32 protein-coding genes, 1 pseudogene and 1 riboswitch are annotated in these 45,067 nt (G+C 45.3%); of the genes and pseudogenes, 7 read left to right on the top strand and 26 right to left on the bottom strand.

Annotated features, from left to right (window positions below; translation table 11 throughout):
- Positions 1-131 precede the first annotated feature (131 nt).
- From G636_RS0112605 to G636_RS0112555, 10 genes are all read right to left on the bottom strand, one after another.
- Positions 132-1,202 (bottom strand): tetratricopeptide repeat protein, encoded by a 1,071-nt coding sequence (locus G636_RS0112605; protein WP_026508348.1) that lies wholly within the window; start codon positions 1,200-1,202, stop codon positions 132-134.
- 1 nt (position 1,203) lies between these two features.
- The gene (locus tag G636_RS0112600) at positions 1,204-1,581 is read right to left on the bottom strand and encodes a RidA family protein (protein WP_026508347.1); all 378 of its coding nucleotides are present in this window, start codon (positions 1,579-1,581) and stop codon (positions 1,204-1,206) included.
- Positions 1,582-1,636: 55 nt separating this feature from the next.
- Positions 1,637-1,879 carry a hypothetical protein gene (locus G636_RS0112595; protein ID WP_035779663.1) on the bottom strand — a complete coding sequence of 81 codons (243 nt, stop codon included), beginning with the start codon at positions 1,877-1,879 and terminating at the stop codon, positions 1,637-1,639.
- A 36-nt stretch (positions 1,880-1,915) separates the two neighbouring features.
- Positions 1,916-3,331 carry a tetratricopeptide repeat protein gene (locus tag G636_RS0112590; protein WP_026508345.1) on the bottom strand — a complete coding sequence of 472 codons (1,416 nt, stop codon included), beginning with the start codon at positions 3,329-3,331 and terminating at the stop codon, positions 1,916-1,918.
- Positions 3,331-3,492, bottom strand: coding sequence for a hypothetical protein (locus tag G636_RS20575; RefSeq protein WP_035779662.1), 162 nt, complete (start codon positions 3,490-3,492; stop codon positions 3,331-3,333). Before G636_RS20575 ends, G636_RS0112590 begins: the two co-directional genes overlap by 1 nt.
- Entirely contained in the window at positions 3,479-4,942 is a 1,464-nt protein-coding gene (locus G636_RS0112580; RefSeq protein WP_196803109.1) for a bifunctional folylpolyglutamate synthase/dihydrofolate synthase, read from the bottom strand. Before G636_RS0112580 ends, G636_RS20575 begins: the two co-directional genes overlap by 14 nt.
- Before the next feature lie 78 nt (positions 4,943-5,020).
- Positions 5,021-7,693 (bottom strand): valine--tRNA ligase, encoded by a 2,673-nt coding sequence (locus G636_RS0112575; protein WP_026508343.1) that lies wholly within the window; start codon positions 7,691-7,693, stop codon positions 5,021-5,023.
- Between the two features lie 820 nt (positions 7,694-8,513).
- Entirely contained in the window at positions 8,514-10,949 is a 2,436-nt protein-coding gene (locus G636_RS18525) for an ATP-dependent DNA helicase (RefSeq protein WP_035779661.1), read from the bottom strand.
- A complete protein-coding gene (locus G636_RS0112560) occupies positions 10,937-11,125 on the bottom strand; it encodes a hypothetical protein (protein ID WP_026508341.1) in 189 nt (62 codons plus the stop codon). Before G636_RS0112560 ends, G636_RS18525 begins: the two co-directional genes overlap by 13 nt.
- Positions 11,097-11,330, bottom strand: coding sequence for an HPr family phosphocarrier protein (locus tag G636_RS0112555; protein ID WP_026508340.1), 234 nt, complete (start codon positions 11,328-11,330; stop codon positions 11,097-11,099). Before G636_RS0112555 ends, G636_RS0112560 begins: the two co-directional genes overlap by 29 nt.
- A 490-nt stretch (positions 11,331-11,820) precedes the next feature.
- Here G636_RS0112555 and asnA point away from each other — a divergent pair, with 490 nt between their 5' ends.
- Together asnA and hflX are read left to right on the top strand one after the other, a co-directional pair.
- Positions 11,821-12,831 (top strand): aspartate--ammonia ligase, encoded by a 1,011-nt coding sequence (gene asnA / locus G636_RS0112550; protein ID WP_026508339.1) that lies wholly within the window; start codon positions 11,821-11,823, stop codon positions 12,829-12,831.
- A gap of 30 nt (positions 12,832-12,861) precedes the next feature.
- The gene (gene hflX / locus G636_RS0112545; protein WP_051227005.1) at positions 12,862-14,172 is read left to right on the top strand and encodes a GTPase HflX; all 1,311 of its coding nucleotides are present in this window, start codon (positions 12,862-12,864) and stop codon (positions 14,170-14,172) included.
- A 79-nt stretch (positions 14,173-14,251) separates the two neighbouring features.
- Here hflX and G636_RS0112540 read toward each other — a convergent pair whose 3' ends face one another.
- Positions 14,252-14,923 (bottom strand): HAD-IA family hydrolase, encoded by a 672-nt coding sequence (locus tag G636_RS0112540; protein WP_026508337.1) that lies wholly within the window; start codon positions 14,921-14,923, stop codon positions 14,252-14,254.
- A gap of 565 nt (positions 14,924-15,488) precedes the next feature.
- Here G636_RS0112540 and thiT point away from each other — a divergent pair.
- Complete coding sequence (gene thiT / locus G636_RS18520; RefSeq protein WP_051227003.1) at positions 15,489-16,202, top strand: energy-coupled thiamine transporter ThiT; 714 nt, start codon at positions 15,489-15,491, stop codon at positions 16,200-16,202.
- Between the two features lie 122 nt (positions 16,203-16,324).
- Here the strand turns inward: thiT and G636_RS0112530 are convergent, their stop codons facing one another.
- The 9 genes from G636_RS0112530 to G636_RS0112490 all read right to left on the bottom strand — a co-directional run bounded on the left by G636_RS0112530 (position 16,325) and on the right by G636_RS0112490 (position 30,864).
- Positions 16,325-20,290 carry a UvrD-helicase domain-containing protein gene (locus tag G636_RS0112530; RefSeq protein ID WP_035779660.1) on the bottom strand — a complete coding sequence of 1,322 codons (3,966 nt, stop codon included), beginning with the start codon at positions 20,288-20,290 and terminating at the stop codon, positions 16,325-16,327.
- A gap of 35 nt (positions 20,291-20,325) precedes the next feature.
- Positions 20,326-23,865 carry a PD-(D/E)XK nuclease family protein gene (locus tag G636_RS0112525; RefSeq protein WP_035779659.1) on the bottom strand — a complete coding sequence of 1,180 codons (3,540 nt, stop codon included), beginning with the start codon at positions 23,863-23,865 and terminating at the stop codon, positions 20,326-20,328.
- A 511-nt stretch (positions 23,866-24,376) separates the two neighbouring features.
- Entirely contained in the window at positions 24,377-25,555 is a 1,179-nt protein-coding gene (locus tag G636_RS0112520; RefSeq protein ID WP_026508334.1) for a phosphoribosylaminoimidazolecarboxamide formyltransferase, read from the bottom strand.
- A 32-nt stretch (positions 25,556-25,587) separates the two neighbouring features.
- A complete protein-coding gene (locus G636_RS0112515) occupies positions 25,588-26,295 on the bottom strand; it encodes an IMP cyclohydrolase (protein ID WP_242826969.1) in 708 nt (235 codons plus the stop codon).
- A gap of 135 nt (positions 26,296-26,430) precedes the next feature.
- A riboswitch (ZMP/ZTP riboswitch) is annotated at positions 26,431-26,518 on the bottom strand.
- Between the two features lie 112 nt (positions 26,519-26,630).
- A complete protein-coding gene (locus G636_RS0112510; protein ID WP_026508332.1) occupies positions 26,631-27,314 on the bottom strand; it encodes a vWA domain-containing protein in 684 nt (227 codons plus the stop codon).
- A 125-nt stretch (positions 27,315-27,439) separates the two neighbouring features.
- A complete protein-coding gene (locus tag G636_RS0112505) occupies positions 27,440-28,492 on the bottom strand; it encodes a macro domain-containing protein (RefSeq protein ID WP_026508331.1) in 1,053 nt (350 codons plus the stop codon).
- Between the two features lie 91 nt (positions 28,493-28,583).
- Positions 28,584-29,813, bottom strand: coding sequence for a YwqG family protein (locus G636_RS0112500; RefSeq protein WP_026508330.1), 1,230 nt, complete (start codon positions 29,811-29,813; stop codon positions 28,584-28,586).
- 93 nt (positions 29,814-29,906) lie between these two features.
- Complete coding sequence (locus G636_RS0112495) at positions 29,907-30,140, bottom strand: hypothetical protein (RefSeq protein ID WP_026508329.1); 234 nt, start codon at positions 30,138-30,140, stop codon at positions 29,907-29,909.
- A 34-nt stretch (positions 30,141-30,174) separates the two neighbouring features.
- Positions 30,175-30,864 (bottom strand): AlkZ-related protein, encoded by a 690-nt coding sequence (locus tag G636_RS0112490; RefSeq protein ID WP_026508328.1) that lies wholly within the window; start codon positions 30,862-30,864, stop codon positions 30,175-30,177.
- A gap of 390 nt (positions 30,865-31,254) precedes the next feature.
- Between G636_RS0112490 and G636_RS0112485 the strand changes: the two genes are divergently transcribed.
- Entirely contained in the window at positions 31,255-32,199 is a 945-nt protein-coding gene (locus G636_RS0112485) for a DMT family transporter (RefSeq protein ID WP_026508327.1), read from the top strand.
- A gap of 17 nt (positions 32,200-32,216) precedes the next feature.
- On the top strand, positions 32,217-33,110 hold the full coding sequence (locus G636_RS0112480; RefSeq protein ID WP_026508326.1) for a hypothetical protein: 894 nt from the start codon (positions 32,217-32,219) through the stop codon (positions 33,108-33,110).
- A 3-nt stretch (positions 33,111-33,113) separates the two neighbouring features.
- Here G636_RS0112480 and G636_RS0112475 read toward each other — a convergent pair whose 3' ends face one another.
- Positions 33,114-33,791, bottom strand: a complete 678-nt coding sequence (locus G636_RS0112475; RefSeq protein ID WP_026508325.1) for a CatA-like O-acetyltransferase — start codon at positions 33,789-33,791, stop codon at positions 33,114-33,116.
- A 314-nt stretch (positions 33,792-34,105) separates the two neighbouring features.
- Between G636_RS0112475 and G636_RS0112470 the strand changes: the two genes are divergently transcribed.
- A complete protein-coding gene (locus G636_RS0112470; protein ID WP_026508324.1) occupies positions 34,106-34,717 on the top strand; it encodes a hypothetical protein in 612 nt (203 codons plus the stop codon).
- Between the two features lie 201 nt (positions 34,718-34,918).
- Here G636_RS0112470 and G636_RS0112465 read toward each other — a convergent pair whose 3' ends face one another.
- Both G636_RS0112465 and G636_RS0112460 read right to left on the bottom strand, forming a co-directional pair.
- Positions 34,919-37,543, bottom strand: a complete 2,625-nt coding sequence (locus G636_RS0112465) for a hypothetical protein (protein WP_196803108.1) — start codon at positions 37,541-37,543, stop codon at positions 34,919-34,921.
- 45 nt (positions 37,544-37,588) lie between these two features.
- Positions 37,589-39,679, bottom strand: a complete 2,091-nt coding sequence (locus G636_RS0112460) for an efflux RND transporter permease subunit (RefSeq protein ID WP_026508322.1) — start codon at positions 39,677-39,679, stop codon at positions 37,589-37,591.
- A gap of 760 nt (positions 39,680-40,439) precedes the next feature.
- Between G636_RS0112460 and G636_RS0112455 the strand changes: the two genes are divergently transcribed.
- Positions 40,440-41,048: a TetR/AcrR family transcriptional regulator gene (locus G636_RS0112455; protein WP_026508321.1), complete on the top strand. Its 609-nt coding sequence runs from the start codon at positions 40,440-40,442 to the stop codon at positions 41,046-41,048.
- Positions 41,049-41,137: 89 nt separating this feature from the next.
- Here G636_RS0112455 and G636_RS0112450 read toward each other — a convergent pair whose 3' ends face one another.
- From G636_RS0112450 to G636_RS20730, 3 genes and pseudogenes are all read right to left on the bottom strand, one after another.
- Positions 41,138-43,450, bottom strand: coding sequence for a glycogen/starch/alpha-glucan phosphorylase (locus tag G636_RS0112450; RefSeq protein ID WP_196803107.1), 2,313 nt, complete (start codon positions 43,448-43,450; stop codon positions 41,138-41,140).
- A gap of 219 nt (positions 43,451-43,669) precedes the next feature.
- Complete coding sequence (locus G636_RS0112445) at positions 43,670-44,659, bottom strand: LacI family DNA-binding transcriptional regulator (RefSeq protein ID WP_026508319.1); 990 nt, start codon at positions 44,657-44,659, stop codon at positions 43,670-43,672.
- Between the two features lie 142 nt (positions 44,660-44,801).
- Positions 44,802-45,067 (bottom strand): annotated as a pseudogene (locus G636_RS20730) (IS66 family transposase); the annotation flags it as partial.

Raw genomic sequence — 45,067 nt, 5'->3', positions numbered from 1 at the left:
TATTTCACCTCTGATTTCAGTAATATATTTAATTGTAACTATAGGATTGGGACGGGAAATCCTTATCTAAATGGCATTGACCCCGTCCCCAAGAGCCCACTTTTTTAAAGCCAAAGCAAAGAACTTACCGCCTACCTGGTAGAGAGAAACTGAGCTTCCCTGGCTGCATCCCTGTCATCAGGGTATTGCTCCAGGTAAGCAGCAATCAGATTCTTGGCTGTAGCAAAATCGCCCATATATTCATATGCAGTGATCTGATTGCGCAGCAGAGACATAGCCTCATCCGGGTCACCCAAAGCGATTCCGGCTTCAAAGTCTGCTATGGCAGCTTCGTAATAAGAGCTGTCCCCCATACTTTCTGCCATTTTGACTTCGCAGATGCCCAGCCTGTTATAGATAGCGGCATTGTCCGGATGTTCTTCCAGAAATGATCTGTAGACGCTGACCGCATAGTTAAAGTCACCCTGCTTTTCTCCTGTCTTACCTAGGAGCATGACTACAGGAGTCTTGTCTGAAGTGGTCTTCTCACTTCTAGCCAGTTCCAAATAGTTCTGAGCCTGGGCATTATTGCCCAGATAATAAGAGATCTGTCCCATCTCGTAATTGGTCATATGATCAGGATCCCATACTCCCTGGAGTATGCCCAGTCCTTCTTCTTCATAGCCTTTATCTGCCAGTTGCTGATATACGGCTATTATCCTGTCATAGTCATCATTATCCATGGATATGGTCTTTGTAAAATCTGACAGGGCGCTGTCATGATCTCCCAGCTCCAGACGACATACACCCCTTAGATAGACCGCATCCCTTTCAGATGGTCTAAGGTCCAGGATAGCATCATAAACAGACACAGCCTCCTCATATCTGTCCTGTTTTTGAAGAGTCTTGGCCAGATAGTAGGCTATGTCAAAATCCATGGAATCCGGGATGCCGCTGCCTGCGCCCAGGGCCCTTTTGAAACAGTCTTCAGCTTCAGGATACATGGACTGCTCCAGGTAGCTGATCCCCAGCCCTCTAAGGCAGGATCTTTTAGAGGAACCGTTTTCCATAGCTGTATTAAAGCCTGTCACGGCTTCTGCATATTTATGGTCTTTAATATCCGTCATGCCGGCCTTAATAGCATCATCACTTTCCCCGCAGCCGCTAAGGCCTGCCAGGCTCAGTGAAATGATGCACAAGGCGGACAGAAATCTTTTACCCATATTAGTCCTTTAAGTATGCAACGATCTCAACTTCGCACAATACATTCTTAGGAAGAGTCTTGACTGCCACGCAGCTTCTTGCAGGCTTGCCTGTAAAATACTTCTCATATACTGAGTTAAAATCAGCAAAATCGCCCATATCATCAAGGAAGCATACAGTCTTTACAACATGCTCGTAGTCAGTGCCTGCTGCCTTTAAGATCTCGCCGATATTGCGGCATACCTGATCTGCCTGAGCCTTGATATCACCTGTCTCCAGATCGCCTGTCTCGGGAATGATCGGGATCTGACCTGAAGCATAGAGAAAATCTCCTGCGATTATGCCCTGTGAATAGGGGCCGATTGCTGCGGGTGCCTTATCTGTAGATACTTTTTTCATGTTACTGTCCTCCAATTTATTATTTCTATTCTGCACATTTGGTCTGTTTGCGAGATCAGAAGAGCTTCTTTTCTTCCTCTTCCTCAAATACAGCAGTCACATAGAAGCCTCTTGAATTCTCTTCCACTTTGGTGACCACACCCTCCCTTGCCAGCATGCGCTGATTGAAGGGATAGTTGCCGCTCATGGCCAGTGCAGGATTGATAGTATAGTAATAGTTACTGGGAAGCAGGCCTTCTGTCACAGTGATCTTGTCTCCCTCTTTCAACAGGCCCGGCCTTTCCATCTTAAAAAGCATTTCTCGTTTCAATTCTACTATCCGTTCCTCTCATGACTAATCGCCAAGATTATTGATCTCTGCTATGCGGGTCTCCGCATTATTGGCATATCTGGTATCAGGAAACTCATTCATGACCTGATCATAGATTTTCCTTGCTTCATCCAGCTCTCCGCTCTCATAATAGCTGCTGCCCAGGAAATAGAGAGCTGCTGTATTAGTGCTGTCGTATTTAACAGACCTTGCCAGATCAGCGATTGCCTTGTCATATTCCTGATTCTCCAGAGCTTCATAGCCGGACCTGTAATAATAATCACCCAGACCCACGCCGCAGACCTCAAGGAGCGCCCGGTAAAAGGCAGTCTGTTCATCAGGGCTGTCTGACTCTTCCTCAGATACATTTACCTTGTCAAGGTGGGCGCCTATATTCTCAAAGTCTGCGGGATCCGTAATATAAGCCCTTCCGGCAGCCAACAGCTGACTCATGGATTCTACTGTCTCATCTGTACCCTCATAAGAGTCTATCTCTGCCTGAAGCTTTTCGATGTCAGCATTCAGTCCCTCTATCTCATGATCCTTATCCAAGAGCTGAGCCGACCTGGAACCTGCTTCCTCAGAAAACTCTGCTATTTTCTTATTGGCCTCCAGATTGATCTTCTCTATCCTCTGGGGCAGGATGAGAAAGAGAGCTGTGAATAACCCCAGAAGTATACCTATGGATATACCAAGAATGGACACTCCTGTCCCCCTTTGTCTGGAAGCAACAGGCTCTATAATAGTCTCATTGCCGCTGACATACTCTCTTACATCTTCCTGTCTGTCCGGAGCAGGTGCCAGAGAATCATCCACCGATCCGGGACTGAGCATCTTGGATGTCTCAGCCAGATATCGGCGGGTTAGTGTATTGCCGTTATCAATAGCCAGCGCTTTATTCAGTTCCTTTTCCGCTTTGGAATAGCTGCCGCTGTTCATATATAGAAGTGCCAGCAGCTGATGGGCAGCAAGAAATCTGGGATTGGAAGAAAGGACCTTTTTGAGCTGTATCACAGCTACGTCCAGACTGCCATCCCTGCAATATTTCAGAGCGACGTTATACTTCTTCATGTTCTGGCTCAGCGCGTCCAGCCTTGTAGGTGACATTCTGAGCTCATTCATGAATTCGTCAGCAGGATTGTTTTCTGTTTCCAGGTTCTTGGAAATGACCCATTGGGTAAGGGCTGCTACAACCTCTCCCATTTCATAATAGACCAGCCCTAAAAGATTGCGGGCGGCTATATTATTCTTGTAGAGCATGATGCTCTGCTGAAGGGATATTACAGCGCCGGAGAGATTACGCACACTTGCCTTTTCCAGTCCGTCGTTATAATACACATTAGATAAGCTGACAACCTTCTTATAGAGACCTACATACTCTCCGCAGACCTGACAGTGGTCACCTTCCCCAAGAACGCTCTGACACTTATAACATATCATCAGGTTCTTCCTCTCTGGTTACCGCCGTTTTCTGCTTCCTTCATAAGTCTTATCAGGATATCTGACATATCATCCAGATTCTGGTTCTTTATTAGATCCTCTGCCTCTTCTATCTCAAGACTGGGCTTGAAATTAGACAGTTCTTCTTCAAAATTGATCATCGACTATCATCTCCCTGATCTGTCCCGCAAGATACAAGGATCCTGCGGCATAAATCTGATCTTCTTTGCCGGCCATATGCCTTACATAGTCAACTGCACTTTTAACATCATCAAAAAAGCTGACACTGCAGCCGGTATCCTTTCCAATCTCAAATGCTTTCCTTAACTCTTCTTCAGAGACCGTTCTGCTTGTTCCCAGGACAGCTGCGGATATAGTATCAAACACTCCGCTGCCCAGGATCATGGAGACCATATTCATATATTGCTTGTCTGCAACGACGCCAAAAATAAGGTGTTTACGACCGATGCAGTCTATCTCCCCGGCAGATGACAAAAAAGCTGTCATACCGTCCTCGTTATGAGCCCCATCCACAAAGAAACCGGGATAAAGCTCCTCCATTCTGCAGGTCCAGAAACTGTTAGCCAATCCTTTTACAATGTCTTCTTCGCTTATATCAGCTCCCATCCTGCCCAGTTCCTCAGCCGCAGTAACGGCAAGAGCAGCATTTTCCATCTGATATGAAGCATATGTATTCAGAGTCAAGCTAACATATTTATAATACTCAGATTCATAGCAAAAATCAATCCGCCCCAAAGTGCCTTTTGCCTTAGAATCCCTATTTTCCAGGCTTCCCGGGCATATTCTTTTTATCATGGAAGCTGACACTCTCCTGAAGGGAGCATGAAGCTCCTCTGCCCTATGCAGGATCGCATCTGTGGATTCAGGCCTCTTGTCAAAGAATACCAAAGGAGTAGCTCTACGGATGATGCCCGCCTTCTCCCCTGCGATCTGGGCATAGCTCTCGCCCAGATACTGCATATGATCAAGGCCTATCTCAGTGATGACAGACAAAAGAGTAGTCTCCACACTGTTAGTGGCATCAAGGCGGCCGCCCAGGCCCACCTCCAGGATCAGATAATCCACAGGCTCATCCCTGTATATCACCATGGCCATAAAAAAGAGATATTCAAAGTAAGTAGGAAAATAGTCAGCTCTCTTGATATCCGACGCTCTGTAAGCCATGACTCTGCATAATATCTCTTTAAAAGCGTCCAAAAAGCCGCTCTCACTGACCATATTCCCATCTATGGCAAAGCGCTCTCTGATATCTACAATATGGGGAGATGTGAAGGTCCCCACATGATAGCCTGAAGCCCTGAGAATGGAAGTCAGATAGCTGCATACAGAGCCCTTGCCGTTGGTCCCTGCCACATGTATGATCTTCATCTCTCTGTCGGGATCCCCAATATAATGAAGGAAGTCCACAGTCGCCTCATAGCTATGCTTGACTGTAAACCTCCCAAGTGAATTAAGAAAATCTTCGGCGGGGCCCATACCCGACTTTCCTTCCAAAGACATTCCCCTTATCTTATCAACTGAGCTTAGCAGCTCATCTTCGTTATCCGGAGACATTTCTTCCTCCATATCCTGTCTGATCTGCGGCGGCATATCCATCATATATGCCGCCTTTAAATTCAGGCTAGGAAGGACTATATCCTGCCTAGCCTGGATTAGTTTACAAAATAGTTATTTTCCCAGCTGCTCCAGTCTCTCACATATCTGGTCGAAGGTCTGCTGATATTTCTGCTGCTTTTCCTTCTCTTCCGCGATCTTCTCTGCAGGAGCCTTGGAGAGGAATCTCTCATTGCTGAGCATGCTCTGGGATCTCTTTAGCTCGCCTTCCAGCTTCTTCTTCTCCTTGGTGAGACGCTCGATCTCAGCTGAGATGTCTACCAGATCTGAGAAAGGCATATATAAAGCTGCATCTGCCAATACAACAGATACCGCATCCTCAGGGATGCCTGCCTTATCCTTCCGGCATTCTACTTCTGAAGCATATGCAAGGGACTGGAAGAAGAGCTTGCTGCTCTCAAAGGTATCCAGACTCTCAGCATTATCACTTACAACAAATACCTTGGCCTTACGGGAAGGCGCTACGTTCATCTGTGTCCTTACGTTACGGATGCCGCGAACAGCTTCCTTGATGATCTCAACCTTCTTTTCATCATCTGCAAAATTCCATTCATCCTTGTATACAGGCCAGTCAGAGATCATAATAGACTCTTCCTCGTCCTGAATGGTACAGAAGATCTCTTCTGTAATAAAAGGCATATAAGGATGCAGGAGCTTAAGTGAATCTATAAGTACTCTCTGGAGAGTCCAAAGCGCTGCTTCATGGGATACCTTGTCATCTGAATTGTAGAGACGAGGCTTGACCATCTCGATATACCAGTCACAGAACTCATCCCATATAAAGTCGTATACCTTCTGAACAGCGATACCAAGCTCAAACTTGTCCATGTTCTCGGTAACTTCCTTTACAGTATTATTGAGCTTGGACAGGATCCAGTGATCAGCCATTTCAAGGCCCTCCGGCATAGGCTGGTGGATAGCTGAGGGTGCACCCTCTTCCATATTCATCATGATGAACCTGGAAGCGTTCCATACCTTATTGGCAAAGTTTCTGCTGTTCTCTACTCTCTCGTTATAGAAACGCATATCGTTTCCGGGTGCGTTACCTGTAACAATAGTCAGACGCAGGGCATCGGCGCCGTATTTCTCGATCACTTCAAGAGGATCGATACCGTTGCCCAGTGACTTACTCATCTTCCTGCCCTGAGAATCCCTGATCAATCCGTGGAAAAGAACTGTCTTGAAGGGATAGGTTCCCATGTGCTCATAGCTGGAGAAGATCATCCTGATAACCCAGAAGAAAATGATGTCATAGCCTGTTACAAGCACATCTGTAGGGAAGAAGTACTTCAGTTCCCTGGTATCATGAGGCCATCCCAGTGTCTCGAAGGGCCAAAGGGCTGATGAAAACCATGTATCCAGAGTATCGGGATCCTGTGTAAAGTGGCTCTCGCCGCATTTAGGACATACAGTGGGCATCTCCTTAGATACAACAACCTCACCGCACTTATCGCAGTAATATGCAGGGATCCTGTGTCCCCACCAGAGCTGTCTGGATATACACCAGTCTCTGATATTATCTGTCCAGTTGTAATAGATCTTATCCATTCTCGGAGGGATCAGCTTGATCTCGCCCTCTTTGATAGCCTTGACAGCGGGCTTTATCAGCTCATCCATCTTTACAAACCACTGTGCCTTGATCATAGGCTCTACAGTAGTCTTGCAGCGGTCATGGGTTCCTACGTTATGAGAGTAGTCTTCGATCTCTACGAGAAGGCCCATCTCTTCCAGTTCCTTGACAATGGCCTTTCTGCATTCATAACGATCCATTCCCTCAAACTTGCCGCCATTTGCATTGATAGTGGCATCATCGTTGAGGATATTGATCTCAGGCAGGCCATGACGCTTGCCTACTTCAAAGTCGTTAGGGTCGTGAGCAGGAGTGATCTTAACTACACCTGTTCCAAACTCCATATCTACATACTCGTCTTCAACAATGGGAAGCTCTCTGTTTACTATAGGAAGCAGGACCTTCTTGCCCTTGAAGCTCTTGTATCTCTCATCTTCGGGATTAACAGCAACAGCTGTATCGCCCAGCATGGTCTCAGGACGTGTAGTAGCAAACTCAATAAAATCTGTATTAGAGATGCTGCCGTCCTCATTAATAACAGGATACTTGATATGCCAAAGATGTCCTGCCTGCTCTTCGTATTCTACCTCTGCATCAGAAATGGATGTCTTACATACAGGACACCAGTTAACGATCCTGGATCCCTTGTAGATATAGCCTTTCTCATGCATCTTTATAAATACTTCGGTTACGGCCTCGTTGCAACCTTCATCCATGGTGAAACGCTCTCTGTCCCAGTCGCAGGATGAACCAAGCTTCTTGAGCTGAGATACGATGGTGCCGCCGTACTCCTTCTTCCACTCCCAGGCCTTCTCCAGGAACTTCTCTCTGCCCAGTTCCCTCTTATCAATACCCTGCTTCTTCAGCTCGTTGGTAATACGTACCTCAGTTGCGATAGAGGCATGATCAGTACCGGGCTGCCAGAGAGCATTGTAGCCTTCCATTCTCTTCCATCTGATCAGGATATCCTGCAGAGTCTGGTCAAAAGCATGACCCATGTGGAGCTTACCCGTGATATTCGGGGGCGGGATCACAATGGTAAAAGGCTTCTTAGTCTCATCTACTTCCGCATGGAAGTACTTCTTCTCTTCCCATTTTGAATAGAGGCGACCCTCTATCTCACTGGGATTGTAGGTTTTTTCCAGTTCTTTTTTCATTTTCCTTAGTTTACCTCCTGTGATTGCCGGCCGGAGGGCCATCCTGGATATGTTCCTTGTACGGATTTGTGTACAAAAAAGCCCTCAGCCGATTTTCAGTTCGGCCAAGGGCGTAATCTACGCGGTACCACCTTGCTTCCACCGGGAGAAAAAAATATATATCCCGATGCTCATTAACCCTTTAACGGAGGAGTCCGGATCTGCCTTGCCTATGTGGATAAAAAAAAGACTTTCTGAGCAGATCGGCTATCAGGATACCATCCTGACAAAAGCTACCTTCAAGACTCTGCGAACACGTTCTTGCAGCCTATCGAACGCTCTCTGGAGATCACAGGATGTCTCTACTCTTCTTTTATTCGCCTTTATACTGCCTGCAACAATCCGCAGGCATTTAATTACCATATATCTTATTCACAATAGCTATGCTTGTCAAGCTGCTGTTAAGCTGCAATAAGGTTACTGTTCATATCAATATACAAATCATATTTATGACATACGTGTCAGTGGCGAAATGGTTTACATAATTTCATTGACCAACCCGGTACCGGATCATTTAACGCTTCAACTTGTGTACGATTTAATGAGATAGATTGCTATGCTTATTTATGCGGTTTTTCGACATCGTTTTTCGAGTAATCCCCAAATTCCACAGAGTTATCCACAACGACACATATGTCAGTTTTTATCGCTTTTCTGTTATTTTGAACTAAATAATGTATATTTGTATATTCAACAAAAACAATTTGATACAATCTACAGGTTTACATAAGTTGAATAACTATTACATTATGTAAACCTTTATTGTGCTTTTTATGATTTTTTACTCCGGACTAGATGAGCCATCTTCTGAAAGCCGCGTATTTACTGACCAAAAGTTCTCCAAATATTCATTGACCGAATCGGTCGATACCCTTTTGATCTTCTTCCACTCTCTGGGAAAGAGATTTCTGTAGGATGGCTGGAGGAATCTCATATCAAGAAGTGCCACCACTCCCCTGTCATGCTCGGTCCTGATAACACGGCCTGCCGCTTGCAGGACCTTGTTCATACCCGGAAATCTGTAGGCATAATCATATCCGTCAAATCCCGCTTCATCAAAATAGTTTCTAAGGACCTCCCTCTCATTGCATACAAGAGGGATACCGCAGCCCACTATGAGCGCTCCTATGAGGCTGTCTCCCCTAAGGTCCACACCTTCGGAGAATATCCCTCCCATGACGCAAAAGCCTATGACAGGCTCATCTTCCACATATTCCACATCCATGTCTATGATATCTGACAGGTCCACGTTGTTGCCTTCACTAAAGTAGCCAAGGAAGGCTTCCCTCTCCTCTTCATTCATACCATAGCCCTGAGCCAGAATCTTAAAGCCGTCATCAGCATATCTGTCCATATATGACTCATAAACCTCTTCCAGGTAAGCATGAGAAGGGAAGAACACCATGTAATTGCCCTTTTTGGCTGTGGATATCTTATGTATATAATCAGCTACCAGGCCATACTGCTCAGGCCCCCTCTGTGCATAACGGCTTGTGGCATCCGAAGCTATCATCAGCCCTCTGGCAGAAGGATCAAATACGGAATTGGCATACATCTCATAATCATCCGGACTTCCGCCTGATATCTGCTTGTAATACTGTATAGGCAGGAAGGTAGCCGAGAAGAGTATGGAAGACACTCCCCTGTCCATACAGGCTGCCAGATTGGTGGAAGGATCCACACAATAGAGCCTGATGCGGTAGCCCAGGGCGTCATCCTCTTCCTCATAGATCCTGTATTTCTCATCCATCAGATCATAGATCGTGAGAAATCTCCTGACTTCAAAGTAGAGATCAAGTATCCTGTCCCTCATGGGACCTGCTTCTTTGTCTTCATCAAGATATGCGGATATGGCGCCTGCCAGGCGGTCCAGCTTCTGTATGATATCTTCAATGGAGTCAATAAAGCCGGGCTTTGTATAGGCATCATAGAGGCTGTTTAAGGTATTTACTATAGTGGTGAGCTGGCTCTTAAAGCTGACCTTTAGATCACTAAGCTCTGATGAGATAAGCAGGTAGTGGTCTCTGATAAGATCAGCGCTGTAGATATCCCTTCCTCTGTCAGAGAGATTGTGGGCCTCATCTACAAGGAATATATAGCTGCCCTTTACATTCTCAGCAAAATAGCGCTTGAGATATACAAAAGGGTCAAAGACATAGTTGTAATCGCAGATGATAAAATCTGCAAAAAGACTCATATCCAGGGAAAATTCAAAGGGACAGACCTTGTGCTTTTCAGAATAATATAGAAGGGCTTCCCTGCTGTAATTGTCTTCATGGGTCATCATGTCATACATGGCATCATTGACCCTGTCAAAGTGGCCTTTGGCATAGGGGCATTCATCCGGATTGCAAGCTGCGCCCTTCTTCAGGCATATCTTGTCCTTGGCTGTGAGCATCACAGTTTTCATACGAAGCCCCTGCTCTGCACGAAGGAGCCTTGCAGTATCAGCTGCAGCAGCCCCTGTAACGGATTTAGCTGTGAGATAGAATATCTTCTCAGCTTTGCCCTGGCCTACTGCCTGAATGGCAGGATACATAACAGTAAGGGTCTTGCCTGTACCTGTAGGAGCTTCCAAAAAGAGCTTTTTGCCCCGGGCAATGGTCCTGTAGACACCTGCTGCCAGCTCTTTTTGCCCTGCTCTGTATGGATAAGGGAATTTGCAATTCCTTATAGACTCGTTGCGTAGCTCCGCCCAGCGGGCACTATGATCAGCAAAGAGCCTGTATTTCCCGATCAGATCCTTAAACCAGGCAGTAAGGTCCACTGCTTTGTATTCATATTCAAAGTACCTGATATCTTCTGTGTCCATGTTGCAATAGGTCATCCTCACACGGATCTCAGGAAGCTTATTGGTCAACAGGTAGATGGCAGCATAAACCTTGGCCTGAGCCAGATGTACTCCTTCAGGCTCTTTCATGGTTTCAAGCTTCTTAAAGGTACCCTTGATCTCATCTATCATAGGGACCTTGCCCTCTTCTTCCAGGATGCCGTCTGCTCTGCCTTCTATGAGGATCTGATATTTGGATGCGGAATAAGTATAAGAAAGAGAGACCTCGCTGCGATAAGAAGGTCCCTGCATCTTTTGGATCTTGCGATGGATACGGCCTCCGCGCTGCATGGCATCCTCCGTACTCCCGTGATATCTGTTGTCGATATCCCCGCTGCGCATGATAAAGCCCACCAGGGTCCTGACTGAAATCTCTACAAAGTCCATAGTCTGTCCTGCTCCAGGGCTGCCCTCTTATAAATCAGCGACGGCAGCATATATGGCATAACTCTGATCTCCTCTTTATTACATAAGTAAAAAGACCCGTCAAAGCGGGTCTTTTTAAAGTCGTGATCGTCGTATTTATAATAATCTTCAAGCTTCCAGCCTGTCAAGATATTCATCAAACTCTCTACTCTCACCGTAGTAAGATACTGTAAGATTCTTCCTCATATCAAGACCGAGGATGCCCAAAATGGACTTACCGTCTACGATGATGCTGCCATAGCTGACATCAATGTCAAACTGACACTTCTCTGCCTCTCTGACGAAGTTTCTGACCTCAGAGGGTTCAAGCCTGATAATACGCTCTGTTTTCTGTGCGATCATTTTTAACCTCATACTGCGAGTGAAACCGGTAAAAATGGTCCGGGCATCTGCGGTGCTCGCGTCACATAGCCCTTGGATACGGGATATCCCGTTTCAAAACCACTTCCTTAGTAATGATAATAACTGCACGCATCCCTGCGGCTCACATAAGTCCATTATATACAACCGACTCCATAATCATAGTGGGCATATTCACAAAATTTCTCGGATTTTTTGTTCAAATTGATGCATACTTTATAAATTATGATTATTTTCAAGATGAAAATCGCTGAGATTAAGTAATATAGCCAAATTCGCCAGCTTTTATTCGTTTAATATTGCCTGTAATATTAGAAAAACAAAACGTTTTTATCACCCTGTTTTTAATTCCACTTTAATCTGATACAGAGATAGTTCAGTAAAAATTAACAAATAATATATATGACTTCTTGCACAATGGTCGAAAAAGAGTTTTAATAAGTATTATGATTTTTTAGAAAGGTGTATAAATATGGAAAACATAACGCTTCCCAAGGGGTATCACTCCGAACTGAACCTTTATGACACACAGGTTGCCATTAAAACCGTCAAAGACTTTTTTCAGGGACTATTGGCAGAGCGCCTCAATCTTCTTAGAGTATCCGCTCCTTTATTTGTAGATCCTACTTCCGGTCTTAATGATAATCTAAATGGATATGAGAGACCTGTAGATTTTGATATCAAGAATGATGATATCCATCACGCTGAGATCGTACAATCACTGGCCAAATGGAAGCGATATGCCCTTAAGAAATACGACTTTTATACAGGCAAGGGACTCTACACTGATATGAACGCTATCAGAAGAGACGAAGATCCTGACAATATCCACTCTATCTTTGTAGATCAGTGGGATTGGGAGAAGGTCATCGACAAGTCCGACAGAAATATTGAATTCCTCCAGGAAACAGTCCGTGGTGTATATAGCGTCCTTCGCAAGACTGAGAAATATCTCTCTATCAAGTATGACTATATCGAAGAGATCCTGCCTCAGGACATCTTCTTTATCACTGCTCAGGAACTGGAGGATATGTTCCCCGAATATACTCCCAAGGAAAGGGAATACTACATCACCAAAGCAAAGGGTGCTGTATGCATCATGAAGATCGGCGACAAGCTCGCTTCAGGCATTCCTCATGACGGACGTGCTCCCGACTATGATGACTGGGAACTCAACGGAGACATCCTGGTATACTATCCTGTCCTGGACATTGCTCTTGAGCTGTCATCCATGGGTATCCGTGTAGATGAAAACAGCTTAAAGACACAGCTGGAGAAAGCAGGCTGCACCGAAAGAGCAGAACTTCCCTTCCAGAAGGCTATCCTGAACAAGGAACTGCCCTACACCATCGGCGGCGGTATCGGCCAGTCCAGAATATGTATGTTCTTCCTGAGAAAGGCCCACATCGGTGAGGTACAGTGCTCACTTTGGCCTTCAGAAACAGAGAGAATATGCAAAGAGAACGGAGTACAGCTCCTGTGATACCTGCTATTCTCACGCATAAGGAGCAAGATGGCAAATCAAAAAGAAGCACAATTATATAACACATCAGACGACAAGGAGATAATAGCCCTCCTGGCAGGACTAAACACCGGTGATGACGCAGACTTGTTTGAAAGCTCCATGAATGAGCTAAAAGGCCTTGCGAAGGCTGCAGGCATGAAGGTATGCGCCATGATCACCCAGAACTCTCCCTCTGTCAACCAGGCCACTCTGGTAGGAAGCGGCAAAGTGGAAGAGATCAAGGCCAGGATAGGCTATGACGATGCAGATATAGTTATCTTCAATTCCACTCTGACTCCCATGCAGATCAGAAACCTGGAGAGAGCCTTAGACCGCGAGGTCATAGACAAGACAGCTCTGATACTACAGATATTCTCTGAAAGAGCCAGGACCAGAGAAGCCCTGCTCCAGGTAGAATATGCAAGACTGGAGTATATGCTCCCCCGCCTCTCCCATATGAGGAGCGGCCTGACCAGGCAAGGCGGAGCCAGCGGTTCCAAATCTTCAAAGGGTGCCGGTGAAAAAAAGCTGGAACTGGACAGAAGGCATATAGAACACAGACTGGCAGAGCTTAGGCGTGAGCTTAAAGAGATGGACAAAGAACGCGCAACCCAAAGAGAAAAGCGTCTCTCTTCTCCCTTCCCCAAGATCGCTCTGGCAGGCTATACCAATGCAGGCAAGTCCACCCTAATGAACCATCTGCTGGGCATTACCGGAAGCAGCGATGAAGACAAGCTGGTCATGGAAAAGGATATGCTCTTTGCTACCCTTGATACTTCTGTGAGGAAGATAAGTCCTCAGGGACACAGGACTTTCCTCCTTTCTGACACAGTAGGCTTTATAGACGACCTTCCCACCTCCCTGGTAAAAGCCTTCAGATCCACGCTGGAAGAGATCAAATATGCCGATCTGATACTGGAAGTCATAGACTACTCGGACCCCGATCACAGGAGGCATATAGAGGTTACAGACAGCACCCTTAATGAGATAGGTGCTGGCACTGTGCCCAAAATATATGTTTATAACAAAGGCGACATAGCAGACAGGATAGAGCTTCCCTTTGTCAGGGACAATAATATATATATGTCAGCCAAAAACGACACAGGGATGGAGGAACTCCTCTCCCTTATAGACAAGGTCCTGGCAGAAGATGAGACTCAGGTAAGTCTCATGATCCCTTACAAAAGAGGCGACATCTTCTCCCGGATAAATGACAGCTGTAAGGTCACAAGCAGCAAATACCTTGAAGATGGTATAGAAGTCACTGCTTTTCTTAGAAAAGCAGATCAAAACAGGTATAAAGAATATTTATTATCATAAGATATTAAAAAGGCAAATGAAGCGGTATGTTATCATACATTCATTTGCCTTTTTGCATTAGCTCTAATCATTCATGACATTAACACACTTCCCTGAGTGCGCCGCAGGCTGATAAGAGGATATTACCAAGGTCTTCCACTGAATCAGCTACCTTGTCAGCACCTGCTGCCCTAAGCTCAACATAAGAGCCGTAGCCGTAACTTACGCCTACTGCCATCAGGTCATAGGCTTTGGCACCTGCCATGTCGAATTTACGATCGCCCACCATAGCAGTCTCATCAGCATTGGCCATGAGCTGCCTTAAGGCTTCTTCTACTACTTCCCTCTTGTCGCTTCGTCTGCCGTCCGGCTCGCTTCCTACTACAACTTCAAAATAAGAATCTATATCGAAATGCTTGAGTACCCGCATAACCTGACTCTGTACCTTAGAGGATGCGATAGCCAAATGAAGGCCAGCCTCCTTCAGATCCCTGAGCATCTCCGGAACACCCTCATAGAGCTCATTTTCAAATATACCTGTAGGGATATAGTATTCCCTGTATTTGGCGACAGCCTGCTTTGCCTGGGCTTCGTCCATACCATATTTCTCTGTGAATGTAACATTAAGGGGTGGTCCTACAAAAAAAGAGAGCCTGGATGCATCAGGTTCATGGATGCCCTGATCTTCAAGAGCATATTGAGCAGCCTTGGTTATACCAAGACCGGAATCCGTAAGCGTTCCGTCCAGATCAAACAATACATATTTCAGCATATTCTTCCTTCCCGTCTGCGGATCAGATCATGCAGATCAACTATGATCAAACTAATTGCAACATATTTTATGATTTGAGCTTAGGAGGCCATTTTGCTCTATAAAAAAGGGCCATTTGCCGCTCAAAAATAGCCTCTCAAAGAGGGGCCTTCATTAATGTACGCTATTTCGTCATAGTCTGACAATATGCATTCTGTATAGATTGCTCAAATAGTTTGGATTTATTTGTGCAATACTCACATTTGATATCTCATGACAATATGCTAGATTATATGAGAAGTTGCTAGGGGAGCCATGCTGAGAAGGTTCCGGAGCTTGTTAAGATTTAGTCACCAGTGTTCATGAGCATCCAGCTGATGAATAAGGTCTGTTTAGGCAGACCGCGGCATAAATCTGCAGTTTTGGACCGACCCTCATTACTTGAACCGGGTAATACCGGCGTAAGGAAGCACAGACTAGCAGTATCGTTCTGATACTGTATTTCCCTCTGCATCTATATTATTTGGATCGCTGATCCAAGATACATTCAATAATATGATTGGCCTATGGCCAGGGGAGGATTCTTATGCTCAATTTTTTCACAAGCCAGGTAGATGAATACGGTGATACTACCTACGCTTTCACCAACAGCGGCTATACTCTTTTTGTAGTCATCATGCTGCTCGCCGTATTTCTCACATGCTTTTTTACCAGCAAAGACAATAAGTTTCGCCTGTCAGCACGTCAGCTTGCTGTATCTTCTGTCTGCATTGCACTGGCATTTGTGACCAGCAATATCAAGCTCATCCATCTGCCTCAGGGCGGCTCCGTAACACTCTTTTCCATGTTCTTCATCTGCTTTGTAGGTCATATCTACGGCCTTAGAAGCGGTATCATGGCAGGTGTATCCTACGGACTCCTGCAGATGCTCATAGATCCCTATATCATCAGCGTTCCTCAGATGCTGCTTGACTATGTATTCGCCTTTGGCGCTCTTGGCCTCTCAGGACTCTTCTCCAAAAAGAAGAACGGCATCCTCCTTGGCTACCTTACAGGTATCATAGGACGTATGTTCTTTGCTGTATTATCAGGAATAGTCTTCTTTGGAATGTATGCTCCCGAAGGACAGAGCGTACTGATCTATTCACTCTCCTATAACGGTCTCTACATCATGGCTGAAGCCGCTATCACACTTGCTATCCTTGCAGTTCCCGCTGTCAGGAAGGCACTTGTGAGAGTCAAGATCATTGCCAGTGAAAATGATTCCAGATATCTTGAGGCAGTAAAACAGGAAGGCTAAGCCCTTTTATAATTATCATTCATATGTATTATTAAAGACCACAGAGCATTACCCGCGGAATGCTCTGTGGTCTTTTAATTAGTGATCCATATTTGCTATTTATCCTGATTCTCCTGTATACATCAGACCTTCACTTCATGTCCTAGGCAGAAGGAATATAGGTATCTGCTCTTAACCTTCTTGTGAAGGAGTCTCTCAAGAGCTGTCTGATAGTAGTCCAACTGGACCTTATATCGTCCGGACAGCTCCTCATCTGAACTTACCTTATCAGTCTTGTAGTCAAGGAGTACTATCTCGCCTTCTTCCATAAAGTAGGCATCAATCACGCCCTGGATCAGGACCAGCTCGCTTTCAGGGAACTGCTCTCCCAGGCTCCTTGCAGGAAGTCCCAGCATAAAGGGATGCTCTCTATATAGTCCCCCTTCCCTGTATGAAGCAGCCATACGTTTTCCCAGATCAGACCTAAGAAAAGAGATGATATCATAAGGCCTTGTATTATCACAGCTGCCCTCTGATAAGAGCCCCTGGTCTTCTTTTTGGCGCATCCAGTTCATAACACTGTCGTATGCACTCCTTAGATTGTCAGAGGACATGATGATTGGATCATCAAATATCTCATGATCCAAAAGCTCCATCACTCTATGATAGATGCTGCCCCTTGCGGCAGCTCCAAGTGCTCTCTCCCCCCTGATAAAGAGGGGCTCAGCCTGATCGGGTGCAGAAGGATAGAGCATCTGGGCTTCCTCTTCTTCTCCTGCATGAGCAGCCTTTTTCAGCTCTGTGACCGTTGTCTTGGTAAATAGTCCCTGATAATCGGTATGAGAGTATTTCCAAGAGAAATTCTCATCAAGCTTCTTCAAAAGAACCTTGTCATAAGAGCTGCCTTTTCCTGCTTTATCAAGTCTAAGCTTTCTTATGGCAGCTTCTGCTTCTTCCTGATTCTCTATTTTTCTAAGGTCTTTCGATGAATATACACTGATCTTAAGGGGAGCTACTACGCCAAGGAGCTCTTCCATGGGTAATATATTACCCATGGAGTCACGTCCATAGTTTGGAGCATTGTTTGCAGCACTATATGCAGATTTGTCAAAATCAAGGCCCATATCCTCTGCCAGCTTACCTATTGCCGGATGATAGGATAGCGCCGGGATCAAAAGATCCATGTAGGACCTGGCCTGCGACCTTACGCCGTAAGGTACTGTCTCATCTTCCTGCGCATTCGCATGCTTTCTTTCACACATAGATACAGCATCTGCAAGCTTTGATTCCAGCTTGCTTATACTCCCCAGCAAAATGAGCTTTTCCTTGGCCCTGGTCATAGCAACGTACAGCACTCTTAGCTCTTCTCCCAAGGCCTCCAGCCTCATCTCTCCGGATACCAGATTTCTGTATGGAGTACTGTAGACCAGTTTTCTCCTGCTATCAGTGCATTTGCCTGCTATACCCAGCTTTTCATCCATCAGGACAAAGTCCCTGGAATCACTGGTATTAAAGGTCTTGGACATTCCCGCCACAAATACTATGGGGAATTCCAAACCTTTACTCTTATGGATGCTCATGATACGCACAAGATCGGCGTTTTCATCAAGGACATTGGCTTCGCCATAGTCCACCTCATATTTCCTGAGCTCCTCAATATATCTGACAAAATGAAAGAGTCCCTTAAAGCTGGTCTTCTCAAAGCTGGAAGCTCTCTCCATGAGCATATCCACATTGGCTCTACGCCTGGAGCCTGAAGGCATGGCGCTGATAAGCTCCAGATAAGAGGTCTTATCAAGCGCGTAACCAAGGAGCTCGTGAACAGGCATATATACAGCATGCTCCCGAAGGTCATCTATGTCTCTCATAAAGCTTTTAAGCTTTTCTAAAAGAGCATCAAGTTCATCGTTTTTTATAAAGCCCGCATCCTTATAAGCTCCTTCATCATAGCCCCTCTCCACAAGCTTTAGCTCTTCATAAAGAGGCATCTTTTTTTCCGGACCATATACATGATTATAAAGAGCTCTCAGAGAGGCCAGCTCCGAATCTGTAAAGGAAAAGAGCATGGAATGCATGACACCTGCAAGAGATATATCCAGCAAAGGGTTATCCAGAATCTTTAGCAGGTCCATAAGCGCAGCCACTTCCACTGCATCAAAATACCCTGTTCTGGACTCCACATATGCAGGGATGCCTCTGGCCTCCAGGACTTTTCTAAAGCTGTCAGCCCAGACAGCGCCAGTCCTAAGGAGGATCACTATGTCCGAATACCTTACCTTCCTAAAGCCGCCGTTATTGTCACTGACAAGACCGTCTTCCATAAGCTGCTTTATCCTGCCGGATATGAGATAGGCTTCCTGCTGCTTGGAATTAAGATTTGAAAAGCTAAGAGGCGCCTCTTCATATTCTCTGGGATAATCCGTCCTCGCGTCTTCGCCATCTTCCTCATCAGATGACTCTGCTCCTGTATCATTATCAGAGTCATCTTCTGCGCCGCTTTTGATCAGCAAAAGTTCCGTTGCAAAGGGATCATCTTCAGCTTGGGAACCGGGCTTTTTGGCATCAGGCAAGGGATAATCTGCCCCTGCCTGAAGCATGGCATCCTCGTCATAGTCCACGCTCCCCAGATCCACGGCCATGATCCTTCTAAAGATATAATTAACAAAATCCAGTACCTGACAGCGGGAACGAAAGTTTTTGTGGAGATCTATCCTTCTAAAATCAGCAGCTTCTTCCCTGCTGTATTCTCTAAGGCCTTTCATAAATATCTCGGGCTTGGCCAGCCTGAATTTGTATATACTCTGCTTTACATCGCCCACCATAAAGCGGTTATATACCCCGTCCTCTTCGCCGGATACTGAGGACAGTATGAGCTCCTGGACCATATTGGAATCCTGATACTCATCTATGAGTATCTCCCTGTAATACCCCCTGTACTTGTGGGCAACATCACTTGCTCTGATGTCACCGCTTTCCGGATCCTTATCCAGCAGTATATTAAGGGCCATGTGTTCCATGTCATTAAAGTCGATCACGCCCCTTTGGTTCTTTGCTTTTTCAAGAGCCGTTGTATATCCTGCTGTCAGCCTGCAAAGGCTCCCCAGAGCTTCATCGCAGAGCCTCATGCTGGCTATCATATCCTCTTTGGACATAGTAAAAAAATCTTTCTCCAGCTTTCTTACCCTTTTTTTATATTCATCTCTGATTGCCTTGGCTCTATCCCTGAAATATACGGAAACAGAAGGGTCCTGTTTAGTAGAAAGCTTCCCAAAATCAAAGCCCACAACAGCCCTTCTCATATCATCATAACTAGCGGCCTCTACAGCCTGCCATAGCTCATCTTTCTCTTTTTCCAACAGGTCCATATACATGTAGGGACCTGCGCTCTTTTGGGATATCTCATAAGCTGTCTCCGCAAGCTGAGCACAATAGCTCAGGATTTTTTGGCAGTTTTCCCTGATCAGAGCTATCCAGTAAGTATTGTCGATATTATCTTCATCGATCCTCTTTAACGTAGCCTGCTCTTTAAGGTAGTCTCCGGGAAATGGCATACCCTGAGAAAACTTATATAGCTTATTGATATTCTCCTCAAGCTCTGTATCTGATGAGCCCTTAGAAAAAAAGTCCGCAGCAAGAAGAAGGTCTTTATCTTCCTCAGCATACTTTTCTTCTAAAAAATCTGCCATGGCGTTTTTGGCAAGAAGCCTTATCTCGCCTTCATCTGCCACTCTGTAGGAAGGATCGATACCGATCTCGCCAAAATTCTCCCTGATCACAAGCTGACAAAAGGCATCAATAGTCATGATCCTGGCGTTGTGAATAAGAGTCTCCTGACGCTGCAGATGCATATTGCCGGGCTCCTCCTCCAGCTTACGCTCTATGGCCTTATGGATCCTCTCCTTCATCTGAGAAGCAGCGGCCCTGGTAAAGGTCACTACTAAAAGCCTGTCTATATCCACAGGCTCTCCTCCATCAGGTCCTTTTTGGGATATGAGCTGTATGATCCTTTCCACCAGTACTGCAGTCTTGCCTGACCCTGCAGCAGCAGACACAAGGAGGTTGGATCTTCTGGCATTTATTACACTTTTTTGTTCACTGGTAAAATCCATATAATTCTCCACATCTTAATAGGGCTAATGCTGGTTTAGGAATTTTTGATCTTTTCAAGGGCTTCATCCTTATCAAGCTTTACAAGGCTCCTGCTTTCATAGCCCTTGACCGAAGGATCGTAGGCGCAAACTGAACGAAAGCTGCAATAGGCACAGGCATTTTTGGTCTTCATCTCATAAGGACTTACCTCAATATCACCGTCCATTATCCGCTTGCCAAACTCTCTGATCTTTTTACCCACATAATCTGATACACTGTTAAAATCATCTCTCGCTATGGAATAGGCGTTAGAACTAAGATTGCCATCCTTTTTGGTTTTCAGTGGAACCACGTCCGATTCGCTGCTCTTATTTTGGAGCTTTGTATCTATAAGGCCCAAAACAGTGCTGTCATCTATGACAAGGCCCTTCATCCTCATTTCTTTTCTGATCTTACGCTCTATTTCCTCAGGGGTCATGTCTATTGTGTCAGTCTTCAGCACAGGATCAGATATGCGATAGTACAGTACCGATGCCGGCAGTACTTCAGTCCCGGGATTTTTGGCCCTCTCCATGGCTGATGCAACATTCATATAGAGTACCAGCTGCAATTGCAGGCCATAGTATACTGCGGCAAGGTCTATGTTCTTGCCTCCTGATTTATAATCTATGACCTTAACGTAAACCCTTCCAAGCTCATCCTTCGCAAGATCTATGCGATCGATCTTACCTGTCAGGCGCATCCTTTTCTCTATCTTCTTTTTCTCTTTGTCAGTCAGAGCGATATTGATCTCATCTATATTGCCTGCTTCGTGAAAATCCACCTCAAATCCCGAAGGTATAAAGCTGCCCTGAGTCAGCTGGTAACGCAGACTCTTGACCGTGGTAAGGAGTATCCTGCGTATCCTCTCAAGACCGGCCCTTCCTCTTGCTGAACTTGTGAGGATATTATCGCCATAACCGACAGCCACTTCCTCCATGACTTTATCCAGGATCTCTTCGCCTTTTTCATCTGTAAAATCCATGAGACTCAGGCCTTCTTTTTCCACCTTGCCTGCAAATTTCTCCAGACTCTCATGGAATACGCTTCCAAGGTCCGAGATATCAAACTCATATTCATTTCTCTCATCAAGCTTTAAGCCATATCTGACAAAATGGGCATAGCAGCAGGAGGCAAAAAGCTCCAGACGGCTCACACTGTTGGTGATGACAGAGCCGTAGAGGGCTGCCGCAAGGCTGTCTGCAAGTGGACTATGCTTGTAACTGATAAAGGCAGATTCTTTTAACTTGTGGGCAAGGTCTCTGTTCTCTCTGCAGAGGAGCCTGTACAAGGTCAGGAACTGATCCTGCCTCTCTCCCTTCATGAGTCCCTCTGCATATTCCCTTATCATAGGGCCGGCTTTACTCATGGCATCATCCACTGTCAGGATCCTGTCTATCTCATCTCCCGATATCTGCCTGGGCACAAGGTATGGAAAAAGAGCCTCTACCCTGGCTATAAGATATGCAGGTCCCAGACTGGAACCATCAGCGGAAATAGCACTGTAAGACATATAGAGCTGATCCAGGGGCCTTGTCAGGTTCATATAGAGGTATAGTCTTTGAATATATATCTGCTGTCTTGATGTAGGAGCCATCTCAAAACCCAGGCTCTGTTCTGCCAGATATTCTCTGTCAGGTCCTGAGATAAAACCTCCTGAGTCTGCCTTCTTGGGGATATTGCTGTCATTGACACCCAGGAATATGAGATAACGGATATCGGAGAGTCTGCTCCTCTCCATATCTCCCACCCTCACAGTATCCACACTTCCGGGGATGGTACCCACTTCTATCTCTCCAAAACCTGCATCCAGTATGTCTTCAAAATCCCTGAGCTCTATGACCTCATCTCCCAAAAGGGATGCCAGCTGATCCAACAGATCCATTACTTTTTTATAGATCTGTCTGTAAGCTGCTGCTCTTGCACCGTGGCCGTTTTGCTCAAACTGCGCTGCCAGGGCCTCAAGTTTGCCTGCACATCCGGCGTTTACTATAAATTCATACAAGCCCTTACATTTATCCAGGACATTACCCTCGCAGTGGTCAAATAGGGGCTTAAAAGAGGCTGCGATACGGGCCCTGATATCATTCATTTCCTGTAGATACGCCTCTCTCTCATCATCGGTGAGATTATGGTCGTATCTGCCAGACAGATGCCTTGTAAAAATATTCTCATAAGCCTTGCGGCCTCTGATACCCAAGGCTCTCACATAGTTTTCAAATCTGTCCGCCTGATCTCTGGAAATATCCGCCATGCCGCAGCGCAGATAATGAAAGAGGCTGTCAAAACTATAATCAGTCCTGACAATCTCCAGGGAACTCCTGATAAATTCTATAAAAGGACTAAGCCTGATCTGCCTGGTCTCATCTATATATACAGGTATCTCAAAATCCCCTGCCCTTTTTCTGATGCGATCAAAATAGCTCTGGGGATCTCCGCATACTATGGCAAAATCCTTGTACATAAGACTGCTGTCTTTTCTGACAAGGTCTGATATATGGATAAGGGCGGACCTGACTTCTTCATCAATGGACATACAGGATGCTATGACTATGCTCTCCTGCCCTTTATCATTTTTCAGGTCACCTGTATAGGTATGCTTCTCGTATGAATAGAGATTCTTCTCAAGAAAATCAAGAGACGGATTATTTTCATATCTCACAGGAATCCCCATTTTATCCATGAATATCTCATTTACCGTGCTTCTCCTGTGCTGTCTCCAAATAGGAAAATCAGGAGTATATGAAGGATCTCTTTCCCTGTCACTCTTCCATAGTGTCCGCTCAAGACTTAGTACAGTTTTCTTACTAAGAGCAAAGAGATCCTGATCCCCTATCTCCTCTTCATAGGGATCATCATCTCTTCCCATATCCAGAGTCACAGTGACTTCTGCTGCCCTCTCCATCAGCCTTCCAATGACCCTGTACTGAATAGGTGTAAAGCCTGTAAAGCCGTCGAAAGCTATTACACTGTCCTTTATCAGCTCAGAATGTTTAAGCCTCTCGCAGAGAATGGACATGGTCTCTTCCGAAGTGGTGTATTTATCTTTTATATATTTTAAAAATTCACGGTATAGGATCTTCAGATCCTTTAAGCGGGCCACCAGGGCGCCTCTGCCCTGAGATACCTCTATGAGCCTGTCAATATCGTCAGGGGATATATCATATTGCATAAATTCCGAGATAGTAGACTTTACCTCATCAATATAGCCGGGCTTGTGCATATGAGGCCCTATGAGCGGCAGTTCATCTACGTGAAGTCCCGCCACATGGCGCAGGATCAGGCTCTTGCCAAGGTCGTCCAGGGTCTGTTCCCTCTTCTCTCCGGTCTCTTCAAAGATACGATGGCTAAGCCTGCCAAAAGACAATACATCGATATTCATCATGCCCTTGTCCGGATGGAGCCTTACAATATCCATCTGGGTCTGCATGGTGAACTGATCGGGAACTATGATAAAGAATCTGCGTGAAGCTTCCTCCACGCTCCTTTTTATCATGTCAGAATATAAAAAACGGCTCTTACCTGAGCCGGATGGTCCAAAAATAAAACGCAGCATGGTATTCCCCCAATCCAGAATCATTCGACTCTTATATCATACCACACCCGCTATAAAGACTTAATGGGCGCTGCTGCAGAAGTTATTTTCCTCGTTCGCGACACTACAAATGGTGTTTTGCTAAGTTCTTCTTCACAGCCTTCTTTCAATGCGCCACACTCGAAAGAACTCCGGGCTTTCAGCCCGTTCAAACAGCTTTCTCGTGGGCGCTTTAAAGGCTGTGAATGAAGAATAAGCAAAACTACCATTTGAAGTGAATGCTCACTGCGGAAAATAATCTTCTGCAGCAGCGCTATTAAGATCGTTGCAAGCGAGCGGATAATAAATAAGCGCCAGAGCTGAATTCACAATCCCAGTATGCCATCGTGATAAGGCCACTTAGGATAATGAACTTCTGCTCCAGCGCATAAATATTTAGAAGTATATATATATGCACTTCTATGTCGTAATTACAAGGATGTATATCGACATGTTTAGAAGTGCATGGATGCACTTCTATGTCGTAATGTAATTAGTGATGGAAAAGCCTGAGGCCTGTGAATGCCATGACCATATTGTGGTCGTTGGCAGCGGCGATGACATTGTCATCACGTACAGAGCCGCCGGGCTGAGCCACATAAGATACGCCGCTCCTGGCTGCTCTCTCAATGTTGTCACCGAAGGGGAAGAAGGCATCTGAGCCCAGAGCTACGCCTGTATTCTTATCAAGCCATGCTCTCTTCTCCTCAGCTGTGAATACTTCAGGCTTTGTCTTGAAGATATTCTGCCACTTGCCCTCAGCCAGTACGTCCATATAGTCCTCGCCAATATAGAGGTCGATGGCATTGTCCCTGTCTGCTCTTCCGATTCCATCCAGGAAGGGAAGCTCTAACACCTTGGGGCACTGACGCAGGAACCAGTTGTCAGCCTTGGAGCCTGCCAGTCTTGTGCAGTGGATCCTGGACTGCTGGCCGGCTCCGATACCGATTGCCTGACCGTCTTTTACATAGCATACAGAGTTGGACTGAGTATATTTCAGAGTGATCAGAGAGATGATCAGATCGATCTTGGCCTGCTGGGGCAGATCCTTGTTCTCTGTCACAATATTAGTGAACATATCATCACCGATCTCGATGAAGTTGTGGCCCTGTTCAAAGGTAACGCCAAATACCTGTTTCTTTTCAAGAGCAGCGGGTACATATGAAGGATCTACCTTGATCACTGCATAGTTGCCCTTTTTCTTGGCCTTAAGGAGCTCAAGTGCATCCTCATCATAATCAGGAGCGATAACACCATCGGATACCTCTCTCTTGATGAGCTTTGCTGTAGCCAAATCACACTTGTCAGACAGAGAGATAAAATCTCCAAAGGAAGACATACGATCTGCGCCTCTTGCTCTCGCATATGCACATGCCAGAGGGCTGAGCTCGCCCATATCCTCTACCCAGTAGATCTTCTTAAGGGTATCGCTAAGAGGAAGACCCACTGCAGCACCCGCAGGAGATACATGCTTAAAAGATGTAGCTGCGGGAAGGCCTGTAGCCTTCTTGAGCTCTGATACCAGCTGCCAGCCGTTGAAGGCATCCAGCAGGTTAATGAAACCGGGCTTGCCGTTTAATACTTCGATGGGAAGATCGCTTCCATCTTCCATATATACTCTTGAAGGTTTCTGGTTGGGGTTGCAACCGTATTTAAGCTGAAGTTCTTTCATTGTGATTCTCCTTTTCAATCATGAACGGTCAATTACTTATTTCTGTTTACAATCCTGCTCTCGTACTCGCCTGTAGCGATGTTGATGTATCTGGTAAAGAGGGATACCTTATTGTCAGGATCAAGAGCTTCCCAAACATTATTGGTAAAAGTATCGATGTCGCCTGATACTGATACATGAGTGGGCTCACCTGTGAAGCTGGGAAGGGGATTGCCATCACCCATGTATGTATGGATGAAGTATGCCTCACCTGCCTTATTATTATCATAGCTGTAGGTGAATCTGTATGTGGATGAAGGATCACCGTTTTTGCTCTTAAGGATAGACAGCGAGAAATCATACTGGCCTGTGATCACGTGCATCAGACCCGAGATCCTGGGTGTGTAGTTGGGAGCATCAGGCTCAAAAGTACGGCATCTGAGAGACTCTTCAAAAGTCTTGCCGTTCATCATTCCATCATAGATAGTATCTGTCTGATCGCCATTGGTCACAATAGTATTAAAACCAAGCTTTCTGACAGGTGCATAGATGATAAGGCTGGGGTCTTCCATCTTGGAAGGATCAAAAGCCTTGGTACGGATGCCTTCACCGTCCTCTACAAATACACGGTTGCGGCTGTTAACGCTGCGTCCCATGATGAAATATGCAACAACTGCATACTTGCCATCATCAGATGTACCTATCACGATACCTCTGCCGGGATAAGTGTTGCCGGACAGTTCCTTCAAAAGATCTACCATTTCTACCTCCATATTGAAAAAAGAGTTACAGTTACCGGTGACCCCCGGGTCCTCTCCTGACAAATGCCTGCTCATGCAAGCATGGCAGACGCTCGCCAATTCATTGCAACAAAAAGACCGCCCGGGCACCCTTATTTAAGGCGCCCAGGCGGTCGGCATTTCAATCATATACTGTACTCCCCGCAGCTTCTGCTGCTTATTTCCGCCAGTCATACAGCACATATACTATAGCTTATTTGATCTTTCTTTGCAAGTGGAATTAATCCTTTTAGAGACCCTCGCTATAGCCCTCCCGATCATTCCAAGTACACATCCAAATACAATGATGAGCGCCCTTATCTCCTAACTTTCTTGCATCTTCTCTGGTAATCGGCATTGATGTCACCGGCCCAATCGCTGTCACACAGATTCTTTTCAGCCTCTGCAGCGCTAGGAGCCATCATCACAGAGCATACAGCCTTGGATACACCTGCATAGACGATGCCTGTTCCTACTCCGTCACTGACATAATTCACAGCCCGGTCTCTCCTGATACCGTATTTCTGAGCTTCTTCATATGCATCAATATTAGCGCCTATGAATATAAACTCCCAGCCGTATTTCTTTTGCTGCTTCTTCACCATCTTCTCGATCTTTTCCCTGGAATACTTTCTGCTGGCATTCTCCATGCCATCTGTTGTGATCACCACGATGGTCTTTTCAGGCCTATCCTCTTCTCTGGCATATTTGTGAATGTTTCCGATGTGCTTTATGGCCCCGCCCACTGCATCCAGAAGAGCTGTGCAGCCTCTGACATAATACTGCTTATCTGTCATCTTCTCAATCTTTTCAATGGGCACTCTATCGTGGATCACTTCGCACTCATCATCGAATAGAACCGTTGAGACCAGTGCTTTTTCCCCGGTCTTTTTCTGCTTATCCATCATGGAGTTGAAGCCGCCTATTGTATCTGCCTCCAGGCCGCTCATGGAACCCGATCTGTCCAGTATGTACACTATCTCTGTATATCCTCTGCTCATCCTGATTACCTTACCTTTCTCATAAATGCTCCCGCGGTAGAGCTGTCCTTGTTTGTAAGCTAATCATAATCTGTGATGCGTCAAAAAAGGTCGCACCTGAGGCGACCTTAAAAAAGTTATATTGACTATTTGGAAAGAGGATCAAGACCGTAATCAAAGAGCACCATGTCTATCTTGATCACGTTATAGTTTTCATGCTCAATAAAATATCTGACAACAGCATCTGTCTGTGAGATTGGGGATATGGCATAGCCAGCAAGGCCCAAGAAATCCACTGTCTCATCCATATTCAGATGAAGGCCCACTGCAAGAGCCAGGACCTTTTCTTTTGAGGGCTTCACCTTGCCCTTTAGGAGCTTGGAGAAATACTGCTTGTTAATATTGGCAGCGGCATAGACCTCTGAATTCTTCAACCCCTTCTTATTGATCAGCTGCTGAAGATGCTTCTCAAAAGAATCTGTGTAAATGCCTCCGAGAATATCATCCAGAGACGCAGCTTTAAAAGCTTTCATCTGCCCGGAAGCTGCTGCGCCATGCAGGATAGTGCCAGCCATTGGCGCTGCGCCGATCATCTCATCTGCCTGTTCTTCTGCCCTTTTGTGAGAAGAACGTGGCACAGTTTCCCCAGCTATAAAAGCATTCGCTATAGGCTCTTTGACATCGCTGATATAGCTGCGGACTTCTTCTCCAAGTTCACCTGAGACCGTAACTGTATCCTTATCAAACACGATCAGGAATATCTCCATATCGTGATCTTCCAGAAAGCAGGTAAAGGCATCAACAGCTATATCCATTCCCAATTTATGAGGAAATCCGTAGCAGCCTGTAGCCATCACAGGAAAAGCTATGGATTTACATCTTTTCTTTGCAGCAAGAGCCAGAGCCTTGTCATAGCACTGCCTAAGGAGCTCTGCTTCCCCATGATCTCCGCCTTCCCACCAACAGCCCACTGCATGGATGATATACTTGGCATCCAGGCCAAAAGCAGGTGTAATAGCCACATCGCCGCGCTTAATAGGACCTATTTTCTTACGCGCAGCAAGAAGCCTGTCCCTTCCTGCAGCATTATATATTGCTTCATCCACACCACTGCCAACCAAGACCATAGGGTTTGCCGTATTTACAATGGCATCAGCTTTTACTTTAGTAATATCGTTTCTGATTATCTGAAATGGCATGATCTCCCCCAAAATCTACTGCTTCTGCTCTTATGGTCCAACCTTTAGTTTTCACATCTCCAACTGCCAAAGACATGCTTTGACCTGACCATCAGCAGCAGTCCCAGTTATATAAAACATCTTCAAAGTTCAACTTCCGGAGTTCATCGCTGTTAATAAAGAAATTGATAATGCCAGCATCTCCTATCATGATATTAAATCCATCCGAATAAATAGAATCCAACTGAAAGAGCAGTGTATCATATTTCTTGAGCATAGAATCTGTTGTTCTTGGATCATCCTGAGTAAAATATGGATAACCAAACATGTTATTGTAAGGAGCAAGCTCATTTTCATTCATAGAATCGTCAGCTTCAAGTTCCAACATATTGTAGCTTTCTCCAATACTAAATGATATGGGATAACAGTCATCTGTGGCGAACCATCCATCCTCTTCATCCTTCATATCCACATTAGACCTGATGCCTCTGGATCTTACATCTTCCTCTGTTATATCAGAATCTATATTGGAATGGAATATAACCTTATATCCATTTTTATCAAACAAGCCCATATCATCATTTCTTGCAACAAAAAACTGTAAAATGCCCTCTGAAGGCAATCTGTCAAAACTTATGTCGCGCATATTTACCTGGGCTAGAAGAATCAAATTCTTCCCATCTGAATCAACGGGATATGAGCAATCCTTTGGCCAATATGGCAGACCACCTATTTTACTGGAAGTCAGACCGACTTCCCCGTGTTCCGGCTTGAATAATATAGCTTTTATTCCATTCTCCATAACCTTTTTAGTCTTATTGTCACATGTTGATACCTCATCCTGTAATCCGCATGAAGTCTTCTCAATTTGAGAACCCATCTTCATTTTCCATCTTCCTTCGATGTATTGAGATAGCTTGTTATAGTACTCCTCATCATATGGGACAAACAAATACGCTTCCCCCCGGAACTCCACACTTCCATATCTCTCTTCTCCAAAAAAGCTTTTGGCAAGGTGATCAACGCATCCGGGATATCCCACCCCCTCAAAAGTATAAAAATCAGTAACAAATTCGATGAACTGTTTTTTAAAATGATCAGAGGTAATAGCTCCACCAAAATAGTTGCTGTCAGCAATTACTCCCCGCAGATCAAGCCTGCCCTCCACTCCGTCTATAAAGCGGGGCTCTTTGTCATAAACAGTATCTTTAAGAATACCTTTTAAATGTGCCCATCTGAAAAATACTGCTATATGGTTATATGCTGATAAAAGAGGACAACTAAGCCCCTTGTTTTTTATCTTTGATGTATGATATATTCCACGGTCATATATTATTGCCATTATTATTTTCCAACCTTTTAATTATGTTACAAAAGGAACTTGTGCACAGGAATTACCTCAGGTGGTGCATTACCTGCCTATCCCTGCTTTCACTCACATCTTATAGCCACAATCAGCCTTTTGAGGCCCATCTATGCCGGACTCGTAATGTGCCCTGAACTCCATATTGATCTCACGTATTTCCTTGACGCCGTCAATATAGGCCTGGTACATTTCGATCAGACCAGCGCTGCAGCCATCGCAGCTGCCATTAGTATTTCCAATTGATTCAGCAACAATACGTTCTCTTTCTTCTCTTGTTGTATCCTTGATCAGTATTGAACTCATTTCTCATATCCTCCTTTATTTCCGCATCCTTCCCTCACTTCAATATCTTTTTTATCATTTTCTCATCCGCATAAGGCAGGATCCTCTTAAACTGCTCGATCACCCTTTCGTAAGACTCCCGGGGCGTTTTCTTATATACATTATCCTTGAACTTCTTACCCATGAACTTTTCTGGAGTCGAGTATTCCGCGATCCCCCAGCCATACTGATTACCATACTTATCCCTGGCATATTGAAAATCACTGATAAGAACATAACACTGCTTCTGGAGCCTGGTGATCATGGTATCAAAGCCCTTCTTGCCACCCTTTCCATAATCCCCCAGCTTCTTAAGGGGCTTGGACAGGATAGGAGCATTGGCATCCAATAGTTCAAAGAGCTCCTTATCATAATATGAAGCCAGACCATCGTCATACCTGGCATCAAAATCATATCCATCTCTTCTGAAGTTTGCAAAATCTGGAAAGTATTCAGCGCTGATATACATAGCCTTGCCTTTTAGAAATTTGCCATAGGCACAGTTCATCTGCCTGATAACAGGCCCCTTCCATTCCCAGGCACCCCATGAACTATCGCCTTCGCCAAACCAGCACCCTGGATCAATATGCTCTTCAATAGAAAAGCCATCTATTTCGTTTATGAAAAAAGGGACAAAGCCTGCTCCGTCAATTAGCTCAGTCAGGTCATCCATAGATCTGATCACAAAATCATCCGCAAAATTCATAATCCCTCCAGCTCGCAGCAGAGAACAAAAAGCCATATTGCAGCATCATGCCCAATACGGCTTTAATGTTAGCTATTTTGTTAATTTATCTATCCAATCCACATTATATCACAGCTATCATGTGCATAGTTAGCGGACAAACCAGAAGCGCAAACCATTAAGAATTGCTTACACGGTATTTATTTTGATAGTATGTATTATTAGATGAACCTTCAGAAACACGCATTTTACTGCGTGTTTCGTGAGAACATGAATCTGGCAAATAGGCCCAGCGGCCCTAGCCGCTCTCAAATGGCCTATTTGCATACATTCTTGGATATTTTATCCAAGAATGTATACTATTGAATTACGACATTGAAGTGCTTCCATTAGTTATTAAGGACCAGATTTATGAATAAGAATATATCCATCTGGGCATACATGCCCGTAACCTTCATCACAGCACTCTTTTGCTGTTTGCTCTGGGGCAGTGCGTCTCCAGCTATCAAAATAGCCTACAAGCTCTTTAATATAGCGGCAGATGATACCGCTTCCAGGATCATGCTGGCAGGAGCCAGGTTTATGATCGCAGGTGCCATGACTGTCATATTGGGTTCTGTAATAGCAAGGCTCCTGTTGTTGCCAAAGAGAGGCTCAGTTAAATATATTGCGATATTGTCCCTCCTGCAGACTGTAGGACAGTATTTCTTTTTCTTTATGTCACTGGCATATATAAGCGGCGTGAGAGGCTCCATCATCAATGCTTCGGGCAATTTCCTGGCCATACTGGCAGCTGTCTACGTGTTCAGGCTAGAGAAGCTGACTATGCGCAAGTTCACAGGCTGCCTGATAGGCTTTGCAGGAATAGTCATGATCCTGGGAGGCCCTTCTGCACTTACAGGAAGTAGCATCAGTATACAGGGAGAGGGCGCCATGATCGCTGCTACTCTCTTCTATGCCTTCTCCGCATGCTGCATCAAGATATTCTCATCCCATGAGAATCCTGTGATCCTGAGCGGTTACCAGTTTGCTCTCGGGGGCCTTATCCTCTATATCATTGGGTGGGTCATGGGCGGAGAGCTTGTATTTTACTCTGCTTCATGTATATACAATCTTATCTACATGGGCTTTATCTCAGCAGGAGCCTATACCCTCTGGGGAATACTATTAAAGCACAATCCTGTCAGCAGGGTATCAGTATTTGGCTTTATCAATCCTGTGATGGGTGTCGTGCTGTCAGCAGTTTTTCTTGGGGAAAATAAGGAAGCCTTCTCCCTGACAGGACTCCTATCTCTTGTCATGGTGGCTCTGGGGATCATAATAGTAAATACTAATGCAAAAGCTATCAAGAACTAAAAGGACAGGATGCAACTATGAAAGCATACTACCATTTACCCGGACTATTTGAATTCTATGAACTCTACAAACTCTTCCTGCCCTTGTACAGAGAGCACAGGGAATATTTCCATGACTGGTGCGAGATAGGCTCTATCTACGGCGCTCCGGGTGATGCTCTATGGGGCGGCGGCCGAGTAGGCTTTGGAGATGCAGATCCACATAAGGTGCACGCTCTTATGAATGAATATGGCATATCTGCCCGCCTGACCTTTAGCAACCTGCTGGTCAGAGAAGAGCATCTGTCAGACCGGCGCTGCAATCAGCTCTGCGAGCTGTTTAGCCAAAGCTCAACAGCTGCAAATGGCGTGATCATAGCTTCCGACCTTCTCCTTGACTATATCAGGGAGCATTATCCCTCTTTTTATTTTGTATCATCTACTACCAAAGTGATCACTGATATGGGACTACTTATAAACGAGTTGAATAATGATGATTACCGCTTTGTAGTGCCGGATTTCAGGCTAAACTCAACCTATGATAAGCTCTGCTCTCTCACAGATGCGCAAAAAGAAAAGCTTGAACTTCTCTGCAACGAATGCTGCAGCCCCGCCTGCACTGACAGGCGCCGCTGTTATGAAAATGTATCTGCCAAAAATCTGGGCGAAGATATAGAGGATCATATCTGCCGCTTTCACGGCTCGTCAAATGGATACCGCTTCTCAGATGCCATGGAAAGTCCATGCTTTATAGGCACCGCCGATATCCTGGGCAGATATCTGCCAAATGGCATCTCCAATTTCAAGATAGAGGGCAGGAGCCTGGGCAGTGCCATAGTACTGGAATTTCTCTTATACTACATGACAAAGCCCGGCTATCAGCTAAAGGTAAGAGAAGCCATTTACCTGGATAGTTCACTGGACCTCTTTTGATCATTATGATCCCGAAAATACCATTTCCTTCAGTTCTCTATCCAAGGCGGCAAAAAACGCAGATATGTGTATGCCGTCTATAAGCGCATGATTTACGAAGACGCAGACAGGGATGGTAGTCTTATCCTTTTCTATGAGACTGCCGTTTTCCAGAGCAGGTATCTTTTCCGTAGTATATTTCCCCCATACCACATTGGGTATGGAAAAATGAGTATCAGGATAAGGCATAGTCAGTCCGCTGAAGGTTTGCCAGGGAACGCAGGATGTATATAAGAGGCTCTCCACATCCTCTTCCTCCTGGAGATGGCTGGAATTAAGAGCCTTCTCCTGTTTGATCTTTGCTTCCGTCAGATAATCTTTTAAAGGCTGGTCTGCATTGACCATGCAATATCTGTAAGTCCCGTCAGGGAGCCCCACTGTATAGGAGGGATTGCACTGATCATATTCAATGATCCCATTTCCACGTATTCTCTGTCTGAACTCCGGCACGCTGTTGACAGCCCTGCTCACCGCATACTGAAAGCAGAGAAAAAGAGGATATCCCGATTCTTTGAGTCTCCTTAGCCAGTCAGTGATGTCAACCTGCACGGTCATGGTCACAAAAGGATATTCCATATCCTTGAAATATTCAAAATGATCCCGCCTGGGATATGTGCTCATATCAATACTCTTATAATTCATTTATGACCTCCACATTATATGTTAAACATCTACAATACAGTATATCAAAACCCCAAACGATGTATAATGGTATATATAAAATAATCAAGATAACCCACCACCTTTAGGTGGTGGGAATATCTTGATTACGGGTGCGGGGTTATAAGCCCCGTACCCGTAGAACTGCGTCAGCAGTGATTTTATAACGAGCAAAAAGCGAAGCGTTTGCGAGTTTAACAATTTATTGATCATTCAGAAAAACACATTTACTGCGTGTTTCGTGAGAACATGTTGCTGGCAAATAGGCCAGGCATCTTTAGACAGCGAGGATAAACATGAACAAGAAATTCAGAAGCTCTACTCTTTTACAGATAGCTATGATGCTGATCTCAATAGTGATCAGTATATCTTTTCTCCTTCCCATATTCAGACCAAAGCTGGATTATTCACTGGAAGGCCCTTTCTTTTCATCAGCAAACCTCTTTAATCTCTGGCCTGAAGGAGGCATGTCCTATCTTGGACTGGCATCCAGATTTTTGGACAGCGGACGTTTTGGCATATTCTTTATGATGATCGCATTGCTGATGCTGATGCCCATAGCACTGGCTGTGATCTGTTACCCCAGGCTTAGGAAGCTGTCCTATTTTGGCATCCTTCCTATCATAGGCATGATCTTTGCTCACTTATATTTGGGACTTGGTTTTACCATAGAGCAGGCTGCCCTTGATTTCACATTTCTAGGGATCGTATACGGCGCGCTCTTATCTCAGCTCCCCATCCTCTATATCTTATTTGTGATCCTGTCTGTTATAGAAAACATGCAGATAAAAAAAGAATCCAAGCTAATGGCTCCTTTTGTAGACATATTGACTTCAGGCAGCTCCTCTGACACTGCCAAAGACACAGCTGAAACAGATAGAAAATACACTACTGATGTACCCCAATAATTATATTAATTCCGTCTGTAGCAAAGTAATCAGATGCAACGTATCCGTTTGGTGCAAAAAAGATGAGGACTAATTGCAGTCCTCATCTTTTTTGAATGTATTCCGACATGCTTAGAAGTGCATGGATGCACTTCTATGTCATATACAAGGATGTATTCCGACATGCTCAGAAGTGCATGGATGCACTTCTATGTCGTAAGTTCAGACATCACTCTTCACAGCTGCTGTCTTGATGATGAAGCTGACGCTGGAGCTTGTTCCTTCTCCTGCTCCGCCAAAGCATTCTTCATTGCTGCTAAGGTCGGCGAGGGCAGAGAGTCTGTCTGAGAGCTCTGTAAGATTGTCTCCAAAGACATCACTCAGCTTACTGATTCCTTCATCATTAAACTTGATCATACCCTGGGACAGATCAAGAGCACCGCTTTCCAGATCACCGGCGCCTTTGTTCAGACTGCCAAGGCCATTCTTGAGCTCCAGTGAACCATCGCGAAGACTGGATGCTCCGCTTGCAAGCTCTGCGGCTCCGCCGTTTAATTTCTGTGCTCCGGCATCCAGACTCTTCATGCCATTATCCAGCTCAGATGCACCACCAGACAGTTTAGCAGCGCCGTCTACCAGGCTGCCAGTTCCATCAGAGAGGGCGCCCACTCCTGCATCAAGCTGGGCTGCGCCGCTATCAAGGCTGCTGACGCCTGCATTTACCTTATTGCTGCCGGCAGATAGCTTATTTGCTCCGTCATCTACGCTTGTTATACCTGTAGACAAGTCCTGAGCCCCGCTAAGCAGCTGAGAAGCTCCTTGTACTAGCGCATCTGCACCTGTAGAGAGTGAGCTGATACCGTTTTCCAGAGCTGCCATATTGTCAGAGCTGATAGCTACGCTAAGGGGATCCACTGCCTGGGTCTTTAGCGTAACAGCAGAATTTCTAAGGCTTACCAATGAATTATAGATAGTCTCACTGGCTGTAGAGTCCTCCTGCATCTGCAAGAGCCTGCCCTTGATCTCTGCAGCCTTCATGATGTTATCAGTATATTCAGAGAGATATTCGTCATAGGATTTCTCTTCCAGGCTGTTATCCGATGTGCTGCTTGTAAGGCAAGACTGCATGCCCTGAAGAGCCTGGGCTGCTGCAGCAGAATACGATCCTGCTGCCTGTGTTAGCTCAGCAGCTTTCTGTGTACCTGCTGCCTTAGAAGCATCCATTCCTCCTATCATCAGATTCAGAGCACCTATCACAGTGTTCTGTGATGTCTCGTCAACGCCGCTTCCCAGAGCTCCCTTTATGGCTGATACTGCGTCTGCTGCAGCTGAGATGCCGCTGGTATTGTTCTTCAAGGTTTCTGCTCCCTTAGAGAAGGTCTCAAGACTGCTTTCCAATGAGGCCATACCTGTTCCCAGAGTCTGGGCACCACTCTTTAATTTGCCTGTACCTGTCGCCAGCTCAGCTGCACCTTTACTCAGATCTGTTGTTCCCTTCAGAAGCTCACCTGTTCCTGCCTTCATAGAGGATGTTCCACTTTTTAGCTTATCCACTCCGTCTTTTAAAGTAACAGTGCCATCCTTTAGAGTAACAGCTCCTGCTGCCAGGCTCCCTGTACCTGTTACCAGCTTTGCTGCACCTTCTGCCAGTGAGCTGCTGCCGTCCTTAAGGCTGATGCAGCCGCTTGCCAGAGCTGATGATCCGTCAAAGAGTTCTGCCCCGCCATCCAAGAGCTTCTTACTGCCATCCTTAAGTGTCACGCAGCCGTCATGGAGAGACACGCTGCCTTCCTCAAGCTGATCTGCACCATCTGTCAGCTCATCTGCCTTATCAGATAGATCACCGGGGATAATGGCATCGCTCCCCTGCTCCAGTCCCAGATCATTTAATAGTCCTGTACCTGCGTAGGTCATGGTCATATCCAGGCTAAAGGCTGTAGTATCTGCACTTATCTCCACATAGTCAGGGATCCTGATATCTGACCCACTTTTCTTTTCATCACTTGCTGCTTCTATATCACCGGTGTTGTCATCATCTGACTTGTCACCTTCTGAAAGCTTATTCTTTATTTCCTCCAGGTCTCCATCATCAAGGCCCAGGCTCTCCTTTAATCCGGGAAGAGCGGTGCCCATGGCAATGAGGTTGTTACCCTCTGATATCACCTTGCCGCCTGTGACTTCCACATTGCTGAATCTGTCTGCATCAAGCACTGCTCCTGATATCACAGCATAAGGAGTATATATGCCGGCCTCCTTGCCATTTACCATAGCTTCATGTTCATCACGATTCTCATAATCAAATCTGATGGTCACACGGCCGCTCTTACCGGCTATATCATCAGGTTCCATCTCCACTCCGTCCAGGTAATAGCTTACTTTGACATCTATAGGCAGCTCCTTGTCAGTTGTACCCTTATAATATATGTCCGCTCCCTGAGCATCCCAGGTAATGGTGCCATCAGCGTTTCTCACATAACCATTGTCGCTTTTGACATTTTCAGGATCTGTCAGGAGAGTATAGTCAGTCAGTTGGCTGGTCTTACCTGTATTCTTTAGCCAGTCGCTGACTATAACATTTTGCTTGTGACCTGTGGCATCCGCGATGACATATACTGTCTCTTCCTTATCAGCTGCTGATGAGGAGGATAGTCCGCTCTCAGCGGCTGCCCTGGCCAGCAGGTCTCCTGTATTGTCCTCATCTGTTCCCTCTGTCATCATATTTTCTGATGACTCTTCTATTTCTATTCTCTCAGCCTCAGCCGCCTTATCTGCTGCAGCCGCGCTGCTGCAGGCCATTAGTGTACATGCTGTTATAGCTGCTATCATAGCTGCCTTTGATCTGATCATATATTTTCTAATCATAAGTATTCCTTTCTGCTCGTTAGCGTTTTTTTATGCTTCAATAGGTCTATCTTCATATTTTCTCTTTCGCAGTTTCCTGTCTGTCATCACGATGATGGGATCAAATATTATAAACATGGCAGGCAGCACCAGGATGACTACAAACATACTGATAATAGCGCCCCTTGCCATGAGCATGCACAGCGAACCTATCATATCGATGCTGGATATCAGACCCACGCCAAAGGTAGCTGAGAAAAATGAAAGAGCACTTACAATGATGGATTTCATACAGGCTTCCAGGGAACGGGTAGCAGCTGCCTTTTTGTCATAGCCATCCCTTCTCTCCCTGAGATATCTGGTAGTCATGAGGATCGCATAGTCAACGGTAGAACCCAGCTGGATAGTACCTATGACTACCGATGCTATAAAGGGCAGCACCGCGCCTGTGTAATAAGGGATACCCATATTTATAAAGATGGCAAACTCTATGACCGCCACCAGTATAAACGGGAGTGATACAGATCCCAGTACCAAAAGGATAATGGCAAATACCGCTCCTATGGATACCCAGTTGACTACGTTAAAATCATGATCTGTTATGGTGATCAGGTCCTTGGTACAGGGCGCTTCGCCTACGACCATTGCCTCAGGGTCATAGCTCTTTACTATATCTGAAACAGACTCAATCTGCCTGTTTACTTCATCTGAAGCTGTCTTATAAGAGCTGGTCACTATCATCAGCTTGTAATCATCGGATGAGAGCTTGGACTTTATCTCTTCGGGTATCAGCTCATCAGGTATAAGACCGCCTGTCACACTGTCAAGACCAAGTACTGCATCCACACCATCTACAGCCTTTATCTCATCAGACATCATGGACACATGCTTTCTGTCCAGGCCCGCATCAATGAGAATCATATATGTGGTAGCGGTATCAAAATTGTCATCAAGCTCTGCCTGGGCCTTGGAAGAAGGTAGCCCTGCAGGGAGAGTCTGTGTCAAATCATAATAGACCTTGGTATGAGCATTTCCATATACCGCAACAGGGAGCAGCAATAAAAAGATGATTGCAAAAATCCTGTAATGCTCTCCTATCCAGTCAGGAATAGCCTTAAAATCGGGAAGGAGCGGCTTGTGCATAGTCTTATTTAACAGCCTGTCAAATATGAGGATCATGGACGGTAGTACAGTCACACAGGAGATCACTCCCAGTACCACGCCCTTGGCCATGACTACGCCCAGATCCAGACCTATCCTAAAGCTCATAAAGCAAAGAGCTATAAATCCTGCAATAGTAGTGATACTAGAGCCTATGACTGATACAAAGGTAGCTGATATAGCTTCTGACATTGCGGTCTTATTATCCAGGCCTTTAGCCTTTTCCTCCTCATAGCTGTGCCAGAGGAAAATAGAATAGTCCAGGGTCACACCCAGCTGCAGCACCGCCGCCAGAGACTTGGTGATAAAGGATATCTCTCCAAAGAAAACATTGCTTCCCAGGTTATATACAATAGCCATTCCTATGGATAAGATGAAAAATACAGGAATCAAATAAGAATCCATAGTCAGGGACAATACTATGATCGCCAGTATAACGGCTATGAGCACATATACAGGGGTTTCCTTTTCTGCCAGGTCCTTTGTATCTGTAACTATAGCTGACATGCCTGAGAGGAAGCAGTCCTTATCAGCCACCTTCCTGATATCTCTGATGGCCTCCATGGTCATATCACTGGAAGTGGTCTCATCAAAGATGATGAACATCATGGTGTCTTCTCCGGAATTAAACGCCTCATAAACATCATCCGGCAGCAGCTCCATAGGTACCGACATATCCATAAAGGAGTCATACCAGATAACATCCGCCACATGATCTATACCCTCTATCTCTTCCTTGAGCTTATGGACATCCTTATCCTCCATGCCCTTTACTATAAAGAGCGAGTATGCTCCGGTGCCAAATTCCTCCTCTAATATATCCTGCCCCTTCATAGTCTCAATCTCTCCGGGCAGATAAGAGAGAATATCGTAGTTAACCCTGGTATTCACATAGCCTATGGCTGAGGGGATCAATAGCGCTATGGCTATTGCCAAAATCAAATACCGGCATCTCACAATCATCTCTGATATCTTCTTCATATCTTCCTTCCTGCGCCTCCTGTTCGTCCAATTTAGTTTTTTCAATGTGCTACAGAAGAAGATATTTTCCACGCTCGCCCGCTCCAAATGGTGTTTTGCTAAATTCTTCTGCAGCCTTCATAAAACACGCCGCACTCGAAAAAACTCACCGGGCTTTCAGCCCGGTTCAAACAGTTTTCTCGTGGGCGCTTTGAAGGCTGCACTGAAGAATAAGCAAAACTACCATTTTAAGCGAATGCTCACTTTGTAAAATATTCTTCTTCAGCAGCACTGAAATCTACTTGATTGTGACGAACAGTAAATCGAGGTGCCTTGCTTCGCAAATATTACGTCCACGCCATAAATGACCATTGGTCATTTCGTTTAAATATGGTATACTCTAAAAATGACCAATAGTCAATATTTCTTTTGCAATTTTATAAAATCTTTATTTGTAGCCGGGACGTAGATTGATGTTCACTAGCGGGGACTCGCAGCAGCGGCTGTGCATATCCTGAAGCGAGCTACTTCTCCGTAAGCAAGCATTATAATGGCACTGCGGCAGAAGCTTTTTCCGCAGTGAACCTTCACTTCAAATGGTAGTTTTGCTTATTCTTCATTCGCAGCCTTCAAGCGCCCAGGAGAAAGTTGTTTGAGCAGGGCGAAGGCGACAAATTATATCAATGGTCATTTGGCGTTTATCGCCAAAGCTTGTTGCCGGAAGAAGATATGCGCTACAATGTAGTCGTAAGCAGTTTAAAGGTGTTTTATAGGAGTAGTGATGGGAAAGCTTGATTCCAATAAGAAGAAAAAGAGAGAGTCTCTTCTGAATACATCCTTTGAGTTCTTTACCACCAAAGGCATCGAGAAGACCTCTATATCAGATATAGTAGAGAAGGCAGGGGTAGCCAAGGGTACCTTCTACCTCTATTTCAAGGATAAGTATGACATCAAGGACAGGCTGATTATGCACAAATCCAGTCAGCTATTTGAGTCGGCTCTGAACGCACTTGAGAAAGAGGATCTACCCGCCATAGAGGACAAGATCATCTTCATGCTGGATCACATCCTTGATGAACTGGCCAAAAATAAGGCCCTTCTGGCTTTTATCCACAAGGACCTGTCATGGGGCATATTTGAGAAGGCCATTGAGAATCCCGGCCCTCTGTTTGAAGATGTCTCTTTTGCAAATGTACTGGAAAGTATAGTGGAGATTTCCGATAAGGAGCTCACAGAGCCTGAGATCATGCTCTTTATGATCGTGGAGCTGGCGGGTTCAGCGGGATACAGCGCTATCATAGAGAACAGACCCTGCAGCCTTGAAGAATTAAAGCCCTATCTCCACAGAACTGTCAGGGATATTGTGAAGGCACACACTTTACGACATTGAAGTGCATCCAAACAATACCAAAAAGCGCCATTCGGGATACCATTTTCTCCCGGATGGCGCTACTATTTATTATCTTATTTCAGATCTCTTTAGTCTGCTCTCTGCAGCTTCCAGATATCCTTATTGTATTCCTCGATAGTCCTGTCAGATGAGAAGAAGCCAGCCTTAGCGATATTGGTCAGCATCATCCTCTTCCACTTGTCTCTCTTCTCATAGTCAGCAAAGATGCGGTCCTTGGCTTCGATATAGGACTCAAGGTCAATGAGAGTCATGAACCAGTCTTTGTTAAGGAGCTCATTGTAGAGACGCTCCAGGTTCTCCTTGTTGCCCACCTTCATGCACTGTTTGCCTACGATGAAGTCTACAGCCTCCTTGATGACCTTGCTCTTCTTGTAGTAATCCTTGGATACATAATCAGCCTTGGCATAGTGCTCGATTACAGTATCAGAATCAATACCGAAGATATAGATATTGTCATCGCCTACCAGCTGGTGGATCTCTACGTTGGCACCATCATCTGTTCCCAGAGTCACAGCGCCGTTGAGCATGAACTTCATGTTAGAAGTACCGGATGCCTCCTTGGATGCCAGAGAGATCTGCTCTGATACATCGCAGGCAGGGATCAGATGCTCAGCGTAGGTTACGTTATAGTTCTCTACCATTACCACCTTCATGTACTTATTAACATCAGGATCGTTGTTTACGATCTCCTGCAGGCATAGCAGCAGGTGAATGATATCTCTTGCGATCACATATGCAGGTGCAGCCTTTGCTCCAAAGATAAAGGTCAGAGGACGCTGAGGCTTCTTGCCGCCCTTGATCTCCAGATACTTGTGGATGATATAGAGGGCGTTCATCTGCTGACGCTTGTACTCATGGAGACGCTTAACCTGTACGTCAAAGATAGACTCAGGATCTACAGTCACGCCTTCATGCTTCTCAAGGTATGCTGCCAGCTCCTTTTTCTTGAGCATCTTGATCTCTTCCAGTCTGGAGAGGAAGGTCTCATCATTAATGTGAGACATAAGATCTTCCAGCTTCATGGCATCCTTCTTGTAGCCGTCTCCGATAGCATCAGAGATCAGGTCTGCCAGAGGATGGTTACAGGACAGGAGCCACCTTCTGAAGGTGATACCGTTGGTCTTGTTATTGAACTTATCAGGATAGAGCTTATAGAACTTATTCAGCTCGGTATTCTTAAGGATATCCGTATGGATAGCGGCCACGCCGTTTACAGAAAAGCCATAGTGGATATCGATGAATGCCATGTGTACTCTCTTATCCTTGTCGATGATCTGTACATCAGGATCCTTGTACCTGGCCTTTACTCTCTCATCCAGAGCCTGGATATAAGGTACCAGCTGAGGAACAGCCTTCTTGATATACTTAAGGGGCCATGTCTCCAGAGCTTCTGCCAGGATGGTGTGGTTAGTATAAGCGCAGGTCTTGGATACTACATTTATAGCCTCATCTATGGACAGAGCCTTGTCCTCTACCAGGATCCTGATCAGCTCAGGGATGATCATGGTAGGATGAGTATCATTGATCTGGATTACAGCATGATCATAGAGCTTTCTAAGGTCATACTGTCTCTCCTTCATCTCGTGGAGGATGAGCTGGGCAGCATTGCTTACCAGGAAATACTCCTGATAGATTCTGAGCATGTTACCTGCTTCATCGGAATCATCGGGATAGAGGAAAAGAGTCAGGTTCTTGTCAATCTTCTTCTTATCAAAGCTGATACCTTCCTTGACCAGTGACTCATCAACGCCTTCGCATTCAAAGAGACGGAGCTTATTGATACCTGAATCATAGCCTGTTACATAGAGGTTATAGAGTCTGGAAGTAACTTTCTTCTTGCCAAAGTTAACATCAAAGCTGATGTCAGTCTTCTCCAGCCAGGACTTGTTCTCCTGCCAGGTATCCTTCTCAGCGTACTGCAGATTGTCCTTGAATACCTGCTTAAAGAGGCCGTAGTGATAATTCAGGCCGATGCCCTCTCCGGGAAGGGACAGTGTAGTGATGGAATCCAGAAAGCATGCAGCCAGTCTTCCCAGACCGCCGTTACCAAGGCTGGGTTCGGGTTCATATTCCTCGATATCAGCCAGGCTCTTACCGTTCTTGGCTAGGATATCGCTTATCTTGTCATATACCTTGAGGTTGATCAGGTTATTGGACAGAAGCTTACCGATCAGGAACTCCATAGAGATATAATATACCTTCTTCTCCCCAACAATAGGCTCTGCAACTTTCAGAAGCTCGTTTGTAACATCAAGAAGTACGTAGTAAGACTCCTTGTCTGTGCAGTCCCTGAAACACTTGTCATACTGTCTCTGACTGCTCCTCTCGATCTGCTCTTCAAGATTCAGGACCAGAATGTCCTTCTGCATATTAGTTGCCATATTGCTCCTTTCTGCTTGTACAAAAAACTATAGAAACTCAGTATGCGGCCTCCCCGCATTATAAACACATGTTTTCCTCCGAATCATTTTTTCGGTATCCAAAGATAATATCTTCAGCCTTTTAGGAGAAGAATATAAAAATCATTTCATATCGGAAAACGTTTTCTTGTTACTGTAAAAATAGATTAGCACAGGAAAACGTTTTCTGCAAGAACTTTTTTATCTGATGATATCTTCGTATTTGATCCTTACCAGTTTATGAGGGATGACAATGCGTCTGCCGGGGTTGCCTGCCAAGAGGCTCTGCATCTCTTCCACCGCCGCTGATGATATCTGGGCAAAATCCTGCTTGACCGTATTCATCTGCTTGCCCACATATCCCATGAGCACTATCCCGTCAAAGCCGCACACCGGTCTGAATATATCCATATCTATCAGGGCCTTCATGGCGCCTATAGCCATCAGGTCAGACCCGCAGGCCACCATATCCTTGCCCCTGGCATATTTCAGGGCGATATTCCTGGCTGCCAGCTCAGAGAGATTGCCATTTCTGATGAGAACCTTCATCTTCAATTCTTTGGCAGCTCTGGCTACTGCCGAGAGCTGCTGCTGAGAAGCATAGCTGTCTCTGGAGCCTGCTATGTAGAGCATGGAACGGGACTTGTTATCCCGGGCAGTCTTTTTGATAACATCAAACTGCGCTGCCTCATGATCGATACCCACTGAAGAGGAGGACTCAGAATAGTCAGGAGAATCTATGACAACAGTCCTGTATTCACCGGATCTGATGAGGCTCCTCAGAGTCCTGTCCCTGCCGGTCATACCGTATATGATCAGGCCCTTGATAGACTGGCTGCGGAAGTATACATTCATCTCCTCCAGGCTCATATCCTCTATCATGCTAAAAAAGAGCGTGACCACATCAAGTCCAATCTCCCTGGCCTTGTTAACAGCGCCGGCTATATACTGCATATCTATCTCATCTATGGCCTGGGTCTTGGTGTTTAGCCTGATCAGGAGAGCCACTCTCCCCATGCTCTTGCTGGACAGGGATGCCGCCAGCTGATTGGGGACAAAGCCTGTCCTGTTCACTACGTCCATGACCTTCTGCCTGGTCTTCTCACTTACATTGGGATAATTATTCAGAACCTTGGAGACAGTACTGATAGCCACTCCTGCCTCTTTGGCTACTTCCTTGATCGAAACCATGATATCCTCCGTGCGGGCTAGTTTTCTATTAAGAAATCGTTTTCTCCACTCTTTAATATACTCCGATATGGAGCTTTTAAGCAATAGCAGTTACTGTTCAGACCCCAACTTGAGATAAAAATACCGGTGATCTAGACTTTTATCAGTCGGACCACCGGTATTTTCTATCAAATATCTCTGACACATTCGTGTAAATATTGCTGGGATCATTTTCGCGCAGCGTAACCAGCACACCCAATCCATCGCAGTAATACTCTAGACTGCTGAATGACCGGTATGTCATGACCTGCTTGATTTTACGTTTTACCTTACGAGCCTGACGCTCACTTAAGTTATTATTGTGCGGAACTCTTTTATCATGAAGGAACAGCAGATGGTTATGCATGTATTTCTCCATTCGTTTATACA

The sequence above is a fragment of the Butyrivibrio sp. MC2013 genome (assembly GCF_000424585.1).
Lineage (GTDB): Bacteria > Bacillota > Clostridia > Lachnospirales > Lachnospiraceae > Butyrivibrio.
The sequence above is the reverse complement of the archived record's forward strand: the minus strand, read 5'-3'. Positions and strand labels throughout refer to the sequence as shown.

What these genes read in the sequence shown, in the direction of transcription:
- G636_RS0112520 (WP_026508334.1), bottom strand. Translation starts at nt 25,555, where the DNA reads ATGAAAGAACTTCAGCTTAAATACGGTTGCAACCCCAACCAGAAACCT.
- G636_RS0112575 (WP_026508343.1), bottom strand. Translation starts at nt 7,693, where the DNA reads ATGAAAAAAGAACTGGAAAAAACCTACAATCCCAGTGAGATAGAGGGT.
- G636_RS0112590 (WP_026508345.1), bottom strand. Translation starts at nt 3,331, where the DNA reads ATGATATGTTATAAGTGTCAGAGCGTTCTTGGGGAAGGTGACCACTGT.
- G636_RS0112555 (WP_026508340.1), bottom strand. Translation starts at nt 11,330, where the DNA reads ATGATCGCACAGAAAACAGAGCGTATTATCAGGCTTGAACCCTCTGAG.
- G636_RS0112455 (WP_026508321.1), top strand. Translation starts at nt 40,440, where the DNA reads ATGGGAAAGCTTGATTCCAATAAGAAGAAAAAGAGAGAGTCTCTTCTG.
- G636_RS20575 (WP_035779662.1), bottom strand. Translation starts at nt 3,492, where the DNA reads ATGATCAATTTTGAAGAAGAACTGTCTAATTTCAAGCCCAGTCTTGAG.
- G636_RS0112485 (WP_026508327.1), top strand. Translation starts at nt 31,255, where the DNA reads ATGAATAAGAATATATCCATCTGGGCATACATGCCCGTAACCTTCATC.
- G636_RS0112560 (WP_026508341.1), bottom strand. Translation starts at nt 11,125, where the DNA reads ATGAATATCTTGACAGGCTGGAAGCTTGAAGATTATTATAAATACGAC.
- G636_RS0112475 (WP_026508325.1), bottom strand. Translation starts at nt 33,791, where the DNA reads ATGAATTATAAGAGTATTGATATGAGCACATATCCCAGGCGGGATCAT.
- G636_RS0112510 (WP_026508332.1), bottom strand. Translation starts at nt 27,314, where the DNA reads ATGAGCAGAGGATATACAGAGATAGTGTACATACTGGACAGATCGGGT.
- G636_RS0112480 (WP_026508326.1), top strand. Translation starts at nt 32,217, where the DNA reads ATGAAAGCATACTACCATTTACCCGGACTATTTGAATTCTATGAACTC.
- G636_RS18525 (WP_035779661.1), bottom strand. Translation starts at nt 10,949, where the DNA reads ATGGACTTTGTAGAGATTTCAGTCAGGACCCTGGTGGGCTTTATCATG.
- G636_RS0112580 (WP_196803109.1), bottom strand. Translation starts at nt 4,942, where the DNA reads ATGCCGCCGCAGATCAGACAGGATATGGAGGAAGAAATGTCTCCGGAT.
- G636_RS0112595 (WP_035779663.1), bottom strand. Translation starts at nt 1,879, where the DNA reads ATGCTTTTTAAGATGGAAAGGCCGGGCCTGTTGAAAGAGGGAGACAAG.
- G636_RS0112500 (WP_026508330.1), bottom strand. Translation starts at nt 29,813, where the DNA reads ATGGCAATAATATATGACCGTGGAATATATCATACATCAAAGATAAAA.
- G636_RS0112495 (WP_026508329.1), bottom strand. Translation starts at nt 30,140, where the DNA reads ATGAGTTCAATACTGATCAAGGATACAACAAGAGAAGAAAGAGAACGT.
- G636_RS0112540 (WP_026508337.1), bottom strand. Translation starts at nt 14,923, where the DNA reads ATGCTGAAATATGTATTGTTTGATCTGGACGGAACGCTTACGGATTCC.
- asnA (WP_026508339.1), top strand. Translation starts at nt 11,821, where the DNA reads ATGGAAAACATAACGCTTCCCAAGGGGTATCACTCCGAACTGAACCTT.
- G636_RS0112530 (WP_035779660.1), bottom strand. Translation starts at nt 20,290, where the DNA reads ATGGATTTTACCAGTGAACAAAAAAGTGTAATAAATGCCAGAAGATCC.
- G636_RS0112445 (WP_026508319.1), bottom strand. Translation starts at nt 44,659, where the DNA reads ATGGTTTCGATCAAGGAAGTAGCCAAAGAGGCAGGAGTGGCTATCAGT.
- G636_RS0112605 (WP_026508348.1), bottom strand. Translation starts at nt 1,202, where the DNA reads ATGGGTAAAAGATTTCTGTCCGCCTTGTGCATCATTTCACTGAGCCTG.
- G636_RS0112525 (WP_035779659.1), bottom strand. Translation starts at nt 23,865, where the DNA reads ATGCTGCGTTTTATTTTTGGACCATCCGGCTCAGGTAAGAGCCGTTTT.
- G636_RS0112600 (WP_026508347.1), bottom strand. Translation starts at nt 1,581, where the DNA reads ATGAAAAAAGTATCTACAGATAAGGCACCCGCAGCAATCGGCCCCTAT.
- G636_RS0112465 (WP_196803108.1), bottom strand. Translation starts at nt 37,543, where the DNA reads ATGATCAGATCAAAGGCAGCTATGATAGCAGCTATAACAGCATGTACA.
- G636_RS0112515 (WP_242826969.1), bottom strand. Translation starts at nt 26,295, where the DNA reads ATGGTAGATCTTTTGAAGGAACTGTCCGGCAACACTTATCCCGGCAGA.
- G636_RS0112490 (WP_026508328.1), bottom strand. Translation starts at nt 30,864, where the DNA reads ATGAATTTTGCGGATGATTTTGTGATCAGATCTATGGATGACCTGACT.
- thiT (WP_051227003.1), top strand. Translation starts at nt 15,489, where the DNA reads ATGCTCAATTTTTTCACAAGCCAGGTAGATGAATACGGTGATACTACC.
- G636_RS0112505 (WP_026508331.1), bottom strand. Translation starts at nt 28,492, where the DNA reads ATGCCATTTCAGATAATCAGAAACGATATTACTAAAGTAAAAGCTGAT.
- G636_RS0112470 (WP_026508324.1), top strand. Translation starts at nt 34,106, where the DNA reads ATGAACAAGAAATTCAGAAGCTCTACTCTTTTACAGATAGCTATGATG.
- G636_RS0112450 (WP_196803107.1), bottom strand. Translation starts at nt 43,450, where the DNA reads ATGGCAACTAATATGCAGAAGGACATTCTGGTCCTGAATCTTGAAGAG.
- hflX (WP_051227005.1), top strand. Translation starts at nt 12,862, where the DNA reads ATGGCAAATCAAAAAGAAGCACAATTATATAACACATCAGACGACAAG.
- G636_RS0112460 (WP_026508322.1), bottom strand. Translation starts at nt 39,679, where the DNA reads ATGAAGAAGATATCAGAGATGATTGTGAGATGCCGGTATTTGATTTTG.